This is a genomic window from Mucilaginibacter sp. A3364 (assembly GCF_059690715.1).
Map to the genome: position 1 here is coordinate 1 of NZ_JCAWED010000002.1, position 56,520 is coordinate 56,520.

The window sequence follows — 56,520 nt, forward strand, 5'->3', positions numbered from 1 at the left end:
AAAAGAACTTTCTTGGTAACACTGTCGCAGTGTACCCCTTTATATGCTACAACCTTCTTGCGTTGGTCTAACTTATCTTGTTTTCTTGCCTTTCGTTTCCGTCTGGCTTTTTCAATTATCCGTCCTGAATTGCTCTGGACTTCTTTTGTTTTTTTTGATCCGGTATCGCTCCTGATCTTTTTGTTTTTCGACTAAGGCTTCCCTTAATCTCTGCTCCTAAAAGCGACCCGTTTTGTTTGGGACTGCAAAGGTAGGAATCTTTTTTACTTTTGCAAAAAATAATTTTTTATTTTTTTCGCCGGTGATGATTAACTTTCGTTTATCCATCGTGTCGCTTTCGCTTCACTTTCCTTTGTTTTAACCTTTTTAAGAACTTCCCGCTTTTTCTTCGTTTGCGGGCTGCAAAGGTAGCACTTTTTATTTTATCGTCAAGTTAAATTTTAACTTTTTTGACTTTTATTTTTTCAGTGCCGATCTTCAAATAACAACCGCATTCCTTCGTTTGCGGGCTGCAAAGGTAGCCATAGTTTTCACTCCTGCAAATCATTTTCAGCTTAAAACTAACATAGTGTTAATAACACACTGAAAACTAGCGAGAAAAATTTCAATCTATTTCAAAACAATTGTTATAAAATCAAATTATCTAGCTTTATCCACATGAAAATATTGGTTACGGGTTCTTCGGGCAAGCTAGGTTCGCAAGTTGTAGAACATCTAAAAAAGCATCAGCATATTATATATAGTATAGATATTACGCCCGCTCCTACTACCGATGAGCTTATCGATATTACCAATGCCGACGAGGTTTTAAAGGTTTGCCGTGGTTTTGATGCTATAGTACATATTGCTGCCGTACACGGTAAACATTATGAACTGGGTTATCCCCGCCAGGCTTTTATTGATGTTAATATTAACGGCACTTTAAATTTGCTGAATGCCTGCGTGCAAAATGGCATCCCCCGCCTATTATACATAAGTACTACCTCTATATATGGTGACGCGATGGTGGATGCCAATAAAGCGGTTTGGGTAGATGAGCAATTAGTGGAGCGCCCGCGCGATATATATGATATTACCAAACAAACCGCCGAGCAACTATGCCGCGACTTCTTTTATAAAGAGCATATCCAAACATCGGTTTACCGCGTTGCCCGTTTTTTGCCCGAGGGCGATAACCTTAAACTAAACCACCGCCTGTACCGCGGGCTTGATGAGCGCGACGGTGCCGAAGCTTTGCGCCTGGCACTACATACCCACTTTGAAAACTTCGAGGTGTTTAATATAGCCGGCGGTTCGCCGTTTGGAAAGGATGACTTATATAATATAAAGCATCAGCCTATAGATACTATATTAAGGTACCATCCCGAGGCGGCAGTTATATACTATAATAATGGCTGGGCCTTCCCCAAAAGTATTGACCGGGTGTATGATAGTACTAAGGCGCTACACTATTTTAATTACAGGCCCGTTTATACCTTTGCGCATTTACTGCAGCAGCATAAAGGTTAAAAGATGTTAAATTGGTGTACGCTATATATTATAGTATAAAAGCGTAGCCTATATTTAGCCACTAAATAAAATTGACTCACTTTATATTATTATTTATCTTTGCAAAATGTTTAAAAGACAAAAACCGTTTTTTGCCGGCTTATTGGTAGTATTACTTGTTGCAGCTGCAGGTTGCAAAAGCAAATACGAAAAGCTTAAAGCGAGTAACGATAATCAAAAGAAATTTCAGGAGGCTGTAAGGCTTTATAATAAAAAGGAATACACCAAAGCATTGGGTTTATTTGAGCCTTTGCTTACCCGTTACCGTGGTCAGGAAGCAGCCGAGGATCTTTTCTTTTATAATGCCGATGCCACCTATAAAATAAAAGACTACACCGCGGCCAGCTACTTTTTTAAGGAGTTTGCTAAAAACTTTTCAAGCAGTCCGCGTGCCGAAGAGGCCCGTTTTTTATCGGCCTATTGCTTGTATTTAGAAGCGCCGATATTCTCGCTTGATCAAACTAATACGCTAAAATCAATTGAAGCGCTGCAACTGTTTATCAACCTTTATCCAAAAAGCGACCGCGTAGCGGAAGCCAACAAGCTGATACAAAACCTTCGCGACCGTTTGGAAGAAAAGGCTTATGCTAACGCGAAATTGTATTTCATCACAGGTAACTACCAGGCCGCCGTTATAGCTTTCGGTAATACGCTGCGTGATTACCCGGATACTAAATATGCCGAAGAGTTAGACTACCTGACTGTTAAAGCACAGTACGAATACGCTCATCAAAGCCGCGAAATACGCCAGGAAGATCGTTATAATCAAACCATTACCTTTGCCGATCAGTTTACCGAGAAATACCCTACAAGTAAATATGCTGTTGAAAATGCTGACTTGAAGAAACAAAGCCAGGATGGTATACGTAAAGTGAAACTGATCATGGCCCGCGCTGCCGAAGACGAGAAGTTTTACCGCAAACTGGCTAATAAAGATACCGTACAAGGACCAACCCCATCTGTTAAGATGGACATACATAGAAAAATACCAAATTAATAATATTGGATATGAGTAATAATAACCCAACTAACAAGCCGGCTGTAGCAAACAGCACTGTTACCCGCGACTTACGCGAACTGGATGTGGAAACAGGCAACATTTATGAATCGCTGGTAATTATGGCTAAAAGGGCTAACCAGATATCAAACAACATTAAAGAAGAGTTACACTCTAAACTTTCGGAGTTTGCATCATCAAACGATAACCTGGAAGAGATATTTGAAAACCGCGAGCAGATAGAAATATCAAAACATTACGAAAGAATGCCTAAACCTACCCTGGTAGCCGTTCAGGAATTTTTAGAAGGTAAGGTTTACCACCGCAACCCAAGTAAAGAAGAGGCATAAGCCTTTCTTTTATTTCAAAATCTTAAAGTCAAAATTTAAAAACAAGGGTAACCTTTTTTTGAATTTTGACTTTTTACTTTTTAATTTACCACCATGCTTGAGGGTAAAAACATTGTTTTAGGTGTGTGCGGAAGCATAGCTGCTTACAAAGCGGCTACCCTGGTAAGGCTGCTTGTTAAAGCAGGGGCCGATGTGCAGGTGGTAATGACTGCCGATGCTACCAACTTTATTACGCCGCTTACCTTATCAACCCTATCCAAAAAACCGGTACTTACAGATTATTTCAAACCCGAAACCGGCGAATGGAATAACCATGTTGAACTGGGCCTTAAAGCCGACCTGCTGCTGATTGCCCCGGTTAGTGCCAATACCCTGGCCAAAATGGCAACCGGTTTTACCGATAACCTGCTTACTGCAATTTACCTATCTGCCAAATGCCCGGTGTACTTTGCCCCGGCTATGGACCTGGACATGTGGAAGCATGAATCTACCACGCATAATGTAAAGCAGCTTCAGGGTTTTGGCAACATCCTAATCCCGCCCGGTAACGGCGAACTGGCCAGCGGTTTACAGGGCGAGGGTCGTATGGCCGAGCCTGAAGAGATAGTAGCATTTTTGAATGCCGACATCCGCCAGAAAATGCCTTTGCTTAATTATAAAGCATTGGTTACCGCCGGCCCTACTTATGAGGCTATTGATCCTGTTCGGTTCATTGGCAATCATTCGTCGGGTAAAATGGGTTTCGCTATCGCGGACGAGTTGGCGTCGCTGGGTGCAGATGTTACGTTGGTTGCCGGGCCTACCGCGCAAAAAAGTAAACGCCTATCCGTAAAACGTATTGATGTAACTTCGGCTGCTGAAATGCTGCAGGCCTGCGAAGATAACTTTGCATCGTCACAAATTTGTGTGATGAGCGCTGCCGTGGCCGATTACACGCCGGTTACTGTCGCTTCGCAAAAAATAAAGAAGAACGATGGCTCTTCTCTCACCATCGAAACCAAAAAAACTACCGACATATTGAAAACACTGGGCGACAAAAAGCAGCCCGGTCAGCTATTGGTAGGCTTCGCGCTTGAAACCAACAACGAGGAACAAAACGCCACAGATAAATTAAAAAGGAAGAATTTAGATTTTATTGTGCTAAATTCATTGAACGATACCGGGGCCGGTTTTAAAGGCGACACCAATAAAATAACCATTATTGACAGCGACCTGCAACAAACCACCTTCTCCCTTAAAACCAAAGAAGAAGTTGCCCGCGACATCTGCGCCAAAATTATAGCTACCTTAAAAAAATGAAGGCATTAAACGTTTGTATCCTGCTGTGTTGTTTAAGTGTTGTTACTGCTGCGCAGGATCTGAACGCGCGCGTAACCGTGTTATCGCCCAAAATACAAACTACCAATAAACGCATTTTCCAATCGTTGGAAACCGCGATGAAGGATTTTTTGAATGGCCGCAAATGGATAAGCGACCCTATTGCACCTAACGAGCGCATAGAATGCAACTTTGTGTTAAACATTACCAATTGGGATGGCGGCAGCAATTTCAGCGCCGAGCTTCAGGTACAATCATCGCGCCCGGTATTTAATGCTACTTATAGTACCAGCCTGCTTAACGTTAACGATAAGGACTTTGATTTCATCTACAACGAAGGCCAAACCATTGATTATACCGATCAGCGCTTTCAGTCAAACCTGGGATCGGTAATGGCGTTTTATGCATATATAATTGCCGGTACTGATTATGATAGTTTCTCGAAGCTAGGCGGAACCCCTTACTTTAACCTGGCGCAAACCGTGGTGAGCAATGCCCAAACTTCAACCTATAAAGGCTGGAAAGCTTTCGACAGCAACACCAACCGTTACTGGTTATCAGAAAACCTGAACAATAAAGCTTACACGCCTTTGCGCGAACTGATGTATAACTATCATCGTAACGGTTTAGATGTAATGGCTGATAACATGAGCAAGGGTCGTAAGGCGATTGATGCCTTGCTACCGTCGCTGACTCAAGTAGATCGACAACGGCTGGGTGCTTATTTCCCGTTAGTTTTCTTTGCAGCTAAAAGCGATGAGCTGATCAATATCTACAGCAACGCAAGCAACCAGGACCGGCTAAACGCCATGAACACCCTCATGAAAGCCGACCCCGCCAACGGTATGAAATACCAGGCTTTGCAAAAGGGTAAATAAGCCTTACTTCCTGATATTGAATTTAAACGTGGCTCCCTGGCCGGGTGTTGAGCGGACGGTGATATCTCCCCCTAAAGCAGTTATAAGATCTTTTACAGTAGAAAGGCCGATGCCATTGCCTTTTTCGTTATAGCGATCAGTAATTTTTAGTGTAAAATTATTGCCAAATATTTTATCGTGGTATTCGGCTGCTATGCCAATGCCATTATCACTTACTTCAAAATGATAAAAGTTTTCGTCTTCGGTAAAACTTAGTTTGATAAACCCTTGCTCTTTATCATTATACCTGATGGCATTGCTCAGTAAATTAAGTATGATCTGCTCGAAGGCTATTACCGACATGGATAGTTGATGCACTCCGTCAGGTAGCGCGATAGTAATACAATCCGGTTTCACCAACATCGCTACTACCCGGCTTAACAGGCTGTTTAGTTGAAACTCCTGTTTATTAACCAATAAGGATGAAGGCGATTTAGAGTAAGCGAGCATCTCGTCAACCATAACCATCAGATTTTTGGTTGAAGTAATATTGAGATCTATCAGCCGCAGACATGATTCTTCCTGCATTTTTTCGTGCCTGATTTTTAAAGCCTGGGAGGTAAGCAGAATACTGCTCAAAGGGTTTTTAATATCATGCGCAGCCATGGCTGCAAATTTTTGATTAAGGATATTGGAGCTCAGTAACTCCTGGTTGGCCTTTTCAAGCAGCATTACTTTTCGTCTCAGTTCTAGTTTATCAACCACCTGGCTGGCTAATACTTTTAAAGCATCCGTTTGATAATCGGTAAACGTATGCACCTGCTGATCGATAACGCAAAGGGTACCCAGTGCGTAACCATCTTCGTTAACCAACGGTACACCTGCGTAAAAAACAACCTTTGTTGGCCCGGTAACCATAGGGTTATCGGCAAAGCGGCCGTCTTTCGTAGCATCCGACACCACCATAATATCCTCGGGTGCGGCGATGGCATGTGTACAAAATGAAAGTTCGCGCAAATTTTGGTTAATGGGTGTACCATGATGCGATTTAAACCATTGGCGTTTCTCATCAATAAACGTAATAAGCGCTATAGGAATCTGGCAAATGGCTGATGCCAGGGCAGTAAGGTCATCAAAATCCTTTTCTTCTGCCGTATCAAAAATGTGGTATGACTGGAGAGCATCCAATCTTTCAAGCTCATTTTGCGGCAGTGGAATCAGGGGCATTAGATATTATGAGTTTAATTATGATCAGATCAATTAACGCAAGGTTAAGCGGTTTGTGTTGCAATAGCAAATATTTTAAGTGCCTGCAAGCATATTAAAACAAATAACAGGCTATTTACCACGCTTTAATTATCTTTGGCCCGCACTCAAAACCAAGGCAATAAACAACAAAATGAAAAAAGTAATTTTAGTAACCGGGGCATCATCGGGCATTGGCTTAGCCAGCGCTACCGCCCTGCACCAGGCCGGCCACACTGTTTATGGTACCACACGTAATCTCAAAAAAAACCTGAGCGTACCGTTTAACTTAGTTGAACTGGATGTAACCGACGATGCATCGGCAAAAGCCGCGGTTGAAAAAATTATTGCTGCCGAAGGTAAGATAGATGTATTGGTAAACAACGCCGGTAACGGTATTGCAGGCCCAGCTTATGCTATGCCTGTTGATAAAGCTAAACAACAATTTGAGGTTAACTTTTTTGGCGTGGTACGCATGTGCAGCGCGGTAATACCTGAAATGTTGAAGAACAACAGCGGCCTGGTAGTAAACATCAGCTCGTTAGCGGGCCTATTTGGCTTGCCATACCAAAGCATGTACGTAGCATCAAAATATGCGGTTGAAGGTTACACCGAAAGCCTGCGCATGGAATTACTAAAAACAGGTGTTAAACTGGCCACTATTAATCCGGGCGATTTTAAGACCGAGTTTACCGGTAGCCGCGAAAAGATACCTTTCACTATAGACCATGCTGCGCTGCAGGCTAACTATGATAAAGCTGTTTCCAGCATTGAAAAAGACGAAAACGCCGGTGCCGACCCAATCGCCATTGGTAAAAAACTGGTACAAATAGTAGCATCATCAAACCCAAGCCACCAGTATTTGGTTGGCGCCCTTGGCCAAACCATAGCAGTTACTTTGAAGAAGGTGTTGCCGGGTGGTTTGTTTGAAAAGTTGATGGCTGATCATTACGGGATAAAGTAATATAATAACAAGAATATTTGTCATTTCGAACGATAGTGAGAAATCTTATACGCTTGCAAAATCGCACGTATAAGATTTCTCCTCGTACCTCGTCGAAATGACATTACTATTTTAGAGGGGTTTATGGGAAAAGACAAACTAAGACGCTTTGCCGAGATAGAAACATTCGACAACGTTTTACAATTAGATGCAGGCAAGCCTTTTAAGGGGCAATGGGCCAAAGGATTTTTTAAGAACGATAACCCGGTAGTGCTGGAGCTGGCCTGCGGTAAAGGTGAATACACCGTAAACCTGGCCAAACTGTTTCCGCAGAAAAATTTTATCGGGATAGATTATAAGGGCAACCGCATATGGCGCGGGGCCAAAACGGCGATTGAGGATGGTGTGCCTAACGTGGCCTTTCTGCGTATGCAGATAGAAAACCTGACAGATTATTTCGCCGCAGGCGAAGTGGACGAGATCTGGATCACTTTTCCTGATCCGCAGCCGCAGCTGAGTCGCGAGAAAAAACGGTTGACCTCTCCCCGCTTTTTGAATAAATACATCGAAGTATTAAAACCGGGCGGATTCGTCAACCTGAAAACCGATAACGACGGCCTGTACGAATACACTGCCGAAAAAATAAAAGAGCTGAACCTGAACGAGCACGTAAACACGGCCGATCTGTACAACTCTGAGTATGCCGACGAGGTGTTATCTATCAAAACCTATTACGAGAAAAAGTACCTGGCACATAACAAGAATATCAATTACCTGAAATTCTCATTTAAATAAACCCAGCCATGCCCGATTATAGCTTTTACGATAATGTGTATGATGTGGCCCGCCAGATACCGGCCGGTCGTGTAACATCATACGGTGCTATAGCCAGCTACCTGGGTACTAAAGGTTCATCGCGCATGGTGGGCTATGCTATGCAGGCCTGTACACATGTGCAACCGCCGGTACCTGCGCATCGGGTAGTTAACCGCCAGGGCTTATTGACCGCCAAGTTCCATTTCGGCGGTAACCGTATGCAGGAAATGCTGGAAGCCGAAGGTATAAAAGTAAAAGACGACCAGGTACAGGATTTTAAAACCGTGTTTTGGGATCCGGCTGTTGAGTTGGCGTTATAACCAAATATGTCAATGCGAGCATAGCGAAGCAATGACATAAACAGATATAACAATAAAGGCTGACGATGATCGTCAGCCTTTATTGTTATTAAATAAATCCGAAATTAAAAATCCGAAATTCGAAATCAACTACTTCTCCATTTGCTCAATAATGTCCTTAGTCACTCCGGTGAAAGAGAATCCACCATCATGGAACAGGTTCTGCATGGTTACCATGCGGGTAAGGTCAGAGAACAGGGTGGTTACGTAATCTGCACATTGATCAGCAGATGCATTACCTAGCGGACTCATCTTCTCGGCATAGTTAATAAAGCCGTCAAAACCTTTAACGCCCGAGCCAGCGGTAGTGCGGGTTGGCGATTGTGATACGGTATTGATACGTACGTTCTTTTTGGTACCGTAGAAATAACCGAAGTTGCGGGCAATGCTTTCCAGCACCGCTTTGTTATCGCTCATGTCGTTATAGTCAGGGAATACACGTTGTGCAGCGATGTAGGTTAAAGCTACTACAGATCCCCACTCGTTAATGGCATCCATTTTCATGGCGGTTGCCAATACACGGTGCAAGCTTAAAGCCGATATATCAAAACCCTTGTGGGTAAAATCATAGTTGTTTTCGGTATAAGGTATGCCTTTGCGGACGTTAACGCTCATACCTATCGAGTGTAAAATAAAATCAACACCACCGCCAAAATGCTCCTGTGTTTTGGTGAACAGGTTGGTCAGGTCGTCGTTATTAGTAACATCGGCACCAATAACAGGCGCGTTGCACTCTTCGGCCAGTTTATTAAGTTCGCCCATACGCAAAGCAATCGGCGCGTTACTTAATACTATTTCTGCACCTTCCTGTACAGCACGTTGTGCCACTTTCCAGGCTATTGATTGCTCGTTAAGCGCACCGAAAATGATGCCTTTTTTACCTTTTAATAAATTATAAGCCATTGTTTTATTTTGTTATAATGAGGGCAAAGGTATGTAATTATTGTTTAGAATGAAATCGGATTATCCTGCTTTAATAAACTATCATTACCGTTAAATCGCTATTACCGGCCGGCTTTAGGCCATGGCTGCTGCCTGGCAAAGTAAGCAGGGCGTCGCCGGTGCTTACGGGTATTACCTCGCCATTCATTTTTAGTTCGCCCTTGCCGTCCATAATGTAATAGATCTCCTGCTCGTTTTGCAGGTGGTAGCCTATTGACGAACCCGGATGCAAAATCCGTTTGCGAAAAGTGATCTTCCCCTTAAAGTTTTTGAAGAAAGAATAGGCGGTAGTTTTGCCCCCACCATTATGCGGACCAACATCTTCCTTGGCTATCTCCTTTTCATGATCGAGGATATAGCGAAGGTCCTGCTGCTTTATGGTCACAAATCCCGCCAGGAAAATAAGACAAAAGCCCAAAGCGGTTATTAAAAATGTGGGAAAGTGAAAGTTTTTCATGTTCTTAATGTTGTGCGTAGATATCATGCTGAGCCCCGTCGAAGCATGCGGGCAAAGGCCTTTACGCTCACCCTTCGACGGAGCTCAGGGTGACACCCTATTTTAGATGTTTTACTTATCCGTCAACTTAAATTGTACGGCAACTATTTGTTCAACATTAATTAGTTTTCCGTCTACCTCAATCGGGCGCCATTTGCCGCTTTTCTTTACTTGCTTAATAACCTCCTCGTCGCAACCATAGCCAATGCCTTTTAGTATCCTGAAATTTACAAGCGTGCCGGTGCTGTCTACAAAAAAGCCGATCTCCACTGCGCCTTCAACATTGTTTTTTACCGCGTTAGCGGGATAAGTGATATTTTGTTTCAGGTATTTTATTAAAGCACGTTCCCCGTCCTTAAATGCCGGAAGCCCCATAAAAGCATGCGCAGAAAGTATACCGTCAGGTTTGGCCTTAAACACAGGTAAAACTTTTGGTGTTACACGCCGGGCGCTAACTAATATAACAGAATCTTTATCAAAAGGTGTCCGCGTTTTGGGCGGGGCCGGTAAATAGATAACCATATAACGGCTGCCTCTAACGGGGAGGTAATTCTCATAATAATGCGGATCATCAATAATTTTAAGTGATTCATAAGGAGGAACCCCTTTTAACTCAAAATAACCTTTGTCATCGGTCACCGTTCTTTTAGGATACACTGATTGCTGATATATGAGACCGCTCCAGCCTATACGCACATCTTTAACCGGCTGGTTGTAATTATCGTATACAACACCACGCACGTTAATAGTGTCAAAGCTAATTGTAGAGTCTGACGCGGCACGCTGAGCTTCTGCTTTGCAAAAAGCGATTATTAAAAATAAAAGTAAGGTTAGTTTCCCCATTTACTTATCCGTCAACTTAAACTGTACCGAAACCGTTTGCCTTGTGGCCACACTACGCAACATTAGTACGGCAGGGTTCCAGCGGGGCGACCGTTTCAGCAGATCAACCACTTCCTCATCGCAGCCATACCCAATGCCCTTCAGTATTTTAAAAGCGCTTAGGGTGCCGTCCTCATTAACTGTGAATCTCACTTCAACTGTGCCTTCCACATTGTTTTCAATCGCCTTCGGCGGATAGTAAAGTCGGGTTTTAAGGTAAGCGAAGAAATTGGCATCGCCGCCGGGGTATGATGGCAGCGCTTCAACACCCGTTCCGGTGGGTTCGGTAGTGGCTTCGTAATCGTAAATTTTAAAGCCGGGTATAGTTTTAGGCGTTCTACGCGTAGCGGAAACCAGTAAAGGCTTGTCTGAATTCATGTCGAAAACTTTTTCTACCGGCAGGTAAATAGCCATGTAACGGCTTCCTTTGTTGTAATAATTTAAATGCTGCCCATATATTGGGTCGTTAATAGTCAAGGTATCATAGGGCCGCGCGCCTTCTAACTCGAAGTAACCGTTCTCGTCAGTAAGGGCAAACATGGGTAGCTTATTATACTTTAAGTCGAGTTGCCTGGCGGCTATGATAATGCCGGCTGCCGGTGTGCTGTTTGCGGTGTAAACCACGCCACGCAAATTAATAGTATCTTTACGAATAAAACGGCCCGTATCCTGCTGCGCAAACGCACAAATAGCCCAAACCATTAATAAACAGCTCCCTATTAATTTCTTCATTAGCCAATAAAAGTCGATCAGTTAAAATACGACAGGTTAAGTTTAGGGATATTTTTTGCGAAATGCAAATAGGCGCGGTGTAGCGATGTAATCGCGGCACCACGTTAATCACTCGTTGCAAACGAGCGAAAAATTGTTAAAAATGGGGTGCGCCACTTTTACAAGCATCAACAACAAGCAATAATTAACTTATTGATTATCAAATAAATAAAAAACAAGAAGGGTGCGCCGCATTGCGCCGCTTTTTTGCATAAAAAATTAACAATCAACCACTTATAAAATAAAGGTGCGCCAAGTGCGCCACTTTAAAAGTGGCGCACCTTAATGTAGTTTTTAATTTTTAAGCCAATAATTCGCGGGCGTTTTGCAGCGCGCTTTCGCCAGGATTGTCGCCGCTTAGCATTTTGGCTATCTCTAATACCCGTTCGTTATCATCCAGTTGCTTGATGCGGGTGTAAGTGGTTGCGGCCTGGTCGTCTTTGTAAACAAAGTAGTGGCTTTGGCCCTTGCTGGCAATTTGCGGTAAGTGGGTGATGGTGATAACCTGCAGGTTTTGCGCCAGGCCTTCCATAATTACTCCCACACGGTGCGCTACCTCGCCGGATACGCCTGTATCTATCTCATCAAAAATAATGGTAGGCAGGGCCGTGTTTTTAGCAATAAGTGATTTAATGCTCAGCATCAATCGCGACAACTCACCACCCGATGCCACTTTACTCATCTCGGCCAAAGCATGTCCTTTATTAGCGCTGAACAGGAATTTGATCTGATCCACGCCATTAGCACCTAAGCCATTCAACGCCGATAACTCGATCTTTAAGGCAGAATTTGACATTCCCATTTCGGCCAGGGTAGCCAATACCTGGCTTTCAATAGCCGGTATAGCTTTGGTGCGGTTGGCCGATAGTTTAGTAGCTAACTCTTCCAGTTCCTTCTTATCAGCCGCTAATTGCTTTTGAAGTTTCTCAATAGCCTCATCACCAAAAACGGCTTGTTGTATTTTGCCTGATAATTCTTCCTGCAAAGCCAGCAACTCCGTGTTATTGCTAAGGCGATGCTTCTTTTGCAGGTTATAGATCAGGCTCAGACGCGTGTTTATCTCCTCGGCGCGGGCCTCATTGGTATGGGTTTGCTGCTCCAGGGTGTCAATCTCGGCAGCTATGTCTTTTAGTTCAATAAGGGTGCTGTTCAGTCGCTCCTGCAATTCTTCAATTTGCGGATTGAATTTGGCCAAGGCACCCAATTGCTGACCGGCCTCACGCAGTTGCGCCAGTACGGCCGTGTCACTATCCTGTAACAGGTAGTTGGCGCCTAAAAGGTTGCGCTTAATTTCTTCGGCATTGTTCAAGGTGTAGAGCTCTTGCTCGGCTTGTTCCTGCTCGTCCGCGGCAAGCTCGGCCTTTTCCAGCTCGTCAAACTGGAATTGGTAGTAATCTAGGTCGGCTTTGGCTTTGTCGCTTTCTTCTATTAACTGTTGTAGTTGGGTTGTGGCCTTTTTGTAAGCGCGGTATTTGGTTTGATACTCGCTAAGCAACTCCGGGTGTTTGGCTACCGAATCAACCACCAATAACTGGAACTCGGCATCGTTGATCTCCATGGTAGCATGCTGCGAATGGATATCGATCAGCTTTTCGCCCAATGCTTTTAAAATATTAAGGGTAACCGGGGTATCGTTCACAAAAGCACGTGATTTGCCATCGGCCGATATCTCGCGGCGTAAAACGGTTTCGGCTTCGTAATCCAGGTCGTTATCCTCAAAAAAAGCTTTTAAATGAAACTGGCCTATCTTAAACAATCCCTCAATAACACACTTCTTTTGTTGATTAAAAAAGTATCGGCTTTCGGCCCGCTGCCCTAATATCAGCGACAGCGCACCCAGTATAATTGATTTACCCGCACCGGTTTCGCCGGTGAGGATGTTCAGCCCGCTATCAAAACTAATTTCAAGATTATCAATTAAGGCGTAATTACTTATACTGAGCTTTTGAAGCATGGGTGTTCGCGTTTTTTTACGACACTAAATTACTAAATTACTTAGCGCGTCAAATGATAAACATAAAAAAAGCAAGCTGTGTTTCTAATTAGAAAATTTGTTAAATTTATTACAACCAAACCTTGAATTATGAAAGCACTAGTATTTGCATGCTGCCTTCTGGCTTCAGTTTCTGTAGCCAATGGTCAAACTAAGCTGATCGGAAAACCTGTTCAACAGCCCGCTTCAATACTTAAAAACTGGGATAGCTATGCTTATTACCAGCAAGATTACCTACGTCTTTCAGAAGATTTCAAAGCCTATAACGCCAAAGGCGAAACGATAAACAAAGCCAGTTTCTTAAAGTCCATGTCGACAGGAATTTACCTGCCGCTTGTTGAAAAATTAAATGGAGCCACTATTTACCAGTTATATAAAATACCGGCCGGCGTAACGAAAAACATGAAAGAGACCGTAGCTCAATATGGTGAAAATTACTACAATCAATACAAACGCGAAGGCAACAAAATGCCCGCCTTTAAGTTTACCGACTTAAACGGCAACGTTTATACATCGGCCAATACAGCCGGTAAAATACTGGTGCTAAAAACCTGGTTCCTGGCCTGCCAGGCCTGCCGCGAAGAGATACCAGAGCTTCATAATATGATGACAGATTATAAGGATAGAAAAGACGTGCTATTTGTGAGTTTATTATCCGATAAAGCCAAACCTATTAAAGCGTTTTTAAAAGACACACCCTTTAAGTATGCATGCGTGCCCGATAAAGAGCATTTTATTTACGATGTTATGCATTCAAAAGTAGCCCCAACCCATTTCATCATCAACAAAAAAGGCTATATCGTAAAAATGGTTACCGAAGCAAGCGAACTGGCCGTAGCACTACGCGCAGAAGCGGCAAAAAAATAGGCCCGCTTGCGCGGGCCTATTCATCGTAATTAACTAGGTACTAACTGATCTGGTATTAAAATATCGCTTGGGTTATTCTACTTTCTCTGTTTTTTCTACAGCTTCGGTTTTTTCAGCTTCCTTAGCTTTTTCCACAGCTTCGGTCTGCTCTTTTTTCTCGGCCTTTTCATCTTTTTCAGCTTCTTTGACTGCCTCTTTTGCAGTTTTCTCTATTTCCTTCATGGCTTTTTTCCATTCGGGGCTATTGAACTGCTTGGCCATATTTTCGCCAATGTCTTTGCCAAACTTCGCCATGTCTTTTTGAAACTTTTGGAATTCTTTGCTTTTCACCCATTTCTCGGCCATTTTACCGGCGTCTTTCCCCATCTCTTCGGCTTGTTTTCTAAACTCAGGCGTGTCAAATTGTTTGCCTATGGCAGCAGCATTTTTTTCTATTTCGGCAAGGTTCTTTCTAAACTCGGGGCTGTTTTCGTCATGGTTTTTGCTTAAGGCCAAGGCTTTTTCTACCAGCTCCTGTTGTTGTTTTTTCCACTCAGGGCTATCAAACTTCGCGGTCATGTCTTTCAGCTTGGCTTTCCATTCGGGGCTGTTAAATCTGGCAACCATTTCTTTCTGCTGTTTTTTCCATTCTGGGCTATCAAATTTTTTAACCATCGCCTTCATCTTATTCTTAAACTCAGGGCTGTCAAATTTTTTAACCATGGCAGCGGTTTGTTTTTTAATATCAGCCTGTTGTTTTTTCCATTCAGGACTATTAAAAAACTTGTTTACACGGGCATAGTGGTTTGAATCAGGGAACCTGAAACTTCTGTAAGCATCTTCGGCTTTCAGGTCATCCTTAACCGGGGTCGGTAATTCGCCTACCGAGTTATATACTTTGCGGTCGCCGTTTTCATCTTCAATAATGATCTTGTATTTACCTTTTTTCTTGATGGTATCGGCAAGGTTACTAAAGGTAGTGTCGGCGGTTTGTACAAACAGTTTGTGTTTTTTTGCTTTTGGTTTAACTATTTCTGCCTCGGGCTCGGCAGCGCTGATGTTACCTGATGCCAGGGCACTTATAGCCTCAATAGCAGGAGTTAATTTTTTAACTTCAAATTTACCGTTCTCAATTTTTGGATCTAGCCAGGCTATGCTGGTTACACTAACGGTTAGCGCCAATACAGTTATTAGTATAGGGCGGATATTTATGGTTGGTTTTTTAGTTTTCATGATACGTTCAATTCGGTTTAACAATTCGTACTTGCTTTTACCTGTTGATGCAAGGGCCAGTTGCCACAGGTTTTGTTTATTCTCCTCTAATTTTAAAAGAGCTTGGGCGTAAATAAACGGACTGCCGGTGATCTTTACCACGCTGTCATCGCAGCAGTTCTCGCGTTCTTCGCTAATCAGTTTACCTACAAGGCGTGCAAACGGATTAAAGAATAGTATAATGCCCATCACCTGCTGTAAAAAGTTGTACAGGTAATCGTTACGTTTAATGTGGCTTAACTCATGCAATAGTATAGCCTCAATTTCGGCCACGCTAAGCTGCGTAGCCAACGAGAACGGTAACAATATAATGGGCTTTACAAAACCGGTTACGCAAGGCACATCCACCCACTCGCTAAAAGCAGCCTCAACATGTTTTTTTATGTTAAGTTGTTTTGACAGGCGGCGCATAGGTTCGGCATAATCGGCAATGGTGATGTTTTGGCGTATGCGATAGATACTATTCCAGGCTACCGACAGGCGCAGGGCGTTAAACACCAGGCCCACCACGTAGGCTATAGTAATGTAAGGCATGTAGCCGGCAATTAAAAAGTAGTAACGGTTAGCAGGTGCCGCATAACTCTGCATGGCCGCCGGCAAGGTAATTGGCGACAGTGGCAGCGCCGTGGTGCTTTGCCATTCGTAATGCGTTAACTGCATAAACAGCGTATACATAAACCATAACAACATAGCGGTTATTGTACCATAGGCCACCTTGTACTTAACAACCGAAGTTGCTGCCGGGAAAACCTGCAGAAAAATACGCAGCAGGATAAATAATATTAATCCCTGCCATAACGAGTGTACTACTGTGATGCCTAAAACCTGGCTAATGTTGTAAAACAAATTTTGCATGATCTGTTTAGTTTTTACTGTTTATACTGCTATCTAATCCTTACTGCTCAAATTGCTGCAGATACTTTTTGATCGCATCGATCTCGTCAGACGATGCGCGGTGTTGGCCCAGCGCCTGGATAACCAGGTCGGCGGTTGAGCCTTTAAATACGGTATCTAAAATTTTGTCCAGCGCGCTGCTTTGCGCCTGCTCACGACTGATCACCGCTTTATACAAATGCGTTTTCGAATTAGTGTCGCGTTCAACTAATCCTTTATCGGCCATAATTTGCATTAGTTTTAAAGTAGTGGTATACCCGGCATCTTTGTTTAATGCCAGCTCTTCGTGCACATCGCGTACGGTGCATTGGCCCTTGCGCCAAATTACCTGCAATATTTCCAGCTCGCTTTCTGTTGGTTTCAATTCCATATCTTTTTCTATTCTACGAATATCTTCGTACAAAGATGTACGATAGTTTTCGTATATGCAAGAGTTTTATAAAAAAATTTAAAAATAATTTGTGGTTTAAGTTCAGGCTTAGGTATATAAGTCGTTTCGCGCCATCAAATGTTACAGCCTATTTTATTTTTTTTGCCTGGTATGGAGACGCAAAATATTGCGTCTCTACAGTATATTTCGCTTGTCCAACTAATCTCTAATCTTTAACCATTAATCTCTAACCAAAGCAACGGTCAATCTGTCATGCACGTACTGGTTAAACTGGCAGATGATTATTATAGCGACAAAAATTGCCCGTTTGGGGTTAAACTTTTACGCTTAACACATATCAAACAGTTAGTTATCAACGTTACATTGTAAAAAAGTTAAATTGTTAATTCTTTTTCGCCCATAAATAATTGCATAAAGTTTAAGTTTTAATAGATTGCATTATCATACCAATGTCTGTTTACAGGGACGAATAAAAGTTGGCAATAATATTGTTGATAAGTTAGAAACAAACGTCCCGCTACTCATAAACAATTTGATATATTAGGACGTATAATTGGAGAATATATGGAAGCTAAATTTTCGCCACGGGTTAAAGATGTGATACAGTATAGCAGGGAAGAGGCTTTACGTCTCGGTCATGATTATATTGGCACAGAGCATTTGCTATTGGGGCTGATCCGTGATGGAGACGGAGTAGCCATAAAATTATTGAAGGAGTTGGCTGTTGATACAGCTAAACTGCGCCGTTCTGTTGAGGACGCTGTGAAGGGAACCGTTGGCACCAATGTACATATTGGCAGCATTCCGCTAACCAAACAAGCCGAAAAAGTATTGAAGATAACTTATCTTGAAGCTAAAATATTTAAAAGCGACGTAATAGGTACCGAGCATTTGTTGCTGTCTATTTTGCGCGATGAAGATAATATAGCATCGCAAATACTGATGCAATTCAACGTTAATTACGAGATATTTAAAGGCGAAGTAGAAGCGCATAAAAACAACATCACCGACGAGATGCCTGGTTCATCAACCGGCGGCGATGATGATTTTAAAGAAGAAGAGCCATTCAATCAGCCTAAAAAGGTATCTGATATTAAATCAAAAACACCGGTGCTGGATAACTTTGGCCGCGACTTAACACGCGCCGCTGAAGATGGTAAACTGGATCCTATCGTTGGTCGTGAGAAAGAGATCGAGCGTGTATCGCAGATCTTGTCTCGCCGTAAAAAGAACAATCCTATATTAATAGGTGAACCCGGTGTTGGTAAATCTGCCATTGCCGAAGGTTTGGCATTGCGCATTGTTCAGCGTAAAGTATCTCGCGTATTGTTTAACAAACGTGTAGTTACTTTAGATCTGGCTTCGCTGGTTGCAGGTACTAAATACCGTGGCCAGTTTGAAGAGCGTATGAAAGCCGTGATGAACGAGCTGGAAAAATCGCCGGATGTGATCTTGTTTATTGACGAGATCCACACTATTGTTGGCGCGGGCGGTGCTTCAGGATCATTGGATGCATCAAACATGTTTAAACCGGCCCTGGCACGTGGCGAGATACAATGCATTGGCGCCACTACTTTAGATGAGTACCGTCAGTACATTGAAAAAGACGGTGCTTTAGACCGTCGTTTCCAAAAAGTAATGGTTGAGCCGGCTACGCCTGCTGAGACCGTTGAGATACTGAACCGCATTAAAGAAAAATATGAAGAGCACCACGGTGTAACTTATACCGATGAGGCTATCGAAGCTTGCGTTAATTTAACTACCCGCTACATCACCGACAGGTTTTTACCGGATAAAGCTATCGACGCCTTGGACGAATCAGGCTCACGTGTGCACTTAACCAACATCCATGTTCCGCAGGAAATTTTGGATATTGAAAGTAAGATAGAAGCTATTAAGGTTGAGAAAAATAAAGTTGTTCGTAGCCAGAAATACGAAGAAGCAGCCAAACTGCGCGATACCGAAAAACATTTGTTAGAGGAATTGGACCAGGCTAAAGCTGCCTGGGAGGCGGAAACTAAATCAAAACGTTATACCGTAACCGAAGAGAACGTTGCCGAAGTGGTATCTATGATGACCGGTATCCCGGTTCAGAAAGTTGGCCAGGCTGATAGCCAGAAATTGCTGCACATGTCTGAAAAGATCGGTGAGAAGATCATCGGTCAGGATGACGCGGTTAAAAAATTGGCTCGCGCTATACAACGTACCCGTGCAGGTTTGAAAGATCCTAAAAAACCAATTGGTTCATTCATATTTCTGGGCCCTACCGGTGTTGGTAAAACCGAACTGGCTAAAGAACTTGCCCGCTTTATGTTTGATACTGAGGATGCGCTGATACAAATTGACATGAGCGAGTACATGGAGAAATTCGCGGTATCTCGTTTAGTAGGAGCGCCTCCGGGCTATGTAGGTTACGAAGAGGGCGGTCAGTTAACTGAGAAAGTTCGTCGTAAACCATATGCGGTTGTGTTGCTGGACGAGATAGAAAAAGCGCACCCTGATGTATTTAACATCCTGTTACAAGTATTGGATGAAGGTCAGTTGACTGATTCATTAGGCCGTAAAGTTGATTTCAGAAACGCTATCATCATCATGACCTCAAACATTGGCGCACGCCAGTTAAAAGATTTTGGCCAGGGTGTAGGTTTCTCAACCAATGCTAAAGCTGTAAATGCTGATGCTCACTCAAGAGGCGTTATCGAGAATGCTTTGAAACGTGCTTTCGCACCCGAGTTTTTGAATCGTATTGATGATGTGATCGTGTTCAACTCATTGGGCGAAGAAGAGATATTCAAAATTATTGACATTGAACTGGCAGCCTTGTTTGGCCGCGTACACAGCTTAGGATTTAAAATTGAATTGACCGAAGGCGCTAAAAAATTCATTGCCGAAAAAGGTTATGATTCGCAATTTGGTGCACGTCCGTTAAAACGTGCCATTCAGAAATACCTAGAAGACCCGATTGCTGAAGAGATACTAAAAGGCGAATTAACTGATGGCGAGACCATGATAGTTGATTATGATAAAGAAGCCGACGAGATCAAGATAAGCGCAAAAAAAACAGGCAAAAAGCCTAAACAGGAAGAGCAGAACTAATCAGCTCATCTGATAACAAAAAAGCCTCCCCAACCGGGAGGCTTTTTTTATTTTGGCCGACACCTTTTGCCAATAATATCGTCTACATATAATAAGATCTAACAATCTTTAAAAAAATAGTCAAACTAAAGATTAAACCTTTGCGTTTACTTATCATCTAAGTTTTTATAAAAGCAACAACTATGAAAAAACTCTTCCCAATTTTAGGCATCGTTATAGCGGCGATATTTTTTGCATCGTGTAAAAAAACATATATAACGCCTGCAAACAAAACCGTATTTTCAAAACCCATACCGCAAAGTTCATGGATAAGAACTAAGGACGGTAAAGCTGATTCGACAACCATACAAGTTCCTGATCTGGATTCGTATTTGAATGAGCGCGGTGGTGTATTGGTTTACTTATCGTTTTTTGACGGTGTGTATGAGCAAATTCCAGAAGTTTATGATGGTGTATCATACAGCTACTATCACTACAAAGGTAATATTGTGTTATACTCGCAGCCGGTTAACGGCGGCACCCCGGTTAAACCACCGGGCGGCATCATAGCCAAAATCGTTCTGATAGATTCGGAATAACGATACAACATTAAACAAAAAGCGCGCTGAGCATTCAGCGCGCTTTTTTTATGGCTATTCTTCTGTAGGAGGCGGAGCTTGCTTAGTAATTCCTGCTTTAAAACGCGGTGTGAAACCTATTTTAGGTTTATCAACATCCGGCTTTTCTTCAGCAGGAACTGATGCCTCAGCAGCAGGCTCTTCTTCTTTCTTTTCTTCCGATGGAGCTTCGGCAGGTTTAGTTATCCCTGCTTTGAAACGTGGTGTAAAGCCAACTTTAGGTTTGTCAGTTGTTACAGGTACCTCTGCAGGTTGCTTTTCAGTTACCGCATCTTTATTTTCTTCGGGCGCAGCTTCAACAGGTTTAGTAACCCCGGCCTTAAAACGTGGCGTAAAGCCTTTTGGCTTTTCTGTGTCAGGGGCAATAGCTTCCTGCTTTGGTTCTTCGGTAGTTGGCGTTTCTGCAGGTTTAGTAACCCCAGCTTTAAAGCGTGGCGTAAAACCTTTTGGTTTTTCTAACTCTGGCTCTTTGGCTTCCTCTTTTGCCTCATTCGGCGTTGTATCCACAGGTTTAGTTACTCCCGCTTTAAAACGCGGCGTAAAGCCAGGCTTTGGTGCGGCGGCTGTGACGCTTTCTTCTGCTTTAGCTTCTTCTGCTTTTTCGGTAGATGGTGTTTCGGCAGGTTTGGATATGCCGGCTTTAAAACGTGGTGTAAAGCCTGTTTTAGGAGCCGCAACGGCAGGTGTTTCTTCGGTTTTTGCTTCTTCTGCTTTAACCTCAGTTGATGGAGGTGGAACAGCCGGGGCTCTGAACCTTGGCGTAAAACCGGTTTTAGGTGCAGTTGAAACGGGCGCTTCAGCAGCCTCGTTAATGCTGTCGGTTACCGTTTGCTCGGCCAGTTGGTTCTCTATCTTAGGCTTTTCGGTTTTAATCTCAGCCGCCAGGTGATACTCGCCGCGTAGCTTATTGAACCAATATTTTTTGGTATGGTCGAAACTCTTTTCGCCCATTTGCTCAAAGTGCGTTTTAAATTCAGACAACAGGCCCGGGTTGCCTAATTGAAAGGCATCCAGGTCAATTCTCTTCTTTTTAAAAAACTCTTCGAAAGTCATGTTTGGTTAGATGTGAGATTTGAGATGTGAGATGTGAGACTACATGCTCACAATCCATCACCCATATCCCCATTAAATTTATCTCATATCTCAAATCTCATGTCTCATATCTATATCGAGACATCGATATCCAGCTTATTAAAGCGGATGCCGTTTTCGGTTTGTGTCCAATCTTCACGTTCTTCCTCTGTCGCGTTTAGCAACTTCGGAAACCACTCCAACGGGAAAGCCTGTTGTTTGCCACCCTCCTTTTCAACAAAAAGCAAGCCGTTGCTAAAGGTTACTTTAACTTTCTTTTCCTGCTTACGTGTGTGAAGTAGTGGCATACGATTGTTCAAATAAATCCGAAATCGAAAATTCGAAATTTGAAATCAAAATTACTCAGCCATATTATGATATACCGCCTGCACGTCGTCGTCCTCTTCCAAACGATCTATTAGTTTCAGTACATCAACAGCTTGTTCTTCGGTAACCTCTTTAAACGATTGGCCGATACGCTCCAGCTTAGCAGATTTGGGTTCGATGCCAATTTCCTCTAAAGCTTTTTGCATTTTACCAAAATCCTCAAACGCGGTATGTATTACAGCAATATCTTTTCCTTCTTCATCAGCCTCCACAAACAGATCCTCTAAACCGGCATCGATTAGTTCAAACTCCAGTTCTTCCAGATCACGGTCGCCCGGGTCAAAGGTAAATACGGCCTTACGGGTAAAAATAAAATCTAATGAACCGGTTTTACCCAGCGCGCCGTTATATTTAGTAAAGTAGCTACGTACGTTAGCAACGGTACGGTTAGTATTATCTGTCGCGGTTTCAACCAGTACAGCTACACCATGTGCGGCATAACCTTCGTACACCAACTCTTCGTAGTCTTTTTCATCACGGTTGGTAGCACGTTTAATAGCAGCCTCAACCCTATCCTTAGGCATGTTTACATGCTTGGCATTTTGCACCGCGGTACGCAGGCGCGAGTTGGTAGTTGGGTCGCCACCACCGGCTTTAACAGCCATTACTATCTCTTTACCCAAACGGGTAAACTGCACGGCCATTTTGGCCCAGCGCTTAAATTTTCTTTCTTTACGGAATTCGAATGCTCTTCCCATAGTTTTATTAGTCGATAGTCCATGGCCAATAGTCCATGGATTTGTGGAGACAAATATAATGTTTATGTTGGTTTTGAGCGAGTATTGAGGCATACCTTTTCCAGCATGCTATCGCGATATCTTTAGCATTTGAGTCAGGTGGTATATCAATAGGTACTTACTTTTTCAGATTCTTCAGCATATCCTCTACCATAGCCGGCAGATCATATTGAATATTCCAGCTCCAATCTTTTTGAGCATAGCTATCATCGATAGATTTTGGCCAGCTATCGGCAATGGCCTGGCGAGGATCAAATGCTGCATAGGTCAATTCAAAATCAGGCAAGTGCTTTTTAATTTCGACACCTAATTGCGCCGGGGTAAAGCTAATACCTGCCAAATTGTATGATGACCGGATGCTGATCTGGTAGGCCGGCGCATCCATTAACTGTATAGTAGCGCGAATAGCATCATCCATATACATCATTGGCAAAGCGGTATTTTCCGACAGGAAACTTTCGTACTTACCATGCGCCAAAGCTTCGTGGAATATGTTCACAGCATAATCGGTAGTACCACCGCCCGGTTCAGAGCGCCAACCGATCAGGCCGGGGTAGCGTATGCTGCGTACATCCAGGCCATGTTTAAGGTAGTAGTATTCGCACCAACGTTCGCCGGCCAGTTTGCTGAAACCGTAGACCGTGTTTGGATCCATGGTACAAAACTGAGGTGTATCATGCTGTGGCGAATGCGGACCAAACACAGCGATTGAACTTGGCCAAAAAACTTTAGCAGTTTTAAATTCGACAGCCAGGTCAAGAACATTTAGCAGGCCCTGCATGTTGAGATCCCAGGCTTTTTTGGGGAATTTTTCGCCGGTGGCGGATAGCATCGCGGCCAGCAAATAAACCTGGGTAGGTTGGTGTTTTTCAAACTGCTGTTTAAGCAGATCTTTGTCCATTACGTTCACCAACTCAAACGGACCGGTAGCGCTAACAGTGTGCCCTTCAATAGCGTGTATGTCCGACCCAATTACTTGCTCGGCACCATGAATATTACGCAGGGTCATGACCAGTTCGGTGCCAATTTGGCCATTCGAACCGATCACAAAGATCTTTTCGCTCATACAATTGCAGTTAATGTGAGGCAAAGGTAAAAATTTGATTGAAATGAAATCGATTTCGCTGCGCTGAATAAAAAATTTTGAAGCCCGTTTTACATTAGCGTGCGGCACCTTAGCAAAAAAAAGCGATATTTGTGATTTAAGTAATATATTATTAATTAACATTTAACAAACGAACTGCCGTGAGGTAGTTTAAATTAAAAACATGAAAATCGCAGTTGTAGGTGCTACGGGATTAGTAGGCACCAAAATGTTGCAGGTTCTTGAAGAACGCAACTTCCCCATTTCAGAATTATTATTAGTCGCATCAGAGAAAAGTGTTGGTAAAGAGATCACTTTTAAGGGTAAGGCTATTAAGGTTATTTCTGTTGAGGATGCGATAAAACAGAAGCCCGCTATTGCTTTATTTTCAGCAGGTGGTAGCACATCATTGGCGCAGGCTCCGTTATTTGCCGAAGCCGGTACTACTGTTGTTGACAATTCATCAGCCTGGCGTATGGACCCAACCAAAAAACTGGTTGTACCCGAGGTTAATGCCGACGTTTTAACTGTTGACGACAAGATCATTGCCAACCCAAATTGCTCAACTATACAAATGGTAGTGGCATTAAAACCACTGCACGATAAATACAAAATTAAAAGGGTGGTAGTTTCAACCTACCAATCGGTTACCGGTACAGGCGTTAAAGCTGTTGAGCAGTTATTTAACGAGCGCGCAGGTATTGAAGGCCCTATGGCATACCCATATAAAATTGACTTGAACGTTTTACCTCAGATTGACGTGTTCACCGAAAACGGCTACACCAAAGAGGAAATGAAAATGGTTAAAGAAACCAACAAAATTATGGGCGACGACAGCATCCGTGTTACCGCTACTACGGTTCGTATCCCGGTTATGGGTGGCCACTCAGAATCAGTAAATATTGAGTTTGAGAACGATTTTGAGGTAGAAGAAGTAAAAGCATTGTTAGCTAAAGCGCCGGGCGTTGTAGTTACCGATGACATTGCTAACCTGAAATACCCAATGCCGCTTGACGCGCATGATAAGGATGAGGTTTTTGTAGGCCGTATCCGTCGTGACGAGAGCCAGGCAAATACGTTAAATTGCTGGATTGTGAGCGATAACCTGCGTAAAGGTGCCGCTACCAACGCTGTGCAAATTGCCGAGTACTTAGTAGCTAATAAATTAGTTGGCGAAGCTGTAGAGGCGTAACCCCCTAGCCTCCTAAAGGAAGAATTATAAGATTAAAAAGGGATAACCGGTTGGTTATCCCTTTTTTGTTTAACATTTTTCAAAACCATCCTTAGTCCCACCTGTAATTAATATTAGTAAAGGTTAATTTTTATAATCTAAAATTAAAGCAAACTAACCATGGGAGTATTAAGCAAGAAAAAGGTAGCCCTGCTTACCGAAGACGGTTTTGAACAAATTGAACTAACCAGCCCCAAAGGCGCGTTGGAGGCCGTTGGTGCAACGGTCGACGTAATAGCCCCGCACAGCGGCAAAGTACGTGCCTGGGCCAAGGACAAATGGGGAATTGACGTTGACGTTGACAAAGAACTAAGCGAAGTTAGTCCTGACGATTATGACGCCTTGCTGCTACCCGGCGGCGTAATGAACCCTGACAAACTGCGCCAGAATAAAGAAGCCATTGCTTTTGTGTCTGCATTTTTAGATGAAGGCAAACCCGTGGCTGCTATTTGCCACGGCGCGCAAACTTTAATTGAAACAGGCCTGATTGGCGGCCGTAACCTCACCTCCTACCCATCCCTGCAAACCGACCTGAAAAATGCCGGCGCTCATTGGATAGACCAGGAAGTAGTGGTTGACAATGGCCTGGTAACCAGTCGCCGGCCGAGTGATTTGCCGGCTTTTAACAATAAAGTGATTGAGGAAATTGCAGAGGGGGTTCACGCGTAACAAAACTTGTCATTCTGAGCATAGCGAAGAACTACTTTCTTGAGCATAGCGAAAAATCTTCTACGGCATAGCTATCGCGCTTACAAGATTCTTCGCTATGTTCAGAATGACAAAAAGGTAATATACGTACCTTTACCCCATGCCCCAAAAAGCCATTATTATAGGTGCCGGTATAGCCGGTATAGCTACTGCCATCCGTTTAGCGGTTAAAGGTTATGTGGTTGAAGTTTTTGAGGCCAACGGCTACGCCGGCGGTAAACTAACCGAAATAGCGCAGAATGGTTTCCGTTTTGATGCCGGGCCCAGTCTGCTTACCATGCCGCAGTATGTTGATGAGCTTTTTAAGTTGGCCGGTAAAGATCCTTCCCAATATTTCAAGTATCAGCGCCTGCCCATAGTCTGCAATTATTTTTATGCTGATGGCAATACGGTTTCTGCTTACGCTGATGAAGAGCAATTCGTCAACGAACTAAAAACCAAACTAGGCGAATCCGCGGCAGCGATAAAAAAACAGGTAACTAATAGCAAGCGGATCTATAATCTTAGCAATCCCGTTTTCCTGGAGAGATCCATGCATCGCTTATCTACTTATTTAAGGTGCGATAGTTTGAAGTCGCTGCTTGGCCTTCCACGCATGGATACCGCCCGCACGATGCACCAGGCAAACCAAAGCTTTTTTAAAAATGCACGTACCGTGCAGTTTTTTGATAGATATGCTACGTACAACGGATCAAACCCGTACGAAGCCCCGGCAACGCTAAACGTCATTCCGCATCTGGAACAGCATTACGGCGCTTATTTTCCAGAAGGTGGAATGATCAGCATAACAAATAGTTTGGTGGCTTTGGCAAAGGATCTGGGTGTGCAGTTTCACTTTAATTCGCGGGTGGATGAGATCGCGATGGCTGATAAAAAAGCTACCGGAATAAAAGTTACCGGGCAACACATGCTGGCGGATGCGGTGATATCCAATATGGACGTATGGTTCACCTACAATCGTTTATTAAAAGCGCATCCCCAACTAAAACCCACCAAAATATTGCAGCAGGAACGCAGCAGTTCGGCATTGATATTTTATTGGGGGATAAAAAAGCATTTCCCGCAATTAGATCTGCATAACATATTTTTTAGCGCCGATTATAAAGCAGAGTCCGATCACATCTGGCAACAAAAAACCATTTACCATGATCCTACGGTTTATCTCAACATCAGCTCTAAATTAAAGCCTGACGACGCACCCAATGGTTGCGAAAACTGGTTTACGATGATCAATGTACCTGCCAACAGCGAGCAGGATTGGGATACGCTGATAGCGGAAGCCCGTCAAAATATCATCAAAAAATTATCTGCCTTGCTGGGTGAAGACATCAGCCAACTTATCGTAACAGAAAGCATTCTCGATCCGCGAAGCATTGAAAGCAAAACCTCATCTTATCAGGGATCTATTTATGGCACCAGTTCAAACAGCAAGTTCGCGGCATTTTTACGGCACGCCAATCGTTCGTCAAAAATTAAAAATCTGTATTTCTGTGGAGGCAGTGTGCATCCCGGCGGCGGAATTCCCCTGTGTTTGCTCTCGGCGAAAATAGTAAGCGAATGGATAGAATAAGAGTCAAGAATCAAGAGCCAGGAATCAAGACAACTGTGCGTAGGGTGTCATGCTGAGGCTCTCGAAGCATGCGGGCAAAGGCCTCTGCGCTCACCCTTCGACGGTGCTCAGGGTGACACCCTCGATTAAAACCGCCTCAAATATTTCGCGTTCACCAAATCGCCATAAAAAATATTGGCCGGCCTATCCATACTAAACCAAGCCGAACCACTTTGCAGCACCTGTATATTTTGCGCAGGCATAAAGCTTTGAGCCAATAAAAACTGCTTTTTATGATTGGCATCCTCCACCACGTTCATCACCATAAAACAGTGCCCCGGCGAACCGCCCTTTATAAATACGTCCCCGGTTTTAATATCATCGGGAACAGCTACCGGTTTTAGTTCTTTTTCTAACGATAAGGTACTGGCATAGCTAAATACCAAATTCATATAGCGCAAAAACGCCGGGTAGCCATAATCTTTTTTAGCCGTTAACACCCATTTGTTGTTTTGGTAACGGTAGCCATCGGCATAGTGCACATAATCGCATTTAAAGCCGCTTACAAAATTAAAGCTGATGTTTTTATAGTCTTTCTTTTGATAAAGATATTCGGCGCGAAGGCGCATTACGGCATCGGCACATTGTTGCAGGTCCTGCGTGCCTACGCTCATGTCAATTACGGCACCGGTATATTTATCGGTGTGGGCAACATCGCCCTTATAGGTTTTAGCAGGTGTGCCCGCTGGCTTTAGTGGCAGGTTTTGCAGCCAGGCGCTAAAACTTCCGGCTTCTACCGGTTTCTGCGTGTAGCCTGATGGGGTTTTAAAACGGGTTAGTACCGTATCGGTAGTGGGTATGGTAGCATAGCTAAAAAACAGTATCAAAGTAAATAGAATGCGCATAGGTCAAAGGTTTAGTAGTAAATATAGGACTTAAAAACGCTCCGTAGGAGCATCCTGTTTATAGCTTACAAGAGCAATTAATTGGCTCCGTAGGTGCCTCTTTGAACTAGCCGTTTATCAGGCGACTCCTACGGAGTCTAATATTTAAAATTTCTTTGTCTATAAACAGGTAGCCCCTACGGGGCTAAAATCTAGTTACAACAACTCAGGCCTGTACTCAAAGTGCATGGTATCATAATGGTACCATTTTCCGCCCCAAATAAAGCCATGCTTCTCAAACGTATCAACTATAACTTGTGGTATGCGGTTGGTGTAATTTATTGTAGCGTTTTCATTGGTGCATTTGCATGTCCACTGCCAGTAGTCGGAATATTTGGTGTTGATATCTACCGTCATGCCAAAACTGTGTGTGCTGAGCCTGTTGGTGCCGGCAATTTTGCGCCAGTTAAAGGTGCCGCCTATTTGGGTAAGATATTTTTTGAGTTCGGGATGTTCATCCAGTTCCCTGGATATTTGGATCAGTTGCTTATCAACCCCGTTGATTTTTGTGACGGTAACTTTCTGGCCCACTAGCTTTGGACACCAGGTTATGGTGGTTAAGTTTTTTTCTACAGCCGCTTTGCTCTCGCCATAGATCTGCTTAAAAAAAGCTTCATTTCTTATCCTGCCGGGATCGGCGTTTTTGTTTGGCGCGGCTGATTTTCCAGGGGGATACGTTTCCGTAAACATATCTTCCAGATCCGGTTTGTCTAGTTTTTGCTGATCGGTTTTATTGACGATGCCGTCATCCCATAATAGTTTAGTGCCGTTTTTTAGGATAAGGTGATTATCGGCGAAGCTAGTTACATAGCCGGGATAGCATTTGATCAGTTTTTGCGCGGCTGGCGGAATAGGCTGATTATTACCGGCGGTGCCCGATATTAATACGAATGAAAAAATTATCCAGCCTATTTTCATCTTATAACAAAACAAACAGAGACGCAAAATATTGCGTCTCTACGTACATCTCCGAAACTAAAACTCCAACTCCAACAGCACCGGGCAATGATCTGAGTGCCTTGCCTCGGGCAATATCGCCGCGCGTTTAATATTGTTCTCCAGTTCTTTACTCGCCATGGTATAATCAATACGCCAGCCCAGGTTTTTGGCGCGGGCATTGGCACGAAAGCTCCACCACGTATAATTGTGCGGCTCCTTGTTCATGTGGCGGAAGGTATCTATAAAACCCGACTCGATAAAGTTCTCCATCCACTCGCGCTCCTCGGGCAAAAAGCCGGATGAATTGGCGTTTGATTTTGGGTTGTGGATATCTATCGGGCGATGGCAGATATTGTAATCACCGCAGATAACAAGTTTAGGGTGCGTAACTTTTAACAGCGTAAGGTATTTACCAAACTCATCCAAAAACCTGAATTTAAAAACCTGCCGCTCGTCGCCGCTTGAACCTGATGGAAAGTAAACGCTCATAACCGATACCTCATCAAAATCCACGCGGATGTTTCGGCCCTCCCTGTCAAAATCGGGAATACCACAGCCATATTCAATATGATTTGGGGTGCGTTTGGTTAAAACAGCTGTACCGCTGTAGCCCTTCTTTTCGGCCGGGAACCAGTAGTGCTGGTAGCCTAAAGCTTCAACCAGGTGCAGGTCGGTTAGCACATCGGGGGTAGCTTTAATTTCCTGCATACAAACAACGTCTGCATCGGTGGCCTGCAGCCATGCTAAAAAGTTTTTATTAATGGCCGATCTGATGCCATTTACGTTATAGGTGATAATTTTCATTGGTTATTAATATCGAACACTGAATGTCGAATATTGAAGTGATACTTCGACATTCGATATTCAGTGTTCGGTGTTCGGTGTTCGTTATTTATTTACGCAGGCCCAGCAATTTATCCATCCTTCTGCACTCTCTTTTCTTTAGCAGCGATACCGTCATGACTACATTTTCAGTCGGCCTGTCTTTTGCATCTTTTTTAACAGCGGCTATGCGGTCAACCATATCAATGCCGGTTACTACTTCGCCGTAAACGGTATAATTTTGATCTAAATGGGGCACGCCTCCTACCGATTTATAATAGGCTCGTTGCGATGCCGGAATTTGTCTGCCGTTCAATCTTGCTTGTATCAACTTATCCAGGTCCTCATCTGTAAAGCGTTTACCTTCTACAATATAAAACTGACTGCCGCTTGAAGCTTTTGCGGGATTATTATCCCTCGCGGCAGCTAACACACCTCGTTTGTGGAACAAGCTGTCTCTAAATTCCGCGGGTATAGTGTATTTTACATCACCCTCTCCCAACGCGGCGCCGGGTTTATTTTTGGTGGTGTCTTTTGAGTCGGGGTCGCCGCCCTGTATCATAAAGTTTTGTATCACCCTATGAAACAGCGTGCCATTATAAAAGCCCTTTTTGGTTAGTTTGATAAAGTTATCGCGGTGTAGCGGGGTTTCGTTATACAAGCGAATGATGCAATCGCCGTAAGCGGTGTGTATACGCACATAGCTGTTCGGCTTTTTGGCGAATGCGCTAAACGCGATGAAAAGGAATAATAGGGTTAAGCGTAATTTCATACGGTAATTTAGCAAAATATTCATTTAGCTCAACGCTTCCTCAAAATACTCAATGATCAAGGTTTTTAACACCATTTCCTGCTCAAGCAGGGTATAGTTAGGGATGGTTTTTACCAGTTTCCAATGCGGCCAGCCATCCTGATCCTGACCCTCCAGTTCGTAAAAACCCATCAGGCTAAACAGCTTGCAGGTGGCAATATGCATCAGCTCTTCTTTTTGGCGCTTGCTAAACTTTTGTGCGCCTTTACCCAATTCCTGCACGCCAATTAAAAACAGCATCACCTTGGTATCGGGCGTATCGCTGTCAAAATCCTCGGCTATGCGCGCTTGTAATTCTTTCCACTTAATATTGATCTCTGCCGGTGTCATATCCCGCAAATATACGCGGATGATGTTGAGTTTACTATTGTTTAACACTATCGTTTTGCAACATTATTGCTTTTAACTGTTTTTATAATTACTTTTGACCTGTCGGGACAAAAACCGGCGCTTGGTTTTGAAAAAAAACAGATTGATTATTTTTTGCTCATGGCTGTTATTGTTCTGCTTTATAGCGGGGCAGTACACTATTTATGCTCACCAGCATAAATTAAATACCGGCAATGGACACGAAGTAAGCGCACTTGCCAAAGACCAAAGCAAACCTGTAGTACAAGAAAAATGCGGTATCTGCGATGCTATGCACCACACAGATGCCATTATTAATACCCCAATTTCTTATAACCCCAAAATTGTTACAAATCATTTTTATAAAGTTTATAATTATGATTTTGTAAGTATTGCCCTCATCCTCTCGGCAGGGCGTGCACCCCCGGCTGTTGTTGTCTAACAATTTTGCTTAAAGCTTTGTGCTGCGCGGATGTTTAATTACGCCATGCTACATAGTTTTTAAACTAATCATTAAACTCTCTTATTCTTTTTAGCTCAATTGATAACCCTATGGGTGCGATCGATCTAACAAAACAACAACAAATGAAAATTAAGATCATCTTAATTGGCCTGTTTTATTTTATAGCAGCCAATACTACCATACTAAAAGCGGCCACCATTGCCGAACCTGTTGCCGGCGCATTTACCGGTACCGTAACCGATAAAAAAGACGGCTCACCCATCATCGGCGCCGTGGTTAGCATCCCCGATCTAAAGTTAGGTACTACTACCGATGTGAACGGTCGTTTTACTATTAACCGCGTACCTAACGGCACTTATCTTGTACAGGTCAGCATTTTAGGCTATTCCACCTACAATCAAAAAATAGATTTCTCTAAAACACAAACTTTGTCTGTGCAATTGCAAACTTCGGCTATCGAGGCCGGCGAGATAGTGATCACAGGTGTAAGCCGCGCTACCGAGTTAAAACGTAACCCGGTGCCCATGGTGGCGGTAGGCAAAAACTACCTTGAACAACGCGCCGCAGCAGGCAACGTTATCGACCAGATAGCCAACCTGCCGGGCATCAGCGCAGTTACCACCGGGCCGAACGTATCAAAACCATTTATTCATGGTTTGGGCTACAATCGTGTAATTACTTTGATGGATGGTATCCGCCAGGAAGGACAACAATGGGGTGATGAGCATGGTATTGAGGTTGATCAAAACTCGATAGACCGTGTAGAGATCATCAAGGGCCCGGCAAGTTTATCCTACGGATCGGACGCTATTGGCGGTGTGGTAAACTTAATTTCGCCATCGCCGGTGCCTGATGGTGTGATTAACGGGGCTGTGCAAGGTGTATACGGCACCAACGCCGGTTTAGTAAACGGATCATTGCGTTTGCAGGGCAATAACAATGGCTTTGTTTGGGGAACGATCCTATCAGGCAAAGACGCCAAAAACTACCAGAACCCGCATGATGGCCGTGTGTACAACACCAGCTTTAAAGAGCGTGATGCCCGCTTAATGTTAGGCCTGAACAAAAATTGGGGCTACACTTATATAAACGCGTCGTTATATGATAACAAGCAGGCCATACCCGATGGTAGTCGTGATGATGTTACCCGTCGCTTTACTAAACAGGTTACCGAGGACGACCTGACACGCGATATTGTGCCCGACAATGAACTGAACTCATACAACGTACCCGCATTACATCAGCGCGTACAACTTTATCGCATTTACAGTAATAGCAACTTTAATATTGGTAATGATAACCTGTTAGTTAACCTGGGTTACCAATTAAGCCACCGCCGCGAATATACGCACCCCGAGGATGCACACATTCCGGGCTTAAACCTGCACCTGGCTACCTATACCTACGATGTTAAATACAACAAAAATTTTGGCGACGGCTACGAAACTACCTTCGGTGTAAACGGCCAGTTTCAAAACAACAGCATTGGCGGCGCTACCGATTTCCCGATACCGGCCTACCACCAGTTTGATGTAGGGCCTTTTGCTATCGTGAAAAAAACCTATGGCAAGTTTGATGTTTCGGCAGGTGCAAGGTTTGATAATCGTTCATTCAATGGCAAAACTGCTTATGTAGATAACAACGGTAAATACCCTGCAGAATATACCGGACCAAACCCAACCACTACCCCCGGCGTTGAAAAACAATTCGATCCGCTTAATAAAACCTTCTCAGGCTTTTCCGGAAGTTTTGGTGCTACCTACAACGCCAGCGAAGCGCTGTTATTCAAGGCTAATATTGCCCGTGGTTTCCGCGCGCCAAGTATTGCCGAATTATCTGCCAACGGCCCCGATCCGGGTTCGCAGATCTATCACGTAGGTAACCCTAACTTTAAACCCGAGTTTAGTACACAGATGGATTTTGGCGCTTTTATTACGCTGCCAAATGTATCGGCCAGTATAGAAGTGTTTAACAATAATATCGATAACTACATTTTTCAGCAGCAGGTTTTAGCGGCAGATGGCACGCCGGTACTTAACCAGGGCTATAACGAATTTACCTACGTACAAAGCAAGGCCCGTATTAGTGGTGGCGAAGCCAGTTTGGATATTCACCCTATATCGTGGCTGCACTTTCAAAACGCGCTGTCATTAACCTACGGCACCAACAAAGGCACCGGCGGCTCTGTTGCCGATAGCCTTAAATATCTGCCATTTATCCCGCCATTGCATTTACATAGTGAGTTGCGCGGACAATTCAGCAAAGGTTTCGCTAATTTCAGAAGCGTGTATGCTTTTGTTGGCTTAGATCATTACAGTGCGCAGGATCGTTTCTTCGCGGCCTACGGCACCGAAACCTATACGGCGGGCTATAACCTTATCAGTGCGGGCATTGGCGGCAATGTGGTTAATGCAAAAGGCAACACTGTATTGAAACTATTTATTGAAGGCACTAACCTGGCCAACATCAACTACCAATCAAACATGAGCCGTTTGAAATATTTTGATAACGACGAGGTACCGGCCAATGTACAACGTGGTATATTTAATATGGGCCGTAACATTAGCTTTAAGGTTATTGTGCCTTTTGAGTTTTCGAAAGCGAATTAATTTACATAATGATACCAGAAAAGCGATGGCCAACACCATCGCTTTTTTTATTTTGCCAAACAACTGATTATAGGTAAGTTGCATCACCAACCATTGCACAATGACTAATACCCTATCGGCCCCGCAAAAAAAACGAATTGACTCTATAGACATATTACGTGGTATTGTTATGGTAATTATGGCGCTTGACCATACGCGCGATTTTTACTTGTTTACCGACTACCAACCCACCGACCTTAGCCGGGCATCTACCGCGTTATTTTTAACCCGCTTTATTACTCATTACTGCGCTGCCACCTTCGTGTTTTTGGCAGGCACAGGTGCTTTCCTCTCGCTTAGCCGGGGGAAAACCAAAGGGCAGGCTTCGCGGTTTTTGCTGTCTCGCGGGTTGTGGCTTATTGTGCTGGAGCTTACCGTAATATCATGGGCATGGGGCGGAGGACATTTTTTACAGGTGATATGGGCAATTGGCGTAAGTATGATGATACTGGGACTGCTCATTTACCTGCCGCTGCCAGCCATTGCAGGTATTGGTTTGCTGCTTATTTTCGGGCATAATTTATTGGATGGGGTCGATTCGTCAAAATTTACAACTACCGGCCAATCATTCTGGACCCTGCTGCACGTGCCCGGGTTGGTGCCGCTTTGGGGTAAGGAACAAATTTTTGTGATGTATCCGCTTATCCCCTGGATTGGCGTAATGGCAACCGGTTATGCTTTTGGCTCGCTGTATTTGTTAGATTCCGCGAAGCGAAAAAACATTTTAATTGCATTGGGTCTGTCGGCGATAGCGGTGTTCATCGTCATCAGGTTTTTTAATATGTATGGCGATGCCGCAACGTGGGCAACACAACCGGCCCTGCACCGAACCATATTGTCATTCATCAACGTATCAAAATACCCACCATCGTTAGATTATTTGCTGATAACCCTTGGCCCGGCCATGATCATATTAGCTTTACTGGAAGGCCGCGGTAATAAACTGACGAATATTTTTGTGGTATTTGGCAGGGTACCGTTGTTTTACTACATCCTGCATATTTACCTGATACATTATAGTGCGGTGCTGATAGGCAATTTGTTTGGAGGCGGCCAAATGATATCTTTCAGTTTGCCGGTAATGTACCTGTGGTGGCTGCTAATGGTTACTATACTTTATTTCCCCGCCAGATGGTTTATGGGTTACAAACAAACGCACAAACAATGGTGGTTAAGCTATTTATAGTGTTATAACGGGCTTAGCAGCGCGTCCCAAATGGCAGCGCTTATGGCTTGCATGCCTTTGTCTGAAGGGTGCGCCTGTACGCCCGGATCAGTAAACATGCCGAAGGCGAAGTTTGTAAGATCAGCATTCATAAAAGCTAAGCTTCTGTAGCTGGAATACGACTGCATTACCTTTTCGGCCATCTCGCGCTGCGGCCATACCGAACCTACGGCTAATATTCTTACCGATGGATTGTCCGTTTTAAAGTAATCTATCAAAGCTTTATATTTCTGCCTGAACATTACCGAATCAGCCGTGCGGGTAACGTTCTCTCCTATACGGAGTATGATGAGGCCGGGTTTTGCGTCGCGGTAAGTTTTTAGATTTTGATCAAGGTTATAGTTATCAAATTCCCCTTCGAAAGCCGCAATGTTTTTAAATGTTAGCGTATGCGAACTGTTAACCGCCTTTAACCGGGCTTCCAGTAAATGCACAAAATCTTTATTAGCTGCGCTGGCTGCCATACCCCAGTTGCCATTCCAACCTATGCCGGGGTTAGCGGGCGAGTAAGTTATACTATTACCCAGCACCAATACATGCAAAGGAATATCGGGCACCTTTGCTTTTTTGCAGCTAAACATTACAATACTCAAAATCGCAAGTAACGAGATTTTGTAAACTGATTTAAACATATTAGGGTATATATTAAAATTTCAAAATCAAAGCAGGATCAGGCATATTGGCCAGGTACTTTTCTTTTTCCGAGAAACGTGCCACACCCGGATAATCTCCCAGCTTTCCTTCCATATCAAACATCAGCTGAAAGTGCAGATGCGGCGGCCAATGTCCGTTCTCGTCAGAACTACCAAACTCACCAATTTTTTGATCTTTAGCTAAACGTTGCCCGGCAAAAAGCCCTTCCAAACTGCTCACGCTTAAATGGCCGTACAAGCTATGTATTATCAAACCGTCCAGGTTGTGTTTTAAAATGATGGTGGGGCCGTAGTCGCCGTAATTATTGTTGTTATTAAAGCTATGCACAGTGGCGTCCATAGGCGCGTAAACCGACGTACCGGCACCGGCCCATATATCCACACCTAGATGTAAACGGCGTGGTTCTGCCTCGGTATCAAACAAAGCGCTGCGGGTGTAAATGGTACGATGTTCCATGTAGCCGCCAATGCCATAATCAGCACCTGCAAGTTTTAGCTTTTGGCTTATCCAATGGCTAAACGTTTCGGTATTATTGATGGTATCGGCGCTTAGCTCGGCATTAGCTGCCGTAAAATCAAAATGCAGAAGCCGGTGGACACCGGCCTCAAAATCAATTACTTTGCCAATAGCCTGCGGGTTTGCTTTAACGTAAGCTTCCAGTTGGGCTGTATTGTTCATAATTTTATTCGCTGCTTTGCTGGCTTTCGTCGCGGTGTATTTTTTCAAATATCTTATCCATACGGTCAACATACTCGCTGGTATCGTCCACAAAAAATTCCAGTTGCGGTATTACACGCACCTGGTCTTTAATACGGCTGCCCAGTTTATACCTGATCTCGGACGCGTGGGACTTTACGGTATGCAGCGCCTGTGCCGAATCTTTATTATTAAAAAAACTTAAAAATACCCGTGCAATGGCCAGGTCGGGCGTAACACGCACTTTGGTAATGGTAACCAAAGTGTTTGGTAAATAATTCATCCCTTCGCGCTGAAAGATAGCGGCAAGGTCCTCTTGTATTACTCCGGCAAATTTTTGTTGACGCTTTGATTCCATAATAATTTAATTAACGCCAAACAGGCAAATGAGTTTTTATTTTCGCAGGCAAACATAAGCAAAAAGGCTGCTTACTTGCATTTCCCTTCGGGGATATCTTTGGTGATGATGATTAATTTACGTACAACCAGGGTATTAGGATAAGCGTCGTCGGCATCCTCAAAATTTGATGGTTTGATCTCGCCATCCACCTCAATATACACCGGCTGATCATGATTTTCGGCCGTAACCAGTTCCCAATATTTAAGCTCCAGTTGTTTGGTGCTATCAGCCACCCAATAATCCTTACCGGTACTGCAATCTTTAAACGAGCGGATATCAGGCCCCAAGCTGTACAAACCTTTAAACTGTGCTTCGGTTGTGGCAGGCACGGCAGCATCCTGTTGCCCGGCTTTTTTAGTTTTGCTTTTGCAGGCTACAGTTAAAGCCACAAGCCCGATAACCAAATAGGTAATTGCCTTACGCATGTGATGTACGATTTACAGATCCTGTTTAATATCATCCAAACCTTTAACACTTAGCCTTGCACTTACACCCGATGCTATTAGCGATATAATGCCAACGGTTAAAAGCACCTCTATACAGTTGCGCAGTTGTATAGCTATAGGGTAGGCATCAACAACCGTTACCTGGTCGCCTATTTTGATAAAGCCGTAGTGTTGCTGCAATATACAAAATACCAAACCCAAAGCCAAGCCAATTAAGCAGCCTGTCATGGCTATCATCATGCCTTCAAAAAAGAAAATTCCCTGTATCAACTGCTTATCGGCACCCAGGCTGGTTAGTACCGCTATGTCCTTGCGTTTATCAATTACCAGCATGGTTAAGGTGCCTACAATATTAAATACAGCCACTATTACCACAAAGGTTAATATCATGAAGATGGACCAACGTTCGAAGTTGAGCGTTTTATACAACTCCACATCCTGTTCCTGCCGGTTTTTTACGTAAAACTCTTTTCCTAATTTTTCGACGATCCTTTCCTGAACGTCGTCAATATTAGTACCTTTTTTATACTTCAACTCAATAGAAGATACGTTGTTGGGCACCTCCAGCAAATCGCGGGCGAATGACAACGGCACCACTACAAAATCATCAAAATCCCGCTGTATGCTAAACACACCTGATGGATATATAATTTGAGTGGTAAACTCATCCATCGGGTTTACAGATATGCCCGTTGTGTGCTTGGGTGAGTTTATCTGCATGGGGGTAACTTCATCATGCACATTAATGCCCAGTGTATTTTGTATAACCGCGCCAACCACGGCAAATTGCCTGCTACCGGCCGTAAGTGTAAAAGTACCTTCCTGTATGGTACTATCCAGGTTTTTGTTCTTCAAAAAGTCGTTGCTAACCCCTTTCACTGTGGCTATCATAGGTTTGCCGCCATATTGTATCAGGGCCTTTTCTTCCAGCACTTCGGTAAACGAAAACAGGGCCGAATCCTTACGCAATTCCTTAAAATAAGGTGCCTGCGGATCGAAGGTTTTACCCATCCGGGCCTCTATTTTAATTTCGGGTGTGAAGTTGCTGTATAGGGAAAGAATCAGATTCTCTAACCCGTTAAAAGCCGACAAAATGATGATCAGCGCCGCGCTGCCTATCATCACCCCTATCATAGATATGCCCGATATGATATTGATGGCATGCGTTTTCTTTTTTGAGAAAAGATACCTTTTGGCTATGTAGATGGAGGTGTTCAATGGTAGCTTGGTTATTGGTTTTACGTTATACGTATTACGTTATACGTTTTTTTGGAACTGTTTAAAGATACGTAAAACATATAACGTCAAACGTACACATTACTACGTTAAAAAAGGGTTATTCACCTTTTCATAGCCAATGGTAGTTTCAGGACCGTGGCCGGGATAAACGGTTACGTTATCGGGTAGGGTAAACAACTTTTCCTCTATATTTTTTAACAGCAAAGCATGATTCCCGCCGGGCAGATCAGTACGACCGATACTGCGCCTGAACAGTACATCGCCCCCTATAACAAAACCCGCCTGCTCATCATAATAACACAAATGTGCCGGCGAATGGCCGGGAGCGTAAATTAAGCTTAGCTTGGTGTTACCAAATTTCACTTCACCCGTTTCGTCCAAAAACTCCTCGGGCAATATGGATGGTTCATAGCGCAGGCCAAATTGGGGCGCGTAGGCAATTACGGCTTCCAGCACATCCATTTCGCCTTTATGGAATTGAGGCTTTAAACCATACTGATCAAACACAAATTTATTACCCAGCACATGGTCAATATGGCAATGCGTGTTTAACAACAACACGGGCTTCAGGTTACTTTCCTTAATAAAATTTACCACCACATTCTGCTCGGTAGCGGTATACATGCCGGGGTCGATGATGGCGCATTCGCCTGTCTCATCGTATAGGACATAGGTGTTTTCTTCGAAAGGGTTATTAGGAAATATTTTTACAGATGCCATGTTATGATATTATACTGCCAATTATTGCCCATGCCATTAATAACAGAATAACGGCGAGGTGTATATAAAACGTTAAACGGTAGGGTTTGTGTCTGACAAAAGTGATAAACGCACTACGAAAAAAAAGAAAAAGCGTGATCAGCATAAACAGAAAAGGCGCCAGTATATCAAAGTTAGGCGTACACGGACCGCTTCTAAACTCGTCTGAAGAGTTTACAACAATTAATATTATCGCCCAGATGCAATAGTAGATAATGGTATTGCGTATGGTAAATAATGGTTGCCTTACTTCTTCCATCTAAAACTTTTTATCATTACATCAATATCCTGCTTTAAAAAATTAAGTACAGGCTGTATCGAGTCAAGGCGTGGTTCGTTGTTAAAGTAAAGCGCTCCGCGCAGGTAGTGCTTCACGCTATCGGTAACAAAAAACTGTACAGACGATGCCGTGTTGCCATCAATAGTATAATAAATACCGTAAATTTTTTCCTTAGGGTTGCTGATAGAGTTTTGTACTATGCCCGTTGCCTTCACTGTATTTTTAAAAGCGAAACGATGCGCATCTTCAATCAATTCATTAAACACCGCTTTTGAGGTTATGGTTTCATAGCTCAGGTGCAATGTGCTGTTAAACTGGTAAAACTGCATGTTTAACAAATGGTTCATGTTATGCAGCTTAGGCGCAACCCGTGTCTGCGTATCAACCACTATAGTGGCATACTTAGGGTAGGTAAACGTGAACGGATAATTTGACGTGTATTGCGTGTATTCCTTCTTCGGAAACTCGATCCGGAAATACCCACGTGGCTTAGGTGAATAATCGGCTTCGCTGCCTCCGCAGGCTGCTAAAAATAATATAGCCGCAAATAAAGCAAATGCTATTTTCATGGATGGTTTTGGGTTGATGTCCATATCTCCCATGATTTTTCGGCTTGCAGCACCAGCATTTCATAACCGTTTTTGGTGGCGGCGCCCTGGTCGGCACCTTTTTTCAGGAACAAGGTTTGCTCTGGGTTGTAAACCAGGTCGTACAGTAAATGATCATCGGTAATAGCCTCGTAAGGTATATCCGGACACTCGTCGATTTTTGGCGCGGTGCCCAGCGGGGTGGTATTAATAATAACCTGGTGATCACGGATATGATGCGGCTTTAATTCGCTAAACAACAAATTACCGGGATGCGCTTTGCGGGTAACCACAGTATAAGGTATATCCAGGTTTTCCAATGTACACTTCACAGCCTGCGCCGCGCCGCCGTCGCCCAGTACCAAAGCTTTATGATGATGTTCTTTGATCAATGGCCTTAACGACATTTCAAAACCATACAGATCGGTATTATACCCTTCCAGCCTGAAATCATGATCCTGCACCCCAACCTCGCCCGAAAACGCGGCCAGCACAGGGCTTTCCTTTATAATACGGATACAGTTTACGGCACCTGCCTTGCGTGCATCATGCTCAATCCAATCCAGGTATTTCAACACATTTTTTTTATGCGGAACGGTAACATTCAATCCGCATAGTTTGGGGTTGGCATCAAGCAGGTCCTGCAGGTCTTTAATATGTTCCAACGGATACAGGTCGTACACACTGTCGGTAATAGCTTCCTGCGCAAACTTGTTGCTAAAAAACTTTTTCGAAAATGAGTGCGAAAGCGGGTAGCCTATCAAACCATAATGTTTCATGCTGTAATATTACCAACAAACAACGAGGAATTTAAATTTTTTGTATGCGATAGCAATTTACAGAGACACAAAATATTGTGTCTCTACACCTACAAACCATTATATTTACAGCCTGATATTTACCTATCAAAAAACATTCAATAATTCATCAGATCAGTAATTCAATAATTATAAACACGTGGCAGACGAGAAGATCATATTTTCAATGGCCGGGGTTAGCAAAGTTTATCCCCCGCAAAAAACGGTATTAAAAAATATTTACCTCAGCTTTTTTTATGGCGCTAAAATTGGCGTTATAGGTTTAAATGGTTCGGGTAAATCATCCCTGTTAAAAATTATAGCCGGTATTGATAAAACCAATATTGGCGAGGTGGTATTTTCGCCGGGTTACAGTGTGGGTTACTTGAGCCAGGAGCCCGAACTTGATCCTGAAAAAACCGTACGCGAAATAGTAGAAGAAGGCGTAGCCGAAACCACCGCCCTGCTAAAAGAATACGAAGAGATAAACGAAAAATTTGGCCTGGAAGAGTACTACAGCGATGCTGATAAAATGGACAAGCTGATGGCCCGCCAAGGCGAATTGCAGGACCAGATAGATGCCGTAAACGCCTGGGAACTGGATACCAAACTAGAGCGCGCCATGGATGCCTTGCGTTGCCCGGAGCCTGATACCAAAATTTCGGTACTATCGGGTGGCGAGCGCCGCCGTGTGGCTTTATGTCGTTTGTTACTGAAAGAACCGGATGTATTACTATTGGATGAGCCTACCAACCACTTAGACGCTGAATCCATAGATTGGTTGGAGCAACACTTAAAACAATACAAAGGCACCGTTATAGCCGTAACGCACGACCGTTACTTCCTTGATAACGTAGCCGGCTGGATACTGGAACTTGACCGTGGCGAAGGCATCCCATGGAAAGGAAACTACTCGTCATGGTTGGATCAAAAAGCCAAACGCCTGGCCCAGGAAGAAAAAAGCGAAACCAAACGCCAGAAAACCCTGGAGCGCGAGCTGGAATGGGTACGCATGGGCCCTAAAGGCCGTCACGCCAAATCAAAAGCACGTTTGGGCAACTACGAGAAATTAGCTTCCGAAGAAACTAAGGAACGCGAAGAAAAGCTGGAGCTATTCATTCCGCCGGGTCCGCGTTTGGGTAACGTGGTCATTGAGGCGAATGGCGTGAGCAAAAGCTACGGCGATAAGTTATTGTTTGACAACCTGAGTTTCAGCTTACCTCCTGCAGGTATAGTGGGTATCATCGGGCCGAACGGCGCCGGCAAAACCACATTGTTCCGTTTGATCACCGGCCAGGAAACTCCTGATGCTGGTACCTTCCGTGTTGGCGAAACCGTTGCCCTGGGCTATGTTGACCAAATGCATGATGACCTTGACCCCAACAAATCTGTTTGGGAAAACGTTACCGGCGGTTTAGAAACCATTATGGTGGGCAACCGCCCGTTAAACTCGCGTGCCTATGTATCACGCTTTAACTTTAACGGTGCAGATCAGCAGAAGAAAGTTGGCGTACTGTCAGGCGGCGAGCGTAACCGTGTACACTTATCAATCACCCTGAAAAAAGGCAGCAACGTACTCCTGCTGGATGAGCCCACCAACGATATTGACGTAAACACCCTGCGCGCGCTTGAAGAAGCTCTGGAAAACTTCGGCGGCTGCGCGGTAATCATCAGTCACGATCGCTGGTTCCTCGATCGTATCTGTACGCATATTTTGGCTTTTGAGGGTAATTCGCAGGTTTACTTCTTCGAAGGTAACTATACTGATTACGAAGAGAACCGCAAAAAACGTTTAGGCGATGTGGGACCGAAAAGGATCAAGTATAAAAAGTTGACAGCTTAAAATAGGAAAGGCTAACCGAATGGTTAGCCTTTCTTGTTTTTATTTATCTCCCTCTCCCTTTGGGGAGGCCGGGAGGGGTAACTATCTCAAATAAACCGCATCCTCATTACCCGTCTCGCTCAGCACTACATCAATATGCTGTTTAATAATGGTTGATAGCGCTATGCCCGAATAATCGGTATTGATTGGAAAGTTTTTATGGTTACGATCAACCAAAACTACGGTACGCAGTTTTTTCAGCGGCGCGTTCAAAAACACACCAAAGCCATAAGCCAGTGATTTGCCGCTGTTCAACACATCATCTACCAGGATAACCACTTTGTCATTACAAATATTGATGTCAAAATCTGTCTTAGCATCAAGCGTGCTGCTAAATCGGTCCAGATCAATAGTCACCAGCGTGCTTTTGAAAGGCGCTATCCCATCTAGTACTTTTTTCAATCGCTCGGCCAGGAAGCCGCCGCGGGGCAGCATACCGGCAATAACAATTTCCTGCTCGTCAAAATTGTCTTCCAATATCTGGTAAGCAATACGGTCTATCTTCTGCTGAATTTGCTGCTGGTTGAGTATGAGTAATGGCTGATCTGGCATAGCTGTTTTTATTACGGTAAATATACTATCACTTGGTATACGGCACAAATACAAAGTTGGCACCTTCGGGCACTATTACAAACAGGCACATATAATCGCGCGGATCTTTGTACGAGGTGATGAAACGCTCCTTTAACTCCGGTTTAATAATGCCGCGATCTATAAATTCTTCCAGCATCGAAGCGTGGATGCTCCATTCGGTGTTCAGTTCCTCTCGGTCCAATATTACCTCGCCCAGTTTCACATCATGCTGATGCGCCACGAAGATGGGATACTTTGACAAGCCTTCCACCATGATCTCCACCGCCACTTCCAATATCGACTCGCTAAATAATTTCAAATCACGCTCCAAACTTATCAGCGGACTATCAGCCACTGGCTTTGCCGGTTCGTTACCGTTCGGGTTAAGCAATTCTTCGGGTTCCATATCTACCTCCTACTTCCTAAATTTCAACAACACCACATTTTCCACATGCTGCGTATGCGGAAACATATCCACCGGCTGAATGGTCACGGTGTCATATTTTTCTTTTAATACCAGCAAGTCTCGTGCCTGCGTGGCTACGTTACAGCTTACGTACACTATTTTATCGGCCTCAATTTCCATCAGGCGGGCAACCACGTCGGGGTGCATGCCGGCGCGCGGTGGGTCGGTTATGATCACGTCGGGTTTGCCGTGTTCGGCCACAAATTCTGCCGAAAGCACATCTTTCATATCGCCCGCATAGAATTTGGTGTTGGTAATTTCGTTTACGGCGCTGTTAATTTTGGCGTCCTCGATGGCGCTGGGCACATACTCAACCCCTACCACCTCGCGTACATGGCGGGCCACAAAATTGGCTATGGTCCCGGCACCGGTGTACAGGTCATACACCAGCTCATCGCCGGTAAAACCTGCGAAATCTCGGGTTATTTCATACAAGCGAAGCGCCTGTACGCTATTGGTTTGATAGAATGATTTCGGACCGATACGGAACTTTATCCCCAGCATCTCCTCATAAATGTAATCCGGGCCTTTCCAGGCTTTTACGTCCTGATCGAAAATGGTGTCATTCTTTTTCTCGTTCAGGATGTACAGCAAGGATGTGATCTGCGGAAATTCAGCTTCCACCATCGTCATCAGCTTATCTACCTCTTCGGGTGTTGGGTAGGCAAATACCACGATCACCATCAGCTCACCGGTTGAGCTGGTGCGGATGATGAGGTTACGCAACGCGCCGGTATGGTTACGCAGATTGTAATAGCTATAGCCGTTCTGTTTGGCAAACTCATCTATGCGGTTACGAATGGCGTTACTTGGGTCGGCTTGCAGGTAACAGTGCTGCACGTCCAATATCTTGTCAAAGCGGCCGGGGATGTGAAAGCCCAGCGCGTTCATGTTCAGGCTCTCGTCGTCGCGGCTCTCGCCATCATACAGCCAGCGTTTGTTGCTGAAGGTAAACTCAAGCTTGTTACGGTAATAACGGTCGGCGGGCGAGGGTACAATGGGCAGCATACCACCCACATCAATTTTGGCCAGGCGGGTAAGCGCGTCGGACACTGTTTTTTGCTTGAATTGCAGTTGAGCATCATACGTCATGTGCTGCCATTTACAGCCGCCGCAGGTACCAAAGTGCTCGCAGAAAGGCTGCACCCTATGCTCGCTCGGTTTGTTAATATTTAATATTTTGGCTTCGCCGAAATTCTTCTTGCTGCGGTAAACCTGCACATCCACCACATCGCCGGGTACGGCTTTTTCAACAAATAACACAAACTCATCCGCCTTGCCAATACCCTTGCCTTCCTCGGCAATATCAATAATGTTCAGGTTTTCGAACACCTGATTTTTTGCTCCTTTGCTCATTGGCGCAAAGGTAATGATTTTTTGATGTGCAGATATGCGGATGTGCAGATGGGGCGCATGTGTAGCGCCGTATGCGTAGCACGCTACACCGCTACACCCGGTGTAGCGCGCTACAGCTTTATTTACCAGGTACTTGTATTTGTTGGTGGCGCTGTTTTGTCAGTAAACCGGTTGATTACCCTTTCGCCTAATTTACCCCGCAGCGTAACTTTTGCGGGCTATCTTTCATCTAACCATAAAAACACCCGAACTTAACACCTGCCCATGAGGTATATCCGCCAACTGTTTGTGCTTTTCGTATTCATGCTGCTTGGCTATGCCGCTATTGCACAGAACCCGCAGGTGGTTAATGATGTAAGCGGCCTCAACCCCATAGTTGTTAACGGCGTGTTAACACCCCGCACCACTGTCGATATTGTTGCCGCCGTAAAAGCCAGCACCGGCCCCATTTCCATCGGTGGCGCGCGCTACAGCATGGGCGGGCAAACGGCTACCAACGGCGCTTTACAAATTGATATGCGCGGTTCGACAGCGTGCTGTACTTCAACCCCGCCGCGCGCGAAATTACAGTGCAGGCAGGCATTACCTGGCGCAAGTTGTTGCGGGTTATTGATACCGCCGGGCTGTCGGTGCGGGTTATGCAGTCGTATAATAATTTTACGGTTGGCGGCTCGTTGAGTGTTAATGTGCACGGGCGCTATATTGGCGAAGGGCCCATTGTGGGCACCGTTAAAAGTATTAAAGTGGTGCTGGCCAATGGCAATGTTGTTACCGCCGACCCCCAACACAACGCCCCGCTATTTTATGGCGCCATCGGCGGCTACGGCGGGCTGGGTGTAATTACCGAAGCTACCCTGCTGCTTACCGATAACACCCCGCTCCAGCGGCACGATACGGTGCTGAATGCCCACCAGTACCAAACCTGGTTTTTAAACCACATTAAAGGCAACCCGGCTGTAGTGCTGCACAATGCCGACCTATACCCTAGGGCCTACAACAAACTGCGCGCCGTAACCTATACGCGCAGCAACAAGGCACTGACCGATACGCAACGCCTCGACCCGCTAAAACCCCGCTACGGCTTTAACCGTTTTATATACAGCATTGTGGCCAACCACCCGCTGGGTAAATGGACGCGCCAACACCTTATCGACCCCATAATCTACCGCAACCAACCCATACACCCGCGCAATTACGAAGCCGCCGCTAATGCCGAAGAGTTGGAGCCTCGCAGTCGCCGGCATAGCACCTATGTATTGCAGGAATATTTTGTGCCCGTGGCCAATTTCAACCAGTTCCGCACCGGCATGGCCGAAGTATTGAAAACTAACAAGGTAAACGTCATGAACATTTCCGTACGCCATACCACGGCCGACGAGGGCACCCTGCTGGCCTGGGCCCGCACCGATGTTTTCTCCTTCGTCATCTACTACAAACAAGGCACCACCGAAGCCCAAAAACAACACGTAGCCACCTTTACGCGCCAACTCATTAACCTGGCCATAGCCAACAACGGCAGCTATTACCTGCCCTACCAAATACACGCTACTCCCGCGCAGTTTTTAAAGGCCTACCCCAAAGCACCCCAATTTTTCGCCCTCAAAAAACAGGTTGATCCGGGCAATAAGTTCCGTAATAAATTGTGGGATGCGTATTATGAGTGAGGGTATTTTTGGCTTTGGGCGTTTCCCCGCTGATAGAAGCGGGGTCAGGCTTTCCAGGGCTCCGCTATCGCTGCGACCACTCCTTCGTCGTGGCTAAACCCTTCCAATCCTTAACGCAAGGGGTTAGTCCTTGATGCTGCCGCAAGCGTCCTCGCTTGTGGCTTTTGCTTAGTTGCCTAAACGCTTTACTACTTAGCCCTTGCCCACAAGCGAGGACGCTTGCGGGAGCGGTGGGAGGAACAAATTGATTACGATTGCACGACTTATCTTACTTCCTATGTAACCTCAAAATACAACTTTAATACTCTTTAAGAATTATCCAGTATTTTTTTGTTAACTATTTGTTATTCTAAAGATTATGAGTAACTTCATGTAAATACCTTTCCTAAAAATCGCAATTAAAGTCTCTAACATTTTTGTTCAAAAGAAGACACTATGAACTATTCTACATTAAAAAAAATTACTGCTAACACCAAGGCATTTGGTGCGCAGTCAATCGAATTCGGATTTAGCTATCAGATATTCGAAAGTAACTATCTCCAAACTATTGATCAAACCAATGGTGGAGGGCATCAGAGAGTAATACCGCACTCGATGGCTCCACCGCAAAATAACAGATTATGGGAACAAAATTTACAATTTCGAATGTAGCAGACTTATTAAACATCGCTAAAGATGTATTTGCTGCTTACAAGGCATTAACTGTTGCCCTGGGTGGCAGCATATCCGCCTACATCGCCACAGTATCATCAGCATCGCCATTAATTGTGTGGTCGTTTGTTGGTGTTAGTGTTGTTGGCGCTGGGGTTGGTATTTATCCAATAATACCAATGGTTATTAGAAATTTACGTCGATTGAAAAAACGTAATTCTAAAGACGAAGCAAGCTCCTTTGCTACTAGTTACAGTCACGTTACCATTGATATATTCGCAAATGGTAAGAAAGCAAAATTTTCTCAAACTCGATACATAACATGCCTTGTTAATGGTATGCGCTTTTACACATATCAATTTCTGCCTGCTGGAAAATATTCTCAGATAAAGCATAATATGGGTACAGTTACCGTTGCTGACATATCTGATACAACAGAGGTAAAAGTTGAGTTTAAAAAACCTCTTAAAGCCGGCGCTAGAAAGCTACTCGAGCTATCAGCGATTATGGAAAACGTGTTTCCATTGTCTGAAGAAACATTTTGTTTTAGCAAATACTACAATGGCACTGAAGCTTACAGGCTGCAAATCTTTTTCCCATTAAAAAGATTTCCATCTAACTATAGAGCTGAAATAATAGAGGGCGACAATAGAATCGCACTTAACGAGGAACTGACCGAGCAAATTGAGCGTGGAAAAAAGCCAAGCCTAGTTTTAGATGTTCCGGTCTTAAATGATGGCCAAGACCTGTACCTGTATTTTAAATGGTGAGTTATAAATTTTAAAGAGGTGACTATTTGATTAAATAAGCTATTGTTTTATCACTGGTCGAAGTTTAATAAAGCGCAACTTCGCCCTAAAAGGTGTTAAGCATTCTGCTTAACATTACCGCTATTCGCAAGTTGAAAACTTGCTACATTATAGGTCCAAGTTACGCTACGCTAAACTTGAACCAGCGAGAGGCGTATTAACTATACTTTTTCCTTTGTACATTTGATCAAATTGAATTGCCATGAATAATTCAAGATACACCGCGGATGAGATCCTCCAGATATAGCCCCGTCAGTAATTGTAACATAGTTATTACATACCTGATAGATGGGAGCTTAAACAGGTAAACTTAATGTGCTGGATAGGTTAAATTACCCCTTTCTATTGTTTTTGAGCGCTAAAAACCCTATCATTAGGGCATAAATCTCATCCTACAAATGAAATTATTAAAACGACTTGCCATAGTTGCCAAATACTTTTTTTTAGAGGGCTCTTTCAGCAATAACGTTAAAAAACATAAAGAACTTAAAGCCGTACTCCAACCTTTTATCGATGATAAACTGATGGACCCTAAAACCCCGCTGCTTTATCTTCGCAAATACATATCAACCAAGTTACCGCTGGGCAAAAGCCGCGATATATTAAGTCACCATTATACTTTTCTGAAAGAAAGATTCCCGGCGGGCGAGTTTAAGCATTTATTTATTGACGGTATTGTTTGCTATGCCGAAGAGAATTACAAACTTATACTCTCAGGCTCAGAAGACCGCGAGCGGGAAGGTTCGCTTTCTTTATATTTTAAGGATGGCAACACTACTATAGCACAACTATCTTTCACCATAAGCAGCGGCGAAACCCTGGGCGTTGCCGATAAAGAAGTGATGGTAATATCGCGCTTTCAGCAGATAAACGCCCACCTGGAGAATATTAAGGAAGCCAAAAAACATTTTGGCGATATTATGCCGACCCACGTGCTGCTTACCGTGCTGGAAGCTATCGGCGTTATACTGAACATTAAAAGCATCCTGGGCCTTTACGGGGTTGACCAACTATCGTGGGAACCGCAGTACGAGCGTAGCTACCTGGTTAATTACGACGAGTTTTGGCAGCACAACGGCGGTACGCCTACAGCGTATGGCTACATGATGGAATGCCCGTTGCCGCAAAAAGATCTGCTGGATATAAAACAAACCCACCGCAACCGCGCCAAAAAGAAACGCGACCGCCTGGAAGCCATTTATGAGCATGCCTACGGTGTGATCACGGGGGTGCTGGCCAAAAAGTAGATCTATCTGCACATTTACATATCTGCACATCCACACATTAATCAAACCACCGGCACCCAAATTTTTACTGCGGTGCCCTTGCCCGGGGCGGTATCATACTCAACCCAACCTTTTAGGTATTCAATACGGGTGGCTATGTTTTTAAGGCCTATGCCCGTAAAAGCCTCTTTGGCGTTAGCATCAAACCCTACGCCGTTATCAATTACCTGTGCGCTGATGCCGTTTTCGCTGCGCAATAGTTTGATGGTAAGCGTGCTGGCGCGCGAGTGTTTAATAACGTTGTTCACCGTTTCCTGGATCACGCGGTACAGCACGATCTCCACATTACTTTCCAGCTTATCCTGAAAGCCGGTAGCCTCTACATTCACCTTCAGGCGTTCCGAATCTATCTTTTCAATAAAGCTCTTCACATCCGATGCTATGCCTGATCGCAGCAGCATATTAGGCATCATCTGGTGCGATATTACGCGCACTTCTTTACAACTTTCGTCAACCAGGGCCAGGGTTTTTTCGGCCAGGAAACGATCCTCGTCACGGGTGATGGTTACCCTGTCCAGCAATCCGCTTAAATTCATTTTAACTGCCGAAAAAAGCTGACCCACCCCATCATGCAAATCGCTGGCTATGCGCTTGCGTTCGTTCTCCTCGGCGCTTATTACGGCACGGGTTTGCTCCTCCTGCTGTGTAAGCAACTGGCGCTGCATTTCAATTTTTTGCTTGTGCTTGGCGCGATTATACAATAAGCCCCCCAACAGCAGCAAGGTTAACAGCAGACCGGCAATTATACCAATGGTAGTTTGCTGCTTGCTTATGGATAGCTTTTGTATAGTATTCTCGTTGTTCAGCAATTTTATTTGCTGCTCCTTTTTTTCGGTTTCGTATTTTTCGGTCAGCTCGGCTACGTGCTGGTAGTTGTTGCGGGCGGCGGCGGTGTCTTTAGCGTCCATCCATTTAATGTGATACTCCAGCGCATGTACAGGATCTTTAATATCACGGTAGTAGTAAAACAAACCTTCGTACGATTCGGTAATGTGCTGTTCGTAGTGTTCCTCTATCGCGGCAGCCAAACCTTTTTCAAACCATTTTTTTGCCGCCGTGAACTGCCGCAGGTTAAGGTAACAATAGGCAATGGCTTTATAAATATGCGCCTGTTCGCGGTGATAATCAATTTGTTTAAACCGCTCTTCGGCCTCGCGCAGGTATACAAGCGCGTTCTCAAACTGGTTTTGAAACTGGTAGGTAACACCAATTTCCTTATCAATAAGGGCTATGTTTTGCTTATGGTCGTACTTAATAAACAGGTCGCGGGCACGCATCATATAATGTATGGCCAGCTTAAAGTTTTTATCATCGGTAGCTTTTAGCTGCTTGTTGCGGTAGGTCATGCCAATGCCACCCAGCACCTGGGCGGCCTTGTTGTAGGCTTTTATTTGCATGCGCAGCACGTAGGCCCTTTTGTATTTAACCAGGGCCTTATCATACTCGTTAAGTTGGTTGTGATTGTTGGCCATGTACACCAGTCCGTTGGCCACGCCGTTCAGGTCGTTTAGTTTTTCGTAAATGTCAGCCGCTTTCTGAAAGTAAATAATGGCCTGGCTAGCTTTACCCTGGGTGCGCAGCATTACCGCAATTTCGTTATAACAACCGGCCACGCCACGCAGGTTGTTAACCTTGGTATATAACTTAATAGCCTGTTCAAAATCTGCACGCGATGAATCAGACTTTATCAGGTTATAATACATTTGCCCGCGGTTGTACAACGCGTCGGCCTCACCAAGTGGGTAGTTAAACTTCTGGCTCATGGCTACAGCACGGTTGCATAATATAATGCCCTCGGTGGATCGGGCGCTAATGTACCGATCGGCAATTTGGTTGAGCAGGTTTATTTTTTGGGTATCAATTTTTGATGCGGCCAGCAGTCGTTGCAGGCTGTCGATGGCATTTTGCCCGCTGGAGGGCTTAGGGGCGGACTGGCCGAGGGCTAAAAAAGGCATTAAAAATGCCAGTAAAAGGAACTTCTTCATTACCGGGGTATTAGTTAAGGTGTGTACCACTAAACTCCAGTAAATCAAAGCACTAATCAATAATGCAAATGTAGTATATGTGTGGGTGTGCAGATATGCTTATGATAGTTTGATTTAGAAATAAGCGGACAGCGGTAACCCCATTAAAACATAACCAGACCACCATTTGCACATCCGCACATTTGCATATTTGCACATCTAATCAACCAACATCCGTTCAAATTGCAAGCTATCGCCTTTAAAGGCGTTAAAATCCACATCGTGGTTAATGCCGTTTACACGGGCCAGGTCTGAGTGTTGCCAGAACCACCAGTTAGTGCCGGGCGGCAGGTTTAGTTCTTCTTTGTAGTAGTGGGCTATCCAGAGGGGGTACTCGTCAAAATGGCCTTTCAGGTAGTCGCGGTAAAAGCTGATACCGGTGTAGATGATGGGCTTTACCCCTGTAGCTTTTTGTACCTTATTAATGAAAGCACTCAATTCGCGGCGCATTTTTTCGGGGGACACGCCATCCAGCACTTCTATGTCTACCACGGCGGGCAGGTCGCCTTTCTCAATTTTTACGTTTTGCAGGAAGAAACGCGCCTGCCATAAACCATCCTTCTTGGGCCTGAAAAAATGGTAGGGACCGCAAGCTATACCTTGCTTGGCGGCTTCGCGCCAATTGCGTTTAAAATAAGGATCGGTGGTGAGCAGGCCTTCGGTAGCTTTAATAAAAGCAAAGCGTATGCGCACGCTGTCTTCTTCCATGGCGGCCACCTGCGCCCAGTCTATCTTGCCCTGGGCGTATGATACATCTATGCCGTGCAACTTGTACTTTACCGGTATATTAACCCTGAAACTGCGGTAATGGCGATAGGTTGTTGGTTCGCCAATATCCATCACCCAGCGCCAGGTGGCATTAAACATTTTAAGCACATACCCGTAATAAAAGGGCGATAGTATAACCAACAGCACCCCGGCTGCCAAAACCTTTAAACTGGTGGGCCAGCCTTTGCCGGCAGTCTTCTTTTTACGTGTGGCGGGTTTGCGCGTTGCGCGGGGTTTGGGTCTGGTGCTAGTTCGGGTCACGAAGCGAATTTAGTAATTAGTGATTGGTTGATCAGTGATTAGTTTTTCACAAAATAACTTATCAACCAATCTCTAATCAACTAATCTCTGATCACTGACAATACCGTTGTCTCAATATCATGCCGCAGCTTTGGGGGCATGGCACAATCGTTAATACGCACGCTAAGTGGCTTTTGCCAGTTAATTTCAATGTAGTTGGTAATTGTTTTGTGATTAGCTTTGAAGTAAGAAGCGTATTTGTCCTGAATAGCTAATAATGCGGTGAAAATGTCTTTAGCTTCCATATCGTAACAAATTAAAGGTTTATAACAGTTTAAATTGGATCGGCTCGACAGATTGGGGGATCTATCAATAACATTTAATACGTTAAATACGCTTTAAGGTTGTCTTTGGTTTTGAATTATTCAATAAAAACCAAATAAAAAACGCCATTATGCTTCAACTGCACAATGACGTTTGTTTAAACATCTAATTTGGGTAGAAGATTATTCTGTTTTTGCGTCTTTTAATTTGTGGTAGCAAATGTACGAGCCAAATACCATTATGATAAATATCAGCATGAAAGCCCAATCTTTAAAGGCGGCTCCGGCCATGATCATGGCGTAGGTTGCTCCGATAAGGTCGAATGTAAAACCGGCGTAGGCCCATTCTTTTAACCGTGGAAAACCAGGCGTAAGTAAAGCTATTGTGCCTAGTATTTTAAACACAGCTAATAAAACCAATACGTTAAAAGGATAGCCCATCCATTTCATAGCTGCTATACCTTGTTCATTAGGTACAAAGCTGCCATAGGCCGAAAATAGCATCATTGCCAGCAGGGGTACGGTACATACCCAGTACAAAATTTTTGTAGTTTTCATGATCGTTATATGATTTTAGGTGATTGATTTGCTTTTGCTTAAACAAATATAGCAGCATAATTTTATTTGTGTGGGTTGCAAAAACGACAAGTTTAGGGGCTGTTTTGGTCATTGTCTCATTTGGTCACTGGTAATCTGGCATTAGGTGACATAACAATATATTTCCCGCCCCGCATAAATCAAATTACTTTGATATTGGTTATTACTGTAAGAAGATACACGATGAAAAACTTAACAAAACCAGCCGCGGCAGTGTTATTTAGCACCTGTTTGCTATTAGCCGCCTGCGACAGCGACCGGAACAAGGCCACCCCGAAAAACCAGGCTGATACAGTAACCACACGCAAAGAGCAGCCCCACAACGTAGCTATTGATACCGTTAAAAAAGATTCAGGCGAAAACAACAGCGAAGTTAATGTCAGCCAGGGTGTTCATGCCGAAGAGGGGGTTCATCCGCCGCACTGATCTTTACTAAAACAAAAAGGCCGACACCTATGGCATCGACCTTTGTATAAGTCCCTATCTTAATTTTATTGTTTGGTATAAACTCCGGTAAGCAGGTTTATGGTGAAAACTGTTCCGCTTATGGTTAAGGTGGCCATGTTGTTACCGGTAAATACCACATTGCCTGTGTAGTTAAACGCCCCCTTTTTAGTATTGCCTGATATGGTTACGGAAGCTGTGCCCCCTACTATGTTGCGGGCCGGTTTACTTAACATTACGTTTGTAGCGTTAATAAGCACTATACTGTTACCGCTTGCTTTGGCACCAACTTTTGATGTAAATGCGCCGGTGCGGTTATAAGTTCCGTTTATTACAAAATTGGTAGCGTTAGCGGTTAATCCTGCAATTTTTACGCTGGCGTTGCCATTATCGGCTGATGTTAAACGCGGGCCATCAAACGAACCTTTAAAAGTGATGTTATTAACCAGGTTATCGGGTTGGCTGTTGGCATTACAGGTAAGCGTACGCGCGTATTTATAAAACGAAGTAAAGCTAACCGAACCGTTACTGCCCGAATTACTCACGCTATCGGTAACCGTAGTACCACAGGCTTGCTTACCCGAACCTATAGCATTAACCGCCGGCCCATTTGCCGTTGTCGAACTTAAAGTTAACGCATTACTGCTTATATTATCCGCAACCGATACAAAGCCAGATGTATTTAGCGAAATAGAACCCGATACCATATCGGCAGCTTCGTCTACACTGAAGGAGTTTTCGTTATTTCCTTTTTTACAGGCCGTAGCAGCCAATAACAAAGAGGCTACGATAGTAAATTTTATAGCTTTCATAAATCTAAGGGGTATGTTTTGCTTTAAAAATGAGTTTATACCTGGTCATACAAACCGCTTTAAAACATTGCCTTACAAGCGGTGCTAATCAAATATAGCAAATTTGTTACGTCAATTTGCAAGTTAAAATTTACTTTTTATGCCTGTTACAACACGCATTATCAAAGCTAAATAATACTCACGCTAAATTGTTATAGCTGCTTTTACCAGGTATGGCAAAATCTCTTTTTGGAAGGATACGAAGTTTTTACGTACATCGGAATCAGATACCGACGTAAATGCGAAGCTGAAAACAATGCTTTTGCTGCATTTAATGAGGAAACGCAGGCGCTGGTGGTGATTATCATTCTTGCGGATCTCTATAACACGAACGAACGAAGCCATCAGCATTTCCTCCAATTCGTTGCTCAGGTTCTTTAAAAAATCCTGCGAGTTGGTGCTTTCGCGGATGAAATCCCAACCGATAAATTCGTTGCAAACAGTATAGCTCAACCGGCAGGTTTTCATAATAAGGTTACCCAGGCGGGTTTCCTCATCTGTTTCATTGGTATTGGCCAGTATCAGGTCATCCACGCTTAGCCTGATGTAGTTCATCAGCAGGGTATGTAATATATGCTCCTTGCTGTCAAAATATTTGTAAATGGTTGCCTTCGCTATTCGCGCACGTTTGGCAATTTCGTTAACGCTGGTTTTATGGTACCCGAATTTGCGAAAAAGCTCCTGCGCGGCCCGCTTTATGCTATCTTTTATTTTATCGGCTTCCATGTATTAGTTTGATATATAAATTTCGTAAGCGGTGGTACTTACGTTATAAATTTTGAGTGATTTTACCGCAGGTGCTTTAACCGGCGTACCATCATTCAGGCTCCATTTTGAACCACTGCAGGGATCGGTAACGGTAAGCGTAGGATTATCCAGCGTAACGGCGCATTTCTTTTGCGGTTCGTAGGCGCTGCAACGGTCGTAAGCTACATAGCCATTAGAGGCACTTCGGTACAATATAATGCCGGCCACGCCACCATTTAACAATACCGCGCCACCAATGTTATTTACGGCGCTTATACGCGGATCTGTTTTAGCTATCTGGATATTAACAGATACATTGGGCACTATATCGCCGGTTTTACCGCACGATGCAAATGCAAAAACAACCAATGCCAAAACTGTT

At 44.1% G+C, this 56,520-nt stretch carries 60 protein-coding genes (1 of these 60 only partly in view); 25 read left to right on the forward strand and 35 right to left on the reverse strand.

Going from position 1 to position 56,520, the window contains the following annotated elements; genetic code table 11:
* From AC59JT_RS12600 to porD, 6 genes are all read left to right on the forward strand, one after another.
* Positions 1–195, forward strand: a 195-nt coding sequence (locus AC59JT_RS12600; protein WP_497399383.1) for a hypothetical protein, incomplete at its 5' end; no start/stop codon positions are given.
* Positions 196–657: 462 nt separating this feature from the next.
* Positions 658–1,509 (forward strand): NAD-dependent epimerase/dehydratase family protein, encoded by an 852-nt coding sequence (locus AC59JT_RS12605; RefSeq protein WP_497399385.1) that lies wholly within the window; start codon positions 658–660, stop codon positions 1,507–1,509.
* 106 nt (positions 1,510–1,615) lie between these two features.
* Positions 1,616–2,545 (forward strand): outer membrane protein assembly factor BamD, encoded by a 930-nt coding sequence (locus tag AC59JT_RS12610; protein ID WP_497399387.1) that lies wholly within the window; start codon positions 1,616–1,618, stop codon positions 2,543–2,545.
* 11 nt (positions 2,546–2,556) lie between these two features.
* Positions 2,557–2,895, forward strand: coding sequence for a DNA-directed RNA polymerase subunit omega (locus AC59JT_RS12615; RefSeq protein ID WP_497399389.1), 339 nt, complete (start codon positions 2,557–2,559; stop codon positions 2,893–2,895).
* 93 nt (positions 2,896–2,988) lie between these two features.
* Positions 2,989–4,194: a bifunctional phosphopantothenoylcysteine decarboxylase/phosphopantothenate--cysteine ligase CoaBC gene (coaBC, locus tag AC59JT_RS12620; protein ID WP_497399391.1), complete on the forward strand. Its 1,206-nt coding sequence runs from the start codon at positions 2,989–2,991 to the stop codon at positions 4,192–4,194.
* On the forward strand, positions 4,191–5,090 hold the full coding sequence (porD, locus tag AC59JT_RS12625; protein WP_497399393.1) for a type IX secretion system protein PorD: 900 nt from the start codon (positions 4,191–4,193) through the stop codon (positions 5,088–5,090). The genes coaBC and porD overlap by 4 nt, the downstream gene beginning before the upstream one ends.
* A gap of 3 nt (positions 5,091–5,093) precedes the next feature.
* Here the strand turns inward: porD and AC59JT_RS12630 are convergent, their stop codons facing one another.
* Positions 5,094–6,296 carry a sensor histidine kinase gene (locus AC59JT_RS12630; RefSeq protein WP_497399395.1) on the reverse strand — a complete coding sequence of 401 codons (1,203 nt, stop codon included), beginning with the start codon at positions 6,294–6,296 and terminating at the stop codon, positions 5,094–5,096.
* Positions 6,297–6,468: 172 nt separating this feature from the next.
* Between AC59JT_RS12630 and AC59JT_RS12635 the strand changes: the two genes are divergently transcribed.
* The 3 genes from AC59JT_RS12635 (at position 6,469) to AC59JT_RS12645 (ending at position 8,393) form a co-directional block, all read left to right on the forward strand.
* A complete protein-coding gene (locus AC59JT_RS12635) occupies positions 6,469–7,278 on the forward strand; it encodes an SDR family oxidoreductase (protein ID WP_497399397.1) in 810 nt (269 codons plus the stop codon).
* A gap of 123 nt (positions 7,279–7,401) precedes the next feature.
* Entirely contained in the window at positions 7,402–8,052 is a 651-nt protein-coding gene (trmB, locus tag AC59JT_RS12640) for a tRNA (guanosine(46)-N7)-methyltransferase TrmB (protein WP_497399399.1), read from the forward strand.
* Between the two features lie 8 nt (positions 8,053–8,060).
* Positions 8,061–8,393 carry an MGMT family protein gene (locus tag AC59JT_RS12645; RefSeq protein ID WP_497399402.1) on the forward strand — a complete coding sequence of 111 codons (333 nt, stop codon included), beginning with the start codon at positions 8,061–8,063 and terminating at the stop codon, positions 8,391–8,393.
* Positions 8,394–8,522: 129 nt separating this feature from the next.
* Here AC59JT_RS12645 and AC59JT_RS12650 read toward each other — a convergent pair whose 3' ends face one another.
* The 5 genes from AC59JT_RS12650 to recN all read right to left on the reverse strand — a co-directional run bounded on the left by AC59JT_RS12650 (position 8,523) and on the right by recN (position 13,477).
* Positions 8,523–9,335, reverse strand: a complete 813-nt coding sequence (locus AC59JT_RS12650) for an enoyl-ACP reductase FabI (protein WP_497399406.1) — start codon at positions 9,333–9,335, stop codon at positions 8,523–8,525.
* A 70-nt stretch (positions 9,336–9,405) separates the two neighbouring features.
* Positions 9,406–9,831: a cupin domain-containing protein gene (locus tag AC59JT_RS12655; protein WP_497399408.1), complete on the reverse strand. Its 426-nt coding sequence runs from the start codon at positions 9,829–9,831 to the stop codon at positions 9,406–9,408.
* Positions 9,832–9,942: 111 nt separating this feature from the next.
* Entirely contained in the window at positions 9,943–10,713 is a 771-nt protein-coding gene (locus tag AC59JT_RS12660) for an energy transducer TonB (protein WP_497399410.1), read from the reverse strand.
* Complete coding sequence (locus AC59JT_RS12665) at positions 10,714–11,484, reverse strand: energy transducer TonB (protein ID WP_497399412.1); 771 nt, start codon at positions 11,482–11,484, stop codon at positions 10,714–10,716. It lies immediately after the preceding gene.
* 340 nt (positions 11,485–11,824) lie between these two features.
* Positions 11,825–13,477 (reverse strand): DNA repair protein RecN, encoded by a 1,653-nt coding sequence (gene recN / locus AC59JT_RS12670; protein WP_497399414.1) that lies wholly within the window; start codon positions 13,475–13,477, stop codon positions 11,825–11,827.
* A 129-nt stretch (positions 13,478–13,606) separates the two neighbouring features.
* On the opposite strand from recN, the gene AC59JT_RS12675 reads away from it, so the two are divergent.
* Positions 13,607–14,383, forward strand: a complete 777-nt coding sequence (locus tag AC59JT_RS12675; RefSeq protein WP_497399416.1) for a TlpA family protein disulfide reductase — start codon at positions 13,607–13,609, stop codon at positions 14,381–14,383.
* Positions 14,384–14,455: 72 nt separating this feature from the next.
* Here AC59JT_RS12675 and AC59JT_RS12680 read toward each other — a convergent pair whose 3' ends face one another.
* Together AC59JT_RS12680 and AC59JT_RS12685 are read right to left on the reverse strand one after the other, a co-directional pair.
* Positions 14,456–16,489 carry a M56 family metallopeptidase gene (locus AC59JT_RS12680; protein WP_497399418.1) on the reverse strand — a complete coding sequence of 678 codons (2,034 nt, stop codon included), beginning with the start codon at positions 16,487–16,489 and terminating at the stop codon, positions 14,456–14,458.
* Between the two features lie 40 nt (positions 16,490–16,529).
* Positions 16,530–16,898, reverse strand: coding sequence for a BlaI/MecI/CopY family transcriptional regulator (locus AC59JT_RS12685; RefSeq protein WP_497399420.1), 369 nt, complete (start codon positions 16,896–16,898; stop codon positions 16,530–16,532).
* 585 nt (positions 16,899–17,483) lie between these two features.
* Here AC59JT_RS12685 and AC59JT_RS12690 point away from each other — a divergent pair.
* The gene (locus AC59JT_RS12690; protein WP_497399422.1) at positions 17,484–20,015 is read left to right on the forward strand and encodes an ATP-dependent Clp protease ATP-binding subunit; all 2,532 of its coding nucleotides are present in this window, start codon (positions 17,484–17,486) and stop codon (positions 20,013–20,015) included.
* 182 nt (positions 20,016–20,197) lie between these two features.
* A complete protein-coding gene (locus AC59JT_RS12695) occupies positions 20,198–20,593 on the forward strand; it encodes a hypothetical protein (RefSeq protein ID WP_497399424.1) in 396 nt (131 codons plus the stop codon).
* A 54-nt stretch (positions 20,594–20,647) separates the two neighbouring features.
* Here AC59JT_RS12695 and AC59JT_RS12700 read toward each other — a convergent pair whose 3' ends face one another.
* The 4 genes from AC59JT_RS12700 to AC59JT_RS12715 all read right to left on the reverse strand — a co-directional run bounded on the left by AC59JT_RS12700 (position 20,648) and on the right by AC59JT_RS12715 (position 23,893).
* The gene (locus tag AC59JT_RS12700; RefSeq protein WP_497399426.1) at positions 20,648–21,685 is read right to left on the reverse strand and encodes a hypothetical protein; all 1,038 of its coding nucleotides are present in this window, start codon (positions 21,683–21,685) and stop codon (positions 20,648–20,650) included.
* A 110-nt stretch (positions 21,686–21,795) separates the two neighbouring features.
* A complete protein-coding gene (locus AC59JT_RS12705; RefSeq protein ID WP_497399428.1) occupies positions 21,796–22,011 on the reverse strand; it encodes a DUF2442 domain-containing protein in 216 nt (71 codons plus the stop codon).
* Between the two features lie 51 nt (positions 22,012–22,062).
* Positions 22,063–22,788 (reverse strand): YebC/PmpR family DNA-binding transcriptional regulator, encoded by a 726-nt coding sequence (locus AC59JT_RS12710; protein WP_497399430.1) that lies wholly within the window; start codon positions 22,786–22,788, stop codon positions 22,063–22,065.
* A gap of 157 nt (positions 22,789–22,945) precedes the next feature.
* Positions 22,946–23,893, reverse strand: coding sequence for an NAD-dependent epimerase/dehydratase family protein (locus tag AC59JT_RS12715; protein WP_497399432.1), 948 nt, complete (start codon positions 23,891–23,893; stop codon positions 22,946–22,948).
* Positions 23,894–24,095: 202 nt separating this feature from the next.
* Here AC59JT_RS12715 and AC59JT_RS12720 point away from each other — a divergent pair, with 202 nt between their 5' ends.
* From AC59JT_RS12720 to crtD, 3 genes are all read left to right on the forward strand, one after another.
* Positions 24,096–25,103: an aspartate-semialdehyde dehydrogenase gene (locus AC59JT_RS12720; RefSeq protein WP_497399434.1), complete on the forward strand. Its 1,008-nt coding sequence runs from the start codon at positions 24,096–24,098 to the stop codon at positions 25,101–25,103.
* Between the two features lie 159 nt (positions 25,104–25,262).
* Entirely contained in the window at positions 25,263–25,811 is a 549-nt protein-coding gene (locus AC59JT_RS12725) for a type 1 glutamine amidotransferase domain-containing protein (RefSeq protein WP_497399436.1), read from the forward strand.
* A 139-nt stretch (positions 25,812–25,950) separates the two neighbouring features.
* A complete protein-coding gene (gene crtD / locus AC59JT_RS12730; protein WP_497399438.1) occupies positions 25,951–27,420 on the forward strand; it encodes a 1-hydroxycarotenoid 3,4-desaturase CrtD in 1,470 nt (489 codons plus the stop codon).
* Positions 27,421–27,545: 125 nt separating this feature from the next.
* On the opposite strand, the gene AC59JT_RS12735 is transcribed toward crtD, so the two are convergent.
* The 5 genes from AC59JT_RS12735 to AC59JT_RS12755 form a co-directional block, all read right to left on the reverse strand.
* On the reverse strand, positions 27,546–28,304 hold the full coding sequence (locus tag AC59JT_RS12735) for a DUF4846 domain-containing protein (RefSeq protein ID WP_497399439.1): 759 nt from the start codon (positions 28,302–28,304) through the stop codon (positions 27,546–27,548).
* 195 nt (positions 28,305–28,499) lie between these two features.
* On the reverse strand, positions 28,500–29,261 hold the full coding sequence (locus tag AC59JT_RS12740) for a M15 family metallopeptidase (RefSeq protein ID WP_497399441.1): 762 nt from the start codon (positions 29,259–29,261) through the stop codon (positions 28,500–28,502).
* A 57-nt stretch (positions 29,262–29,318) separates the two neighbouring features.
* Entirely contained in the window at positions 29,319–30,086 is a 768-nt protein-coding gene (locus AC59JT_RS12745) for an exodeoxyribonuclease III (protein WP_497399443.1), read from the reverse strand.
* Positions 30,087–30,174: 88 nt separating this feature from the next.
* Complete coding sequence (locus tag AC59JT_RS12750; protein ID WP_497399445.1) at positions 30,175–30,876, reverse strand: peptidylprolyl isomerase; 702 nt, start codon at positions 30,874–30,876, stop codon at positions 30,175–30,177.
* 24 nt (positions 30,877–30,900) lie between these two features.
* Positions 30,901–31,245 carry a hypothetical protein gene (locus AC59JT_RS12755; protein ID WP_497401661.1) on the reverse strand — a complete coding sequence of 115 codons (345 nt, stop codon included), beginning with the start codon at positions 31,243–31,245 and terminating at the stop codon, positions 30,901–30,903.
* A 127-nt stretch (positions 31,246–31,372) separates the two neighbouring features.
* Between AC59JT_RS12755 and AC59JT_RS12760 the strand changes: the two genes are divergently transcribed.
* From AC59JT_RS12760 to AC59JT_RS12770, 3 genes are all read left to right on the forward strand, one after another.
* Positions 31,373–31,705, forward strand: coding sequence for a hypothetical protein (locus AC59JT_RS12760; RefSeq protein WP_497399447.1), 333 nt, complete (start codon positions 31,373–31,375; stop codon positions 31,703–31,705).
* 143 nt (positions 31,706–31,848) lie between these two features.
* On the forward strand, positions 31,849–34,335 hold the full coding sequence (locus AC59JT_RS12765) for a TonB-dependent receptor (RefSeq protein WP_497399449.1): 2,487 nt from the start codon (positions 31,849–31,851) through the stop codon (positions 34,333–34,335).
* Between the two features lie 100 nt (positions 34,336–34,435).
* The gene (locus AC59JT_RS12770; protein WP_497399451.1) at positions 34,436–35,560 is read left to right on the forward strand and encodes an acetyltransferase domain-containing protein; all 1,125 of its coding nucleotides are present in this window, start codon (positions 34,436–34,438) and stop codon (positions 35,558–35,560) included.
* A 2-nt stretch (positions 35,561–35,562) separates the two neighbouring features.
* Here AC59JT_RS12770 and AC59JT_RS12775 read toward each other — a convergent pair whose 3' ends face one another.
* The 8 genes from AC59JT_RS12775 to AC59JT_RS12810 all read right to left on the reverse strand — a co-directional run bounded on the left by AC59JT_RS12775 (position 35,563) and on the right by AC59JT_RS12810 (position 41,439).
* Complete coding sequence (locus AC59JT_RS12775) at positions 35,563–36,180, reverse strand: SGNH/GDSL hydrolase family protein (RefSeq protein WP_497399453.1); 618 nt, start codon at positions 36,178–36,180, stop codon at positions 35,563–35,565.
* A gap of 64 nt (positions 36,181–36,244) precedes the next feature.
* On the reverse strand, positions 36,245–36,931 hold the full coding sequence (locus AC59JT_RS12780) for a peptidoglycan DD-metalloendopeptidase family protein (protein ID WP_497399455.1): 687 nt from the start codon (positions 36,929–36,931) through the stop codon (positions 36,245–36,247).
* Positions 36,932–36,935: 4 nt separating this feature from the next.
* Positions 36,936–37,307, reverse strand: coding sequence for a 30S ribosome-binding factor RbfA (rbfA, locus tag AC59JT_RS12785; RefSeq protein WP_497399457.1), 372 nt, complete (start codon positions 37,305–37,307; stop codon positions 36,936–36,938).
* Positions 37,308–37,378: 71 nt separating this feature from the next.
* Positions 37,379–37,774 (reverse strand): hypothetical protein, encoded by a 396-nt coding sequence (locus AC59JT_RS12790; RefSeq protein WP_497399459.1) that lies wholly within the window; start codon positions 37,772–37,774, stop codon positions 37,379–37,381.
* A gap of 12 nt (positions 37,775–37,786) precedes the next feature.
* A complete protein-coding gene (locus AC59JT_RS12795; RefSeq protein WP_497399461.1) occupies positions 37,787–39,013 on the reverse strand; it encodes an ABC transporter permease in 1,227 nt (408 codons plus the stop codon).
* Positions 39,014–39,115: 102 nt separating this feature from the next.
* Positions 39,116–39,754 carry an MBL fold metallo-hydrolase gene (locus AC59JT_RS12800; RefSeq protein WP_497399463.1) on the reverse strand — a complete coding sequence of 213 codons (639 nt, stop codon included), beginning with the start codon at positions 39,752–39,754 and terminating at the stop codon, positions 39,116–39,118.
* 285 nt (positions 39,755–40,039) lie between these two features.
* Positions 40,040–40,642 carry a gliding motility lipoprotein GldD gene (gene gldD, locus AC59JT_RS12805; RefSeq protein ID WP_497399465.1) on the reverse strand — a complete coding sequence of 201 codons (603 nt, stop codon included), beginning with the start codon at positions 40,640–40,642 and terminating at the stop codon, positions 40,040–40,042.
* Positions 40,639–41,439 (reverse strand): shikimate dehydrogenase family protein, encoded by an 801-nt coding sequence (locus AC59JT_RS12810; RefSeq protein WP_497399467.1) that lies wholly within the window; start codon positions 41,437–41,439, stop codon positions 40,639–40,641. The genes gldD and AC59JT_RS12810 overlap by 4 nt, the downstream gene beginning before the upstream one ends.
* Before the next feature lie 178 nt (positions 41,440–41,617).
* On the opposite strand from AC59JT_RS12810, the gene ettA reads away from it, so the two are divergent.
* Positions 41,618–43,300 (forward strand): energy-dependent translational throttle protein EttA, encoded by a 1,683-nt coding sequence (ettA, locus tag AC59JT_RS12815; protein WP_497399469.1) that lies wholly within the window; start codon positions 41,618–41,620, stop codon positions 43,298–43,300.
* 81 nt (positions 43,301–43,381) lie between these two features.
* On the opposite strand, the gene AC59JT_RS12820 is transcribed toward ettA, so the two are convergent.
* From AC59JT_RS12820 to rlmD, 3 genes are read right to left on the reverse strand one after another with little or no spacing between them, the layout of a single operon-like run.
* Entirely contained in the window at positions 43,382–43,891 is a 510-nt protein-coding gene (locus AC59JT_RS12820) for a phosphoribosyltransferase family protein (RefSeq protein WP_497399471.1), read from the reverse strand.
* A 28-nt stretch (positions 43,892–43,919) separates the two neighbouring features.
* Positions 43,920–44,318, reverse strand: a complete 399-nt coding sequence (locus AC59JT_RS12825; RefSeq protein WP_497399473.1) for a hypothetical protein — start codon at positions 44,316–44,318, stop codon at positions 43,920–43,922.
* Between the two features lie 9 nt (positions 44,319–44,327).
* Positions 44,328–45,734 (reverse strand): 23S rRNA (uracil(1939)-C(5))-methyltransferase RlmD, encoded by a 1,407-nt coding sequence (rlmD, locus tag AC59JT_RS12830; protein WP_497399475.1) that lies wholly within the window; start codon positions 45,732–45,734, stop codon positions 44,328–44,330.
* A gap of 24 nt (positions 45,735–45,758) precedes the next feature.
* Here rlmD and AC59JT_RS12835 point away from each other — a divergent pair, with 24 nt between their 5' ends.
* From AC59JT_RS12835 to AC59JT_RS12855, 5 genes are all read left to right on the forward strand, one after another.
* Positions 45,759–45,989, forward strand: coding sequence for a hypothetical protein (locus AC59JT_RS12835; RefSeq protein ID WP_497399477.1), 231 nt, complete (start codon positions 45,759–45,761; stop codon positions 45,987–45,989).
* A 9-nt stretch (positions 45,990–45,998) separates the two neighbouring features.
* Positions 45,999–46,412 (forward strand): hypothetical protein, encoded by a 414-nt coding sequence (locus tag AC59JT_RS12840; RefSeq protein WP_497399478.1) that lies wholly within the window; start codon positions 45,999–46,001, stop codon positions 46,410–46,412.
* Entirely contained in the window at positions 46,304–47,398 is a 1,095-nt protein-coding gene (locus AC59JT_RS12845) for an FAD-binding protein (RefSeq protein WP_497399480.1), read from the forward strand. Before AC59JT_RS12840 ends, AC59JT_RS12845 begins: the two co-directional genes overlap by 109 nt.
* Positions 47,399–48,018: 620 nt before the next feature.
* Complete coding sequence (locus AC59JT_RS12850) at positions 48,019–48,819, forward strand: hypothetical protein (protein WP_497399482.1); 801 nt, start codon at positions 48,019–48,021, stop codon at positions 48,817–48,819.
* Positions 48,820–49,256: 437 nt separating this feature from the next.
* Positions 49,257–50,105 (forward strand): DUF535 family protein, encoded by an 849-nt coding sequence (locus AC59JT_RS12855; RefSeq protein ID WP_497399484.1) that lies wholly within the window; start codon positions 49,257–49,259, stop codon positions 50,103–50,105.
* Positions 50,106–50,146: 41 nt separating this feature from the next.
* Here the strand turns inward: AC59JT_RS12855 and AC59JT_RS12860 are convergent, their stop codons facing one another.
* From AC59JT_RS12860 to AC59JT_RS12875, 4 genes are all read right to left on the reverse strand, one after another.
* Positions 50,147–52,129 (reverse strand): tetratricopeptide repeat-containing sensor histidine kinase, encoded by a 1,983-nt coding sequence (locus AC59JT_RS12860; protein ID WP_497399486.1) that lies wholly within the window; start codon positions 52,127–52,129, stop codon positions 50,147–50,149.
* Between the two features lie 198 nt (positions 52,130–52,327).
* Positions 52,328–53,197 (reverse strand): glycoside hydrolase family 25 protein, encoded by an 870-nt coding sequence (locus tag AC59JT_RS12865; RefSeq protein WP_497399488.1) that lies wholly within the window; start codon positions 53,195–53,197, stop codon positions 52,328–52,330.
* Between the two features lie 80 nt (positions 53,198–53,277).
* On the reverse strand, positions 53,278–53,481 hold the full coding sequence (locus AC59JT_RS12870; protein ID WP_497399490.1) for a hypothetical protein: 204 nt from the start codon (positions 53,479–53,481) through the stop codon (positions 53,278–53,280).
* Between the two features lie 201 nt (positions 53,482–53,682).
* Entirely contained in the window at positions 53,683–54,057 is a 375-nt protein-coding gene (locus AC59JT_RS12875; protein WP_497399492.1) for a DoxX family protein, read from the reverse strand.
* Between the two features lie 222 nt (positions 54,058–54,279).
* Between AC59JT_RS12875 and AC59JT_RS12880 the strand changes: the two genes are divergently transcribed.
* Complete coding sequence (locus AC59JT_RS12880) at positions 54,280–54,522, forward strand: hypothetical protein (RefSeq protein WP_497399494.1); 243 nt, start codon at positions 54,280–54,282, stop codon at positions 54,520–54,522.
* Between the two features lie 65 nt (positions 54,523–54,587).
* On the opposite strand, the gene AC59JT_RS12885 is transcribed toward AC59JT_RS12880, so the two are convergent.
* The 3 genes from AC59JT_RS12885 to AC59JT_RS12895 form a co-directional block, all read right to left on the reverse strand.
* Complete coding sequence (locus tag AC59JT_RS12885) at positions 54,588–55,352, reverse strand: hypothetical protein (protein ID WP_497399496.1); 765 nt, start codon at positions 55,350–55,352, stop codon at positions 54,588–54,590.
* A gap of 183 nt (positions 55,353–55,535) precedes the next feature.
* Complete coding sequence (locus AC59JT_RS12890; protein ID WP_497399499.1) at positions 55,536–56,117, reverse strand: TetR/AcrR family transcriptional regulator; 582 nt, start codon at positions 56,115–56,117, stop codon at positions 55,536–55,538.
* Between the two features lie 3 nt (positions 56,118–56,120).
* A protein-coding gene (locus tag AC59JT_RS12895; RefSeq protein ID WP_497399501.1) for a Rieske (2Fe-2S) protein crosses the window boundary here: on the reverse strand, positions 56,121–56,520 show its 3' portion. Its footprint extends 14 nt past the window's final position; the window shows 400 of its 414 coding nt (coding positions 15–414); the start codon falls outside the window, past its right edge — the gene reads right to left on this strand; it ends in the stop codon at positions 56,121–56,123.

What these genes read in the sequence shown, in the direction of transcription:
- AC59JT_RS12680 (WP_497399418.1), bottom strand. Translation starts at nt 16,489, where the DNA reads ATGCAAAATTTGTTTTACAACATTAGCCAGGTTTTAGGCATCACAGTA.
- AC59JT_RS12675 (WP_497399416.1), top strand. Translation starts at nt 13,607, where the DNA reads ATGAAAGCACTAGTATTTGCATGCTGCCTTCTGGCTTCAGTTTCTGTA.
- AC59JT_RS12660 (WP_497399410.1), bottom strand. Translation starts at nt 10,713, where the DNA reads ATGGGGAAACTAACCTTACTTTTATTTTTAATAATCGCTTTTTGCAAA.
- AC59JT_RS12790 (WP_497399459.1), bottom strand. Translation starts at nt 37,774, where the DNA reads ATGCGTAAGGCAATTACCTATTTGGTTATCGGGCTTGTGGCTTTAACT.
- AC59JT_RS12855 (WP_497399484.1), top strand. Translation starts at nt 49,257, where the DNA reads ATGAAATTATTAAAACGACTTGCCATAGTTGCCAAATACTTTTTTTTA.
- recN (WP_497399414.1), bottom strand. Translation starts at nt 13,477, where the DNA reads ATGCTTCAAAAGCTCAGTATAAGTAATTACGCCTTAATTGATAATCTT.
- AC59JT_RS12605 (WP_497399385.1), top strand. Translation starts at nt 658, where the DNA reads ATGAAAATATTGGTTACGGGTTCTTCGGGCAAGCTAGGTTCGCAAGTT.
- AC59JT_RS12665 (WP_497399412.1), bottom strand. Translation starts at nt 11,484, where the DNA reads ATGAAGAAATTAATAGGGAGCTGTTTATTAATGGTTTGGGCTATTTGT.
- AC59JT_RS12825 (WP_497399473.1), bottom strand. Translation starts at nt 44,318, where the DNA reads ATGGAACCCGAAGAATTGCTTAACCCGAACGGTAACGAACCGGCAAAG.
- AC59JT_RS12715 (WP_497399432.1), bottom strand. Translation starts at nt 23,893, where the DNA reads ATGAGCGAAAAGATCTTTGTGATCGGTTCGAATGGCCAAATTGGCACC.
- AC59JT_RS12890 (WP_497399499.1), bottom strand. Translation starts at nt 56,117, where the DNA reads ATGGAAGCCGATAAAATAAAAGATAGCATAAAGCGGGCCGCGCAGGAG.
- AC59JT_RS12840 (WP_497399478.1), top strand. Translation starts at nt 45,999, where the DNA reads ATGAGGTATATCCGCCAACTGTTTGTGCTTTTCGTATTCATGCTGCTT.
- AC59JT_RS12885 (WP_497399496.1), bottom strand. Translation starts at nt 55,352, where the DNA reads ATGAAAGCTATAAAATTTACTATCGTAGCCTCTTTGTTATTGGCTGCT.
- AC59JT_RS12875 (WP_497399492.1), bottom strand. Translation starts at nt 54,057, where the DNA reads ATGAAAACTACAAAAATTTTGTACTGGGTATGTACCGTACCCCTGCTG.
- trmB (WP_497399399.1), top strand. Translation starts at nt 7,402, where the DNA reads ATGGGAAAAGACAAACTAAGACGCTTTGCCGAGATAGAAACATTCGAC.
- AC59JT_RS12690 (WP_497399422.1), top strand. Translation starts at nt 17,484, where the DNA reads ATGGAAGCTAAATTTTCGCCACGGGTTAAAGATGTGATACAGTATAGC.
- AC59JT_RS12850 (WP_497399482.1), top strand. Translation starts at nt 48,019, where the DNA reads ATGGGAACAAAATTTACAATTTCGAATGTAGCAGACTTATTAAACATC.
- AC59JT_RS12695 (WP_497399424.1), top strand. Translation starts at nt 20,198, where the DNA reads ATGAAAAAACTCTTCCCAATTTTAGGCATCGTTATAGCGGCGATATTT.
- AC59JT_RS12835 (WP_497399477.1), top strand. Translation starts at nt 45,759, where the DNA reads ATGTGCAGATATGCGGATGTGCAGATGGGGCGCATGTGTAGCGCCGTA.
- AC59JT_RS12880 (WP_497399494.1), top strand. Translation starts at nt 54,280, where the DNA reads ATGAAAAACTTAACAAAACCAGCCGCGGCAGTGTTATTTAGCACCTGT.
- AC59JT_RS12720 (WP_497399434.1), top strand. Translation starts at nt 24,096, where the DNA reads ATGAAAATCGCAGTTGTAGGTGCTACGGGATTAGTAGGCACCAAAATG.
- porD (WP_497399393.1), top strand. Translation starts at nt 4,191, where the DNA reads ATGAAGGCATTAAACGTTTGTATCCTGCTGTGTTGTTTAAGTGTTGTT.
- AC59JT_RS12710 (WP_497399430.1), bottom strand. Translation starts at nt 22,788, where the DNA reads ATGGGAAGAGCATTCGAATTCCGTAAAGAAAGAAAATTTAAGCGCTGG.
- AC59JT_RS12655 (WP_497399408.1), bottom strand. Translation starts at nt 9,831, where the DNA reads ATGAAAAACTTTCACTTTCCCACATTTTTAATAACCGCTTTGGGCTTT.
- AC59JT_RS12725 (WP_497399436.1), top strand. Translation starts at nt 25,263, where the DNA reads ATGGGAGTATTAAGCAAGAAAAAGGTAGCCCTGCTTACCGAAGACGGT.
- AC59JT_RS12735 (WP_497399439.1), bottom strand. Translation starts at nt 28,304, where the DNA reads ATGCGCATTCTATTTACTTTGATACTGTTTTTTAGCTATGCTACCATA.
- AC59JT_RS12800 (WP_497399463.1), bottom strand. Translation starts at nt 39,754, where the DNA reads ATGGCATCTGTAAAAATATTTCCTAATAACCCTTTCGAAGAAAACACC.
- AC59JT_RS12630 (WP_497399395.1), bottom strand. Translation starts at nt 6,296, where the DNA reads ATGCCCCTGATTCCACTGCCGCAAAATGAGCTTGAAAGATTGGATGCT.
- AC59JT_RS12700 (WP_497399426.1), bottom strand. Translation starts at nt 21,685, where the DNA reads ATGACTTTCGAAGAGTTTTTTAAAAAGAAGAGAATTGACCTGGATGCC.
- rlmD (WP_497399475.1), bottom strand. Translation starts at nt 45,734, where the DNA reads ATGAGCAAAGGAGCAAAAAATCAGGTGTTCGAAAACCTGAACATTATT.
- AC59JT_RS12615 (WP_497399389.1), top strand. Translation starts at nt 2,557, where the DNA reads ATGAGTAATAATAACCCAACTAACAAGCCGGCTGTAGCAAACAGCACT.
- AC59JT_RS12610 (WP_497399387.1), top strand. Translation starts at nt 1,616, where the DNA reads ATGTTTAAAAGACAAAAACCGTTTTTTGCCGGCTTATTGGTAGTATTA.
- AC59JT_RS12755 (WP_497401661.1), bottom strand. Translation starts at nt 31,245, where the DNA reads ATGACACCGGCAGAGATCAATATTAAGTGGAAAGAATTACAAGCGCGC.
- AC59JT_RS12820 (WP_497399471.1), bottom strand. Translation starts at nt 43,891, where the DNA reads ATGCCAGATCAGCCATTACTCATACTCAACCAGCAGCAAATTCAGCAG.
- AC59JT_RS12870 (WP_497399490.1), bottom strand. Translation starts at nt 53,481, where the DNA reads ATGGAAGCTAAAGACATTTTCACCGCATTATTAGCTATTCAGGACAAA.
- AC59JT_RS12650 (WP_497399406.1), bottom strand. Translation starts at nt 9,335, where the DNA reads ATGGCTTATAATTTATTAAAAGGTAAAAAAGGCATCATTTTCGGTGCG.
- gldD (WP_497399465.1), bottom strand. Translation starts at nt 40,642, where the DNA reads ATGAAAATAGCATTTGCTTTATTTGCGGCTATATTATTTTTAGCAGCC.
- AC59JT_RS12780 (WP_497399455.1), bottom strand. Translation starts at nt 36,931, where the DNA reads ATGAACAATACAGCCCAACTGGAAGCTTACGTTAAAGCAAACCCGCAG.
- AC59JT_RS12705 (WP_497399428.1), bottom strand. Translation starts at nt 22,011, where the DNA reads ATGCCACTACTTCACACACGTAAGCAGGAAAAGAAAGTTAAAGTAACC.
- AC59JT_RS12740 (WP_497399441.1), bottom strand. Translation starts at nt 29,261, where the DNA reads ATGAAAATAGGCTGGATAATTTTTTCATTCGTATTAATATCGGGCACC.
- AC59JT_RS12635 (WP_497399397.1), top strand. Translation starts at nt 6,469, where the DNA reads ATGAAAAAAGTAATTTTAGTAACCGGGGCATCATCGGGCATTGGCTTA.
- crtD (WP_497399438.1), top strand. Translation starts at nt 25,951, where the DNA reads ATGCCCCAAAAAGCCATTATTATAGGTGCCGGTATAGCCGGTATAGCT.
- AC59JT_RS12770 (WP_497399451.1), top strand. Translation starts at nt 34,436, where the DNA reads ATGACTAATACCCTATCGGCCCCGCAAAAAAAACGAATTGACTCTATA.
- AC59JT_RS12810 (WP_497399467.1), bottom strand. Translation starts at nt 41,439, where the DNA reads ATGAAACATTATGGTTTGATAGGCTACCCGCTTTCGCACTCATTTTCG.
- AC59JT_RS12685 (WP_497399420.1), bottom strand. Translation starts at nt 16,898, where the DNA reads ATGGAATTGAAACCAACAGAAAGCGAGCTGGAAATATTGCAGGTAATT.
- AC59JT_RS12645 (WP_497399402.1), top strand. Translation starts at nt 8,061, where the DNA reads ATGCCCGATTATAGCTTTTACGATAATGTGTATGATGTGGCCCGCCAG.
- AC59JT_RS12745 (WP_497399443.1), bottom strand. Translation starts at nt 30,086, where the DNA reads ATGAAAATTATCACCTATAACGTAAATGGCATCAGATCGGCCATTAAT.
- AC59JT_RS12775 (WP_497399453.1), bottom strand. Translation starts at nt 36,180, where the DNA reads ATGTTTAGCTGCAAAAAAGCAAAGGTGCCCGATATTCCTTTGCATGTA.
- coaBC (WP_497399391.1), top strand. Translation starts at nt 2,989, where the DNA reads ATGCTTGAGGGTAAAAACATTGTTTTAGGTGTGTGCGGAAGCATAGCT.
- AC59JT_RS12750 (WP_497399445.1), bottom strand. Translation starts at nt 30,876, where the DNA reads ATGAAATTACGCTTAACCCTATTATTCCTTTTCATCGCGTTTAGCGCA.
- AC59JT_RS12765 (WP_497399449.1), top strand. Translation starts at nt 31,849, where the DNA reads ATGAAAATTAAGATCATCTTAATTGGCCTGTTTTATTTTATAGCAGCC.
- rbfA (WP_497399457.1), bottom strand. Translation starts at nt 37,307, where the DNA reads ATGGAATCAAAGCGTCAACAAAAATTTGCCGGAGTAATACAAGAGGAC.
- AC59JT_RS12860 (WP_497399486.1), bottom strand. Translation starts at nt 52,129, where the DNA reads ATGAAGAAGTTCCTTTTACTGGCATTTTTAATGCCTTTTTTAGCCCTC.